The sequence below is a fragment of the Aquicoccus porphyridii genome, from assembly GCF_008369105.1.
Lineage (GTDB): Bacteria > Pseudomonadota > Alphaproteobacteria > Rhodobacterales > Rhodobacteraceae > Aquicoccus > Aquicoccus porphyridii.
The window spans coordinates 1-57,671 of record NZ_VINQ01000021.1 but is presented as its reverse complement, the minus strand read 5'-3'; the positions used below and the strand labels follow the sequence as shown (position 1 = coordinate 57,671).

General features: G+C 59.5%; 55 protein-coding genes and 4 pseudogenes (1 of these 59 running past the window's edge). 40 read left to right on the top strand and 19 right to left on the bottom strand.

The window, feature by feature from the left end; all coding sequences use genetic code 11:
* A protein-coding gene (galE, locus tag FLO80_RS19230) for a UDP-glucose 4-epimerase GalE (protein WP_111369039.1) crosses the window boundary here: on the bottom strand, positions 1 to 682 show its 5' portion. The gene continues 302 nt to the left of window position 1, outside the view; only the first 682 of its 984 coding nucleotides appear in the window; the start codon lies at positions 680 to 682; its stop codon lies beyond the left edge, outside the window.
* A 40-nt stretch (positions 683 to 722) separates the two neighbouring features.
* Positions 723 to 1,328: a transcription termination/antitermination protein NusG gene (nusG, locus tag FLO80_RS19225; RefSeq protein WP_246156743.1), complete on the bottom strand. Its 606-nt coding sequence runs from the start codon at positions 1,326 to 1,328 to the stop codon at positions 723 to 725.
* 118 nt (positions 1,329 to 1,446) lie between these two features.
* Here nusG and FLO80_RS23425 point away from each other — a divergent pair, with 118 nt between their 5' ends.
* The 24 genes and pseudogenes from FLO80_RS23425 (at position 1,447) to FLO80_RS19120 (ending at position 24,692) form a co-directional block, all read left to right on the top strand.
* Positions 1,447 to 1,653 (top strand): recombinase family protein, encoded by a 207-nt coding sequence (locus FLO80_RS23425; RefSeq protein ID WP_281287045.1) that lies wholly within the window; start codon positions 1,447 to 1,449, stop codon positions 1,651 to 1,653.
* A 206-nt stretch (positions 1,654 to 1,859) separates the two neighbouring features.
* Entirely contained in the window at positions 1,860 to 2,708 is an 849-nt protein-coding gene (locus FLO80_RS23420) for a recombinase family protein (RefSeq protein WP_281287044.1), read from the top strand.
* Between the two features lie 8 nt (positions 2,709 to 2,716).
* Entirely contained in the window at positions 2,717 to 2,989 is a 273-nt protein-coding gene (locus FLO80_RS23415) for a hypothetical protein (RefSeq protein WP_281287043.1), read from the top strand.
* A gap of 73 nt (positions 2,990 to 3,062) precedes the next feature.
* Entirely contained in the window at positions 3,063 to 3,953 is an 891-nt protein-coding gene (locus tag FLO80_RS19215) for a ParB N-terminal domain-containing protein (RefSeq protein ID WP_111369034.1), read from the top strand.
* A gap of 1 nt (position 3,954) precedes the next feature.
* Positions 3,955 to 4,788 (top strand): ParB/RepB/Spo0J family partition protein, encoded by an 834-nt coding sequence (locus tag FLO80_RS23410; protein ID WP_223145513.1) that lies wholly within the window; start codon positions 3,955 to 3,957, stop codon positions 4,786 to 4,788.
* Positions 4,700 to 4,975 carry a plasmid partitioning protein RepB C-terminal domain-containing protein gene (locus tag FLO80_RS23405; protein WP_281287041.1) on the top strand — a complete coding sequence of 92 codons (276 nt, stop codon included), beginning with the start codon at positions 4,700 to 4,702 and terminating at the stop codon, positions 4,973 to 4,975. The genes FLO80_RS23410 and FLO80_RS23405 overlap by 89 nt, the downstream gene beginning before the upstream one ends.
* A 248-nt stretch (positions 4,976 to 5,223) precedes the next feature.
* A complete protein-coding gene (locus FLO80_RS19205) occupies positions 5,224 to 5,718 on the top strand; it encodes a MarR family EPS-associated transcriptional regulator (RefSeq protein ID WP_246156742.1) in 495 nt (164 codons plus the stop codon).
* A 57-nt stretch (positions 5,719 to 5,775) separates the two neighbouring features.
* On the top strand, positions 5,776 to 7,122 hold the full coding sequence (locus tag FLO80_RS19200; protein WP_111369029.1) for a UDP-glucose dehydrogenase family protein: 1,347 nt from the start codon (positions 5,776 to 5,778) through the stop codon (positions 7,120 to 7,122).
* Positions 7,119 to 8,129, top strand: a complete 1,011-nt coding sequence (locus tag FLO80_RS19195) for an NAD-dependent epimerase/dehydratase family protein (RefSeq protein ID WP_111369026.1) — start codon at positions 7,119 to 7,121, stop codon at positions 8,127 to 8,129. The genes FLO80_RS19200 and FLO80_RS19195 overlap by 4 nt, the downstream gene beginning before the upstream one ends.
* A gap of 21 nt (positions 8,130 to 8,150) precedes the next feature.
* Entirely contained in the window at positions 8,151 to 9,428 is a 1,278-nt protein-coding gene (gene tviB, locus FLO80_RS19190; RefSeq protein ID WP_111369069.1) for a Vi polysaccharide biosynthesis UDP-N-acetylglucosamine C-6 dehydrogenase TviB, read from the top strand.
* Between the two features lie 106 nt (positions 9,429 to 9,534).
* The gene (locus FLO80_RS19185; protein WP_188078353.1) at positions 9,535 to 10,989 is read left to right on the top strand and encodes a lipopolysaccharide biosynthesis protein; all 1,455 of its coding nucleotides are present in this window, start codon (positions 9,535 to 9,537) and stop codon (positions 10,987 to 10,989) included.
* Complete coding sequence (locus FLO80_RS19180; protein ID WP_223145511.1) at positions 10,986 to 11,546, top strand: acyltransferase; 561 nt, start codon at positions 10,986 to 10,988, stop codon at positions 11,544 to 11,546. The genes FLO80_RS19185 and FLO80_RS19180 overlap by 4 nt, the downstream gene beginning before the upstream one ends.
* A 44-nt stretch (positions 11,547 to 11,590) precedes the next feature.
* Positions 11,591 to 12,232 (top strand): hypothetical protein, encoded by a 642-nt coding sequence (locus FLO80_RS19175; protein ID WP_146611078.1) that lies wholly within the window; start codon positions 11,591 to 11,593, stop codon positions 12,230 to 12,232.
* Between the two features lie 17 nt (positions 12,233 to 12,249).
* Positions 12,250 to 13,137 (top strand): sulfotransferase, encoded by an 888-nt coding sequence (locus FLO80_RS19170; RefSeq protein ID WP_111369018.1) that lies wholly within the window; start codon positions 12,250 to 12,252, stop codon positions 13,135 to 13,137.
* On the top strand, positions 13,134 to 14,090 hold the full coding sequence (locus FLO80_RS19165) for a UDP-glucuronic acid decarboxylase family protein (RefSeq protein ID WP_111369016.1): 957 nt from the start codon (positions 13,134 to 13,136) through the stop codon (positions 14,088 to 14,090). The genes FLO80_RS19170 and FLO80_RS19165 overlap by 4 nt, the downstream gene beginning before the upstream one ends.
* A 4-nt stretch (positions 14,091 to 14,094) precedes the next feature.
* Positions 14,095 to 14,910 (top strand): class I SAM-dependent methyltransferase, encoded by an 816-nt coding sequence (locus FLO80_RS19160; RefSeq protein WP_111369013.1) that lies wholly within the window; start codon positions 14,095 to 14,097, stop codon positions 14,908 to 14,910.
* Between the two features lie 4 nt (positions 14,911 to 14,914).
* The gene (locus FLO80_RS19155) at positions 14,915 to 16,012 is read left to right on the top strand and encodes a glycosyltransferase family 4 protein (protein ID WP_188078352.1); all 1,098 of its coding nucleotides are present in this window, start codon (positions 14,915 to 14,917) and stop codon (positions 16,010 to 16,012) included.
* Positions 16,013 to 16,026: 14 nt separating this feature from the next.
* On the top strand, positions 16,027 to 17,154 hold the full coding sequence (locus tag FLO80_RS19150) for a glycosyltransferase family 4 protein (RefSeq protein ID WP_246156741.1): 1,128 nt from the start codon (positions 16,027 to 16,029) through the stop codon (positions 17,152 to 17,154).
* 26 nt (positions 17,155 to 17,180) lie between these two features.
* On the top strand, positions 17,181 to 18,323 hold the full coding sequence (locus FLO80_RS19145) for a glycosyltransferase (protein ID WP_111369009.1): 1,143 nt from the start codon (positions 17,181 to 17,183) through the stop codon (positions 18,321 to 18,323).
* Positions 18,320 to 19,234: a sulfotransferase domain-containing protein gene (locus FLO80_RS19140; protein WP_111369006.1), complete on the top strand. Its 915-nt coding sequence runs from the start codon at positions 18,320 to 18,322 to the stop codon at positions 19,232 to 19,234. The genes FLO80_RS19145 and FLO80_RS19140 overlap by 4 nt, the downstream gene beginning before the upstream one ends.
* A 15-nt stretch (positions 19,235 to 19,249) precedes the next feature.
* A complete protein-coding gene (locus tag FLO80_RS19135; protein WP_246156740.1) occupies positions 19,250 to 20,746 on the top strand; it encodes an O-antigen polymerase in 1,497 nt (498 codons plus the stop codon).
* Positions 20,743 to 21,945 carry a glycosyltransferase family 4 protein gene (locus FLO80_RS19130; protein WP_111369004.1) on the top strand — a complete coding sequence of 401 codons (1,203 nt, stop codon included), beginning with the start codon at positions 20,743 to 20,745 and terminating at the stop codon, positions 21,943 to 21,945. The genes FLO80_RS19135 and FLO80_RS19130 overlap by 4 nt, the downstream gene beginning before the upstream one ends.
* Positions 21,946 to 22,183: 238 nt before the next feature.
* Positions 22,184 to 22,836: pseudogene (locus FLO80_RS19125) on the top strand (IS1634 family transposase); the annotation flags it as partial.
* A 299-nt stretch (positions 22,837 to 23,135) separates the two neighbouring features.
* Positions 23,136 to 24,692 (top strand): annotated as a pseudogene (locus tag FLO80_RS19120) (ISL3 family transposase).
* Between the two features lie 121 nt (positions 24,693 to 24,813).
* Here the strand turns inward: FLO80_RS19120 and FLO80_RS19115 are convergent.
* Positions 24,814 to 25,848 (bottom strand): IS256 family transposase, encoded by a 1,035-nt coding sequence (locus FLO80_RS19115; RefSeq protein ID WP_246156745.1) that lies wholly within the window; start codon positions 25,846 to 25,848, stop codon positions 24,814 to 24,816.
* A gap of 46 nt (positions 25,849 to 25,894) precedes the next feature.
* On the opposite strand from FLO80_RS19115, the gene FLO80_RS19110 reads away from it, so the two are divergent.
* The 4 genes from FLO80_RS19110 to FLO80_RS19095 all read left to right on the top strand — a co-directional run bounded on the left by FLO80_RS19110 (position 25,895) and on the right by FLO80_RS19095 (position 28,912).
* Positions 25,895 to 26,218 (top strand): hypothetical protein, encoded by a 324-nt coding sequence (locus FLO80_RS19110; RefSeq protein ID WP_246156739.1) that lies wholly within the window; start codon positions 25,895 to 25,897, stop codon positions 26,216 to 26,218.
* Between the two features lie 349 nt (positions 26,219 to 26,567).
* Complete coding sequence (locus tag FLO80_RS19105; RefSeq protein ID WP_111369000.1) at positions 26,568 to 26,993, top strand: hypothetical protein; 426 nt, start codon at positions 26,568 to 26,570, stop codon at positions 26,991 to 26,993.
* Positions 26,994 to 27,446: 453 nt separating this feature from the next.
* Positions 27,447 to 28,550 (top strand): glycosyltransferase family 4 protein, encoded by a 1,104-nt coding sequence (locus FLO80_RS19100; protein ID WP_223145510.1) that lies wholly within the window; start codon positions 27,447 to 27,449, stop codon positions 28,548 to 28,550.
* A gap of 5 nt (positions 28,551 to 28,555) precedes the next feature.
* Positions 28,556 to 28,912: a YdcF family protein gene (locus FLO80_RS19095; protein ID WP_111368996.1), complete on the top strand. Its 357-nt coding sequence runs from the start codon at positions 28,556 to 28,558 to the stop codon at positions 28,910 to 28,912.
* Positions 28,913 to 29,116: 204 nt separating this feature from the next.
* Here the strand turns inward: FLO80_RS19095 and FLO80_RS19090 are convergent.
* The 12 genes and pseudogenes from FLO80_RS19090 to FLO80_RS19030 all read right to left on the bottom strand — a co-directional run.
* A pseudogene (locus FLO80_RS19090) lies at positions 29,117 to 29,230 on the bottom strand (IS110 family transposase); the annotation flags it as partial.
* Between the two features lie 70 nt (positions 29,231 to 29,300).
* A complete protein-coding gene (locus FLO80_RS23540; protein ID WP_111368995.1) occupies positions 29,301 to 30,260 on the bottom strand; it encodes a TniQ family protein in 960 nt (319 codons plus the stop codon).
* Entirely contained in the window at positions 30,257 to 31,123 is an 867-nt protein-coding gene (locus FLO80_RS19080) for a TniB family NTP-binding protein (RefSeq protein WP_064224071.1), read from the bottom strand. Before FLO80_RS19080 ends, FLO80_RS23540 begins: the two co-directional genes overlap by 4 nt.
* Positions 31,092 to 32,720, bottom strand: coding sequence for a TnsB C-terminal domain-containing protein (locus FLO80_RS19075; RefSeq protein ID WP_082894773.1), 1,629 nt, complete (start codon positions 32,718 to 32,720; stop codon positions 31,092 to 31,094). The genes FLO80_RS19080 and FLO80_RS19075 overlap by 32 nt, the downstream gene beginning before the upstream one ends.
* Before the next feature lie 134 nt (positions 32,721 to 32,854).
* Positions 32,855 to 33,430 (bottom strand): TniQ family protein, encoded by a 576-nt coding sequence (locus FLO80_RS23535; protein ID WP_111368993.1) that lies wholly within the window; start codon positions 33,428 to 33,430, stop codon positions 32,855 to 32,857.
* Entirely contained in the window at positions 33,376 to 33,717 is a 342-nt protein-coding gene (locus tag FLO80_RS19065) for a hypothetical protein (protein WP_111368992.1), read from the bottom strand. The genes FLO80_RS23535 and FLO80_RS19065 overlap by 55 nt, the downstream gene beginning before the upstream one ends.
* Positions 33,718 to 34,184: 467 nt before the next feature.
* Positions 34,185 to 34,376, bottom strand: coding sequence for a DUF1403 family protein (locus FLO80_RS23400; protein WP_188078356.1), 192 nt, complete (start codon positions 34,374 to 34,376; stop codon positions 34,185 to 34,187).
* Positions 34,377 to 34,580: 204 nt separating this feature from the next.
* Positions 34,581 to 35,600: a TniQ family protein gene (locus tag FLO80_RS19050; protein ID WP_111368990.1), complete on the bottom strand. Its 1,020-nt coding sequence runs from the start codon at positions 35,598 to 35,600 to the stop codon at positions 34,581 to 34,583.
* Positions 35,597 to 36,475, bottom strand: coding sequence for a TniB family NTP-binding protein (locus tag FLO80_RS19045; protein WP_111368988.1), 879 nt, complete (start codon positions 36,473 to 36,475; stop codon positions 35,597 to 35,599). The genes FLO80_RS19050 and FLO80_RS19045 overlap by 4 nt, the downstream gene beginning before the upstream one ends.
* The gene (locus FLO80_RS19040) at positions 36,468 to 38,114 is read right to left on the bottom strand and encodes a TnsB C-terminal domain-containing protein (protein ID WP_111368986.1); all 1,647 of its coding nucleotides are present in this window, start codon (positions 38,112 to 38,114) and stop codon (positions 36,468 to 36,470) included. Before FLO80_RS19040 ends, FLO80_RS19045 begins: the two co-directional genes overlap by 8 nt.
* Before the next feature lie 159 nt (positions 38,115 to 38,273).
* Positions 38,274 to 39,287: a TniQ family protein gene (locus tag FLO80_RS19035; protein ID WP_246156738.1), complete on the bottom strand. Its 1,014-nt coding sequence runs from the start codon at positions 39,285 to 39,287 to the stop codon at positions 38,274 to 38,276.
* Between the two features lie 38 nt (positions 39,288 to 39,325).
* The gene (locus tag FLO80_RS19030; RefSeq protein WP_246156737.1) at positions 39,326 to 40,306 is read right to left on the bottom strand and encodes a TniB family NTP-binding protein; all 981 of its coding nucleotides are present in this window, start codon (positions 40,304 to 40,306) and stop codon (positions 39,326 to 39,328) included.
* Positions 40,307 to 40,467: 161 nt separating this feature from the next.
* On the opposite strand from FLO80_RS19030, the gene FLO80_RS19025 reads away from it, so the two are divergent.
* Complete coding sequence (locus FLO80_RS19025; protein WP_043939875.1) at positions 40,468 to 41,607, top strand: tyrosine-type recombinase/integrase; 1,140 nt, start codon at positions 40,468 to 40,470, stop codon at positions 41,605 to 41,607.
* 71 nt (positions 41,608 to 41,678) lie between these two features.
* Here FLO80_RS19025 and FLO80_RS23395 read toward each other — a convergent pair whose 3' ends face one another.
* Positions 41,679 to 41,801 (bottom strand): hypothetical protein, encoded by a 123-nt coding sequence (locus FLO80_RS23395; RefSeq protein WP_281287038.1) that lies wholly within the window; start codon positions 41,799 to 41,801, stop codon positions 41,679 to 41,681.
* 325 nt (positions 41,802 to 42,126) lie between these two features.
* On the opposite strand from FLO80_RS23395, the gene tnpA reads away from it, so the two are divergent.
* Together tnpA and FLO80_RS19015 are read left to right on the top strand one after the other, a co-directional pair.
* Positions 42,127 to 42,543 (top strand): IS200/IS605 family transposase, encoded by a 417-nt coding sequence (tnpA, locus tag FLO80_RS19020; protein WP_085825361.1) that lies wholly within the window; start codon positions 42,127 to 42,129, stop codon positions 42,541 to 42,543.
* A gap of 42 nt (positions 42,544 to 42,585) precedes the next feature.
* Positions 42,586 to 43,470 carry a recombinase family protein gene (locus tag FLO80_RS19015; protein WP_111368984.1) on the top strand — a complete coding sequence of 295 codons (885 nt, stop codon included), beginning with the start codon at positions 42,586 to 42,588 and terminating at the stop codon, positions 43,468 to 43,470.
* 78 nt (positions 43,471 to 43,548) lie between these two features.
* Here FLO80_RS19015 and FLO80_RS19010 read toward each other — a convergent pair whose 3' ends face one another.
* Positions 43,549 to 43,944: a PIN domain-containing protein gene (locus tag FLO80_RS19010; protein WP_047998273.1), complete on the bottom strand. Its 396-nt coding sequence runs from the start codon at positions 43,942 to 43,944 to the stop codon at positions 43,549 to 43,551.
* Complete coding sequence (locus tag FLO80_RS19005; RefSeq protein WP_009503866.1) at positions 43,934 to 44,161, bottom strand: AbrB/MazE/SpoVT family DNA-binding domain-containing protein; 228 nt, start codon at positions 44,159 to 44,161, stop codon at positions 43,934 to 43,936. Before FLO80_RS19005 ends, FLO80_RS19010 begins: the two co-directional genes overlap by 11 nt.
* Before the next feature lie 228 nt (positions 44,162 to 44,389).
* On the opposite strand from FLO80_RS19005, the gene repA reads away from it, so the two are divergent.
* From repA to FLO80_RS18965, 8 genes and pseudogenes are all read left to right on the top strand, one after another.
* Complete coding sequence (gene repA, locus FLO80_RS19000) at positions 44,390 to 45,574, top strand: plasmid partitioning protein RepA (RefSeq protein WP_047998272.1); 1,185 nt, start codon at positions 44,390 to 44,392, stop codon at positions 45,572 to 45,574.
* On the top strand, positions 45,574 to 46,566 hold the full coding sequence (gene repB / locus FLO80_RS18995; protein ID WP_047998271.1) for a plasmid partitioning protein RepB: 993 nt from the start codon (positions 45,574 to 45,576) through the stop codon (positions 46,564 to 46,566). The genes repA and repB overlap by 1 nt, the downstream gene beginning before the upstream one ends.
* Positions 46,567 to 46,748: 182 nt before the next feature.
* Entirely contained in the window at positions 46,749 to 47,960 is a 1,212-nt protein-coding gene (gene repC, locus FLO80_RS18990) for a plasmid replication protein RepC (RefSeq protein ID WP_111368982.1), read from the top strand.
* A gap of 178 nt (positions 47,961 to 48,138) precedes the next feature.
* A pseudogene (locus FLO80_RS18985) lies at positions 48,139 to 50,321 on the top strand (ParB/RepB/Spo0J family partition protein).
* Positions 50,322 to 50,420: 99 nt separating this feature from the next.
* The gene (locus FLO80_RS18980; protein WP_111368981.1) at positions 50,421 to 50,894 is read left to right on the top strand and encodes a UCP036055 family protein; all 474 of its coding nucleotides are present in this window, start codon (positions 50,421 to 50,423) and stop codon (positions 50,892 to 50,894) included.
* Between the two features lie 387 nt (positions 50,895 to 51,281).
* Positions 51,282 to 51,446: a hypothetical protein gene (locus tag FLO80_RS22935; protein ID WP_188078347.1), complete on the top strand. Its 165-nt coding sequence runs from the start codon at positions 51,282 to 51,284 to the stop codon at positions 51,444 to 51,446.
* Positions 51,447 to 51,851: 405 nt separating this feature from the next.
* Entirely contained in the window at positions 51,852 to 53,879 is a 2,028-nt protein-coding gene (locus FLO80_RS18970) for an ATP-dependent nuclease (protein ID WP_111368977.1), read from the top strand.
* Complete coding sequence (locus FLO80_RS18965) at positions 53,876 to 56,194, top strand: nSTAND3 domain-containing NTPase (RefSeq protein WP_223145509.1); 2,319 nt, start codon at positions 53,876 to 53,878, stop codon at positions 56,192 to 56,194. The genes FLO80_RS18970 and FLO80_RS18965 overlap by 4 nt, the downstream gene beginning before the upstream one ends.
* A 390-nt stretch (positions 56,195 to 56,584) precedes the next feature.
* Here the strand turns inward: FLO80_RS18965 and FLO80_RS18960 are convergent, their stop codons facing one another.
* A complete protein-coding gene (locus FLO80_RS18960; protein ID WP_111369050.1) occupies positions 56,585 to 56,857 on the bottom strand; it encodes an H-NS histone family protein in 273 nt (90 codons plus the stop codon).
* 473 nt (positions 56,858 to 57,330) lie between these two features.
* Between FLO80_RS18960 and FLO80_RS18955 the strand changes: the two genes are divergently transcribed.
* On the top strand, positions 57,331 to 57,671 hold a 341-nt coding region (locus tag FLO80_RS18955; protein ID WP_149187086.1), incomplete at its 3' end, for a single-stranded DNA-binding protein.

Here is a 57,671-nt window from a genome sequence, read left to right as displayed (position 1 = left end):
CCATCGCATGGACATAGTCGCGCACACAGGTGCCATCGGGCGTGGGAGAATCCGTGCTGTGCATCGTCAGGGCAACGCGCGCGCCGGCGGCGGCTTCGATCATGACGGGTATCAAGTGGGTTTCGGGCTGGTGCCATTCACCGATCTCGGCTTCAACGTCCGCGCCCGCAACGTTGAAATATCGAAACACCACCGCTTCGAGACCATGGCTGGCAATAAAGTTGCGCAGGATGTCTTCGACGGCCCGCTTGGAGCCGCCATATGCATTCAGCGGCAGCTGCTGGCTCTGCTCGTCGAGGACAACGCCATCCTGATCCCCGTAGGTCGCGCAGGTCGAGGAGAACACCATGTGCCTGCAGCCCGCCTCCACCATGGCCTCAACCAGGTTGAGCGAGCCCTGCACGTTGTTGCGCCAGTAGCGCCCGGGCTCTCGCGTCGCCTCGCCCACCTGCCTCAGGGCCGCGAAATGCATCACGGCGACAGGTTCGTATTCTGCGAAGGCGGCATCCAGCGCATCACGGTCCAGCAGATCGCCCTCCACGAAGGGGCCGAACTTCACGGCACGCACCCAGCCGGTCACGAGGCTGTCGAAGGTCACCGGCACATACCCTTGGTGCGCCAGGAGCTTGCAGGCGTGCGAGCAGATATACCCCGCGCCGCCTGTCACCAAAACATGCGTCATGACTTCGGCCCTTCCAATACCCGCGCCATCGCTGCCCGCATTAAATCGTCCGCAACTGGTCGGCCCCTAGGGCCACCCGTTTCTGCCCGCCCATGATCTCCATCAACACCCAGACGCGGCGGTCCGGCGCGATCTTTTCGACCTCGGCCACGAAGTTGGCGAAGGGGCCCTTGGTCAGCGCAACCTGATCGCCGGGCTTGAGCACCTTCGGGGGCAGCAGCTTTCCGTCGGCGTCGCAGCGCAGCATGATTTGTGAGACCAGATCAAGCGGGACCGCCGTCGGTTCCCTGCCGAAGCTGACCAGCCGCGTGATGCCGTAGGTCGAGTTGACCTGCCGCCAGAGGCCGCGAGCCGCATCGAAGGCGACGAATATGTAGCCCGGAAACAGCGGCCGATCGGCGGTGACGAACTTGCCATTGCGCTGCCGCGTTTCCTCTTCGAGCGGCAGTAAGGTCCGGAAGCCCTGCCGTGTGAGGTGCTTGTCCGCAATTCTGGCGCAGTTCGGTTTCAACTGCGCCAGAAACCAGCTTGTACCGCGCTCGTGTCCCGTCATTGCTCCCCCTTCTGTCGTTGCCCCCATGTATCGCTCAAATTCGAGCACTTGCAAGCCGGGTTTGCCGAACTGATGTGACGCTTTGATGAACACGGCGCGGCGATCTCCCCTTAGCGCATTGATATCCTGCAGGAATTCCCACTCTCGACTTGATAAACCCTGCCACCCACGCAAACGTCCCCTGACGCAATTTCGGGCATCAGAGACCGAGTTGGACGGCAGCGGGGCGCAACAGGCAGAGTTTCGGGCGGCGCAATATGTGCGCTTGTCGACCGAGCACCAGCAGTATTCCACCCGGAACCAGGCCAAGATCATCGAGGATTATGCCGAACAGCGCGGCATCGAGATCATCAAGACCTACGCCGACGACGGCAAGAGCGGGCTTTCGATCGGGGCCGCGCCTCTCTCAAGCAGCTGATCGCCGACGACGAATCCGGGACCGCCGAGTTCAACACTATCCTGTTCTATGACGTCAGCCGTTGGGGGCGGTTTTAGGATGCCGATGAGTCCGCCTATTACGGATACATCTGCAAGCGCGCCGGGATTCAGGTCGCCTATTGCGCCGAGGAGTTCGAGAATGACGGCTCGCCCGTCTCCACCATCGTCAAGGGCGTCAAGCGCGCCATGGCCGGCGAATACAGCCGCGAGCTGTCGGTCAAGGTCATTGCCGGCCAGTGCCGTCTGATCGAGATGGGCTACCGCCAAGGCGGCACCGCCGGCTTCGGGTTGCGCCGCGTGCTGGTAGACGAGCGCGGCGAGATCAAGGGCGAGCTGAAGCGCGGCGACCACAAGTCGCTGCAGACCGACCGCGTCATCCTGATGCCCGGGCCCGACGAAGAGGTGGCCTGGGTGAACAAGATGTACCGCTGGCTGATCGAAGAGGACCTGTCCTTCCGCGAGATCGCCGACCGGCTGAACGAGAGCGGCGTGGCGACAGATCTCGACCGGTCCTGGACACCCAGCACGGTGCGCACCGTCCTGACCAATGAGAAATACATCGGCAACAACGTTTACAACCGCAGCTCCTTCAAGCTGAAAAAGCTGCATGTCGACAACCCGCCGGACATGTGGGTGCGTAAGGAAGGCGCTTTCGACGGGATCGTGCCGCTCGAGTTTTTCATGACCGCGCAGGAGATCATCACCGCGCGCTCGGCCCGTCTTTCGGACGAGGAGCTGCTGGACCACCTCAAGCGTCTCTACGCGGACGCGGGCCAGCTCTCCGAGGTTCTGATTGATCAGGCCGATGACATGCCGTCTGCCGCAACTTACCGATCCCGCTTCGGCTCACTGTCGCGGGCCTACGAGATGATCGGCTATCGCACGGACCACGATCATGAGCGCATCGCGCTCAACAAACGTCTGCGCGCCCTGCACCCGGAAATCATTGAACGCACCGCGGCGGCGATTGCCGATGTGGGTGGCCATGTGCAGCGCGACCCGAAGACGGATCTGCTCACATCAATGACGAGCTAATCGTCAGCTTGGTTCTGGCGCGCTGTCAGCCCATGGGCGACGGGCGGCTGCGCTGGCGCATCCGGTTCGACCCGATGCGCTATCACGAGGATGTCACACTGGCGGTGCGGCTCGATCCGATGAACGCGGGCGAGCTCGACTATTACCTGCTGCCCTGGGTCGATCTGCCCCGGCAGGAAATCCGCCTATGCAACCGCACCTCCATCGCCTTCGAGGCCTTCCGCTTCGAGGATCTCGGCTTTTTCTACAGCATGGCCGAGCGCGTGGGGATCCTTCTGTGATGGGGGGCGCGAAATCAACGCAACCAGCGAGGTGAACGAACCATGAATACCATCAAGACAAGGAGGCCGGCCGATGAGTCCTGACACACCCGACAGCGTGGTGATGGTGCCAATCGAGAGGATCGAGGTGCTCAACTCGAGCGACCGCAACGTGAAGGTCTTCGAGGAGATCGTTGAAAACATCCGCAGCATCGGCCTGAAAAAACCGATCACCGTGAGCGAGCGCGAAGGCGCCGACAGCGCGTCCGCCTATCTGCTGGTCTTTGGCCAGGGGCGGCTCAATGCCTTCCGCCTGCTGGGCGAGACCTATATCCCGGCGCTGGTGGTCTCTGTGAGCGATGAGGACGCCTTCATCATGTCGCTGGCCGACAACATCGCCCGGCGCGGCCATCGCCCGCTGGAGACCCTGGCCGACATCGCACTTCTGCTGGCGCGCGATTACACCATCGAGGACATCGTTCAGCGCACCGGGCTGTCGCAGAAATACGTGCGCGACATCGTCTTCCTGCTGGAGAAGGGCGAGGAACGGCTGATCGAGGCGGTCCAGAACAACACTATCCCGCTCACGGCCGCGCTGGAGATCGCGCGCGCCAAGAACGATGACGACGATCTCGGCGAGATGTTGGAGGAAGCCTACAAGACCGGCCACCTCAAGGGCCACGAGCTGACCGACGCCAAGCGCCTCGTGGAAAAGCGCCGCGAAAAGGGCCCGAAAGCCACCTCGCGGCCCAAGCTGTCGAACTCGGCGCATTCGCTGGTCAAGACCTACCAGAAGGAGGTCGCCCGACAGCACAAGATGGTGCTGAAGGCCGAGCACGCGCATCAGCTGCTTCTGCTGGTGGTCGAGGGCCTGAAATCGCACTACGCCGATGAGAACTTCGTCACGCTCCTGCGCGCCGAAGGGCTCGACACGCTGCCCAAATACCTCGCCGACTGCATTGAAACCGCTGACCAAGGAGCCTGACATGACTGACACGAACGCCATTGCACCGATCTACCCTGGCGCCTTCCCGCCGCCCGACGTCGAGGCGGACGGAGCACCCGACTACCCCACGGCGCCGCTGAACCTGACGCTGGGCTTTGATCTGGAGACCTACCAGATTCCGATCGACGAGCTGATGCCCTCGAAAAAGGCCGCCGATGGGGTGATGACCACGCGCATGTTCAAGCAGATCGTCTCCTTGATCCGCGAGATCGGGCTGATCGAGCCGTTCTCCGTGATCAAGCCCGATCCGGACGCCGTAGGCTTCCTGCTGCTTGAAGGCAATCTACGCGTGCTGGCGCTCAAGGAACTGGGCCATGATGTGGCGCCCTGCCTCATCGCCCGGGACTTCGAGACCTACACCTACAACCAGCGGATCAATCGGCTCTCGATCATGCAGGAGCATTACATGCTGCGCCGTGCCATCGACAAGGGCGTCAGCAAGGACCGGCTGGCACGCGCCTTCAGTGTGAGCCTCTCGACCATCAATAGCCGGATCAACCTGCTGCATGGCATCTGCCCGCGCGCCAGGGAGTTGCTGAACGGCCATCAGTTCACGCCGGATGTGACTCGGCACCTGCGCAAGATGAAGGCCACCCGGCAGGTCGAGGCGGTGGAGTTGATGATTACCGCGAACAGCATTACCGCCGCCCAAGCCGGAAGAGTCCAAGGGCGATCCACTGGAACAGATCGTCAAGCTCGAACGCGAAATGACCCAGGTCCAGGAAATGTACAAGGATGCCGAGAAGAGTTATGGCTCGGAACTGCTCAACCTGGTCGTCGCGAAGGGCTATCTGACCAAGCTTGTGGCCAATGAGGCAGTCAGGTCGTGGCTTGATCGCAATACGCCGGAATTCCTCGAGCAGTTCGAGCTGGTCATCAACACCGCCAGAATGGAAGAGGCGATGGAGCAGCAGGCGCGCCATGGGACCGATGAGCCGGATGCGGCCGCGGAGCCGACGGCACCGCAGGACGAGGCATCGGGCGGGCTGGCGGCGGAGTAGACGGGCCTGCTGCAGCGGGCCCGCCGGGGCGTCTGGATCGGCCTCCTAATGGGCTCTGCGGTGCCGCCGCCTGGCGGGTTTTGCAGGCGCAGCATTTTACGGTTGTCTTGGCGTGATTTGTGCAGTAGCTATTCACCTACGATGCGTAGCTGCATCGTGCAGGCATGACCCGTCGTCCGAGCGGACGAAGATCGCGCCACCAACCTCCCCCACCGCTGACATTTCCTGTTGCTTGATGGCCCGGGCACGTGTATCGCTCAACACTGAGCAATCATGTCGATTATGCTTCACATTGCGAAACAATTCACCCCGAGGAGGCCCGCGGGCAGTCCTTGTGCGGTAGCCTGCGCGAAAGCCCCGAAACCATGACCACCCAGCGTGACAAGCTGCGCGAAGACGTGCAGTTCCGAATCCTGCGCCTGTTGAAAGACAATCCCGATTTGACCCAACGTCAATTGGCCAAGGCCGTCGGGGTCAGCAATGGTGGCATTCACTATGTCCTCAATGCGCTCCTGGAAAAGGGCATGGTCAAACTGGGCAATTTCACGGCCGCCGAAGACAAGCGGCGCTATGCTTATGTGTTGACGCAAAGAGGGATCTCCGCGAAGGCCGATCTGACCAAGCGGTTCCTCGTGCGCAAGATGGCCGAATATGAGGTGATCAAGGCTGAGATCGAAGAGGTAGGGTCTGATCTGTCCGAGGCCGAGCTCGCCGAGCTGAAGGCAAAAGGTGTTGAGCAATAAAATGCTTCTCCGCGTCGATCAGATGTCGCTCACAATTACCGAACCGAGGTATTTATTTTGAAAATAGCAATGATTGGCACCGGCTATGTCGGTCTTGTCTCCGGGGTCTGCTTTTCCGATTTCGGACATGACGTGATCTGCGTCGACAAAGCGTCTGACAAGGTCGCGCGTCTGACCCAAGGCGAAGTGCCGATCTACGAGCCGGGTCTCGAGGCCGTTCTGGCGCGCAACGTGGCGGCCGGGCGGCTGTATTTTACCACCGATCTGGCCCGCGCCGTCGACGGGGCCGATGCGGTGTTTATCGCCGTGGGCACGCCGACGCGGCGGGGCGACGGCCATGCCGACCTGACGCATGTGATGGCGGCGGCCTCAGAGGTCGCGCAGGCGCTCACAGGTTATGCGGTCGTTGTGACTAAATCCACAGTGCCGGTGGGCACCAACCGCAAGGTGGCCCAAGTAGTCCGGGAGGCAAACCCCGAGGCCGACTTTGACGTGGCCTCCAACCCCGAGTTCTTGCGCGAGGGGGCCGCGATCGACGATTTCATGAAGCCCGACCGGGTGATCGTTGGCGTCGAGAGCGACCGCGCCCGCAATGTGATGAGCGACATCTACCGCCCGCTCTACTTGCGTGATTTTCCCGTCGTCTACACGGACCTTGAGACGGCCGAGATGGTCAAATACGCGGCCAATGCCTTTCTGGCCACGAAGATCAGCTTCATCAATGAGGTCGCGGCGCTGTGCGAGCGCGTGGGCGCCGACGTCAAGGAGGTCGCGCGCGGCATGGGGCTCGATGGCCGCATCGGCAACAAGTTCCTGCATGCCGGGCCGGGCTATGGCGGGTCGTGTTTTCCCAAGGACACCTCGGCGCTTGCCAGGACCGGTCAGGAATACGGTGTGCCGCAGCGCATCACGGAAACCGTGATTGCGGTCAACGACATGACCAAGCGCCGCATGATCGACAAGGTCATGAACCTTTGCGGCGGATCGGTGAATGGTTGCAAGATCGCGGTCTTGGGCGTGACCTTCAAACCCGAGACCGACGACATGCGCGAGGCGCCCTCCCTGACGATCGTGCCCGCGCTGGTGGGCGGCGGCGCGCAGGTTTGCGTCGTCGATCCGCATGGGCAGCGCGAGGGCGAAGCCCTGCTTCCCGGCGTGACCTGGATGGACGATCCCTACGCCGCGGTTGAAGGCGCCGACTGTCTGGTCATCCTGACCGAATGGAACGCGTTTCGCGCGCTCGATCTCAAGCGACTTGCCACGTCCATGGCGACACCCAGCATGGCCGATCTGCGCAACATCTATGACCCCGCCGATGCGCTGGCAGCGGGTTTCACAGCCGTGGAAACTGTGGGGCGCGCCGGGACGGCAAGGCCCGCCGAAAGCGCGGAGGCCGCACAATGAGGCGCGCCTTCGTCACCGGCACGGCCGGTTTCATCGGGTTTCATCTGGCCGAGCACCTGCTCCTGAACGGCTGGGAGGTCGCTGGTTTCGATGGCATGACCGACTATTACGACGTGACGCTCAAACGCCAGCGCCACACGATGCTGCAACAGCACGGTGGATTTTCCGCCGTCGAGGCAATGCTCGAGGATCAGACGGCGCTCGACAGCGCCGTTGATGCCTTTCTGCCGGATATCATCATCCATCTCGCCGCCCAGGCGGGCGTGCGCTACAGCTTGGAAAACCCGCGCGCCTATCTCGACGCCAATGTCATCGGGACCTTCAACGTGATGGAGGCCGCACGGCGGCTTGAGGTGAAGCACCTGCTGATGGCCTCGACCAGCTCGGTCTACGGCGCCAATACCGAGATGCCCTTTGTCGAGACCGAGAAGGCCGACATGCAGCTGACGATCTATGCCGCGACGAAGAAGGTCAATGAGAGCATGGCGCATTCCTACGCGCATCTTTACGACCTTCCTACCACGATGTTCCGGTTTTTCACCGTCTATGGTCCTTGGGGTCGCCCGGATCTGGCGCTCTACAAGTTCGTCGATGCGATCCTCGATGACCGTCCGATCGACATCTACAACCACGGCGACATGTACCGCGACTTCACCTATGTCGATGATCTGGTCCGGGCGATCCGGCTGCTGATCGACGCCGTGCCCGAACGCCCCAAAGACGGCATGGTGCCGGAGGGCGACAGCCTGTCGCCCGTGGCGCCTTACCGCGTGGTGAACATCGGCAATTCCGACAAGGTGCGCCTGCTGGATTTCGTGGACGCGATCGAGGATTGTCTCGGCCAGAAAGCCCAGCGGAACTACATGGGCATGCAGACCGGCGATGTGCCCGCGACCTGGGCGAATGCAGAGCTGTTGAATACACTGACAGGCTATCGCCCACAGACGGATTTCCGCGACGGTATTGCGCGCTTTGTCGCGTGGTACCGTGATTATTACCAGAAGTAGGCAGGTTCCAGGCGTTTCATGATGAACGATTTTGAAAACAAGACCATCGCCGTTATCGGCCTGGGCTATGTCGGGCTCCCGCTCGCCGTCGAGTTTGGCAAACGCCGCCCTGTCATTGGCTTCGACATCAAACCCGCGCGCATCGCTGAGCTGCGCAAAGGCCACGACGGCACGCGCGAGGTTACGCCCGAGGAGCTGGCAGCGGCTGAGCACCTGACATTCACCGATGACCCGGCCGCGCTGCGTGCCGCCAGCATCTACATCGTGACCGTGCCCACGCCCATTGATGCGCACAAGCGCCCCGATCTCACGCCGCTTCTCAAGGCGTCCGAAACCGCGGGCGCGGTGCTAAAGGCAGGTGATGTCGTAATCTATGAAAGCACGGTATATCCTGGTGCCACCGAGGAAGACTGCGTGCCGGTGCTCGAGCGCGTCTCGGGTCTGCGCTTCAACGAGGACTTCTTCTGCGGCTACTCGCCCGAGCGGATCAACCCCGGTGACAAGGCGCACCGCCTGCCCGATATCTGCAAGGTGACGTCCGGCTCGACCCCGGAGATCGCCGACGCCGTCGATGCGCTCTACGGCGCGATCATCACCGCCGGCACCCACAAGGCGCCCTCGATCCGTGTGGCCGAAGCCGCAAAAGTGATCGAGAACACGCAGCGCGACCTCAACATCGCGCTCGTCAACGAACTGGCGATGATCTTCAACCGCATGGATATTGATACCGAGGCGGTCTTGAAGGCCGCTGGCACCAAGTGGAATTTCCTGCCGTTCCGCCCCGGGCTTGTCGGCGGGCACTGCATCGGCGTCGACCCCTACTACCTGACCCACAAAGCCGAGGCGACGGGATACCACCCGCAGGTCATCCTGTCGGGGCGGCGCATCAATGACGGCATGGGCGCCTACGTGGCCGGGCAGTTGGTCAAGGCGATGCTCAAACGCGGCATTGCCGTCAGCGGTGGGCGCATTCTGGTCCTTGGTCTCGCGTTCAAGGAAAACTGCCCGGATCTGCGCAATACCCGCGTGGTCGATGTTGTCGCAGAACTGAGCGATTACGGTGTACTTGTCGATGTGCACGACCCTTGGGTCGATGCGGAGGAGGCGCGGGCGGAATACGGGCTGGAGCTCGTCGAGACCCCGGAAACGGGGGCATACGACGGTGTTCTTCTCGCGGTCGCGCATGACAGCTATCGGGAGGTTGGCTATGCCGGCTTGCGGCACCACGGATGCCCCGACCATGTCTTCTGCGATCTCAAAAGCGTGTTTGCGCGCGATGAAAGCGATTTGAGGCTGTGACTAATCTTTATACTCGTGGGAATGCTTGCGAGCAGTTGCCGGAGGTAAACGGAACCGGTTCATTTGATGTTTGCAACCAACCCCGAGTATCCCCAACCTCATGATGATGCGTGCCGCACTTTGGGTGTTTGCCGGAAAACTGGGCAACCAGGTGATAACGCTAGGGATCGTCATGATCCTCGCTCGCCTCCTGACACCACAGGATTTTGGGGTCGTCGCAGCTTCACAAGTGATCCTGACCTTGTCTCAGGTCGTGGTTCGTTTTGGCATCGGCGCTTATCTCATTCAGGCAGAAGCGCTCACGCCGCGGATCGTCGGGACGGCCCAGACGCTGATGCTTACGGTAGCTCTGTTGATCAGCGTCATCCTATTTTCATTTGCAGGTCCGATCGGCGATGCTATCAACGTTCCTGAGCTAGTTCAGATCATGCCAATCCTGCTGGCCAGTTTTATGCTATCCGCAGCGATCAACCCATCGGCGAGCCTCTTGTCACGGGACATGGACTTCAAGTTTCTCGCCCAGACAGAGATCTCCAGTCAGGCAATCGGTTATGGCGGAGTGGCTGTTGCCTTGGCTGCGCTCGGCTTCGGGTTTTGGGCCCTTATTCTTGGGACTTTAGCACAAACATTGATGCGCGCCGTGCTGGTATTTTGGCGGATGCCTGTATGGCCAAACCACTCGATGACCATGTCTGAAATCAAGCCAATGCTTCGCTTTGGTGGTGGGGTTTTCCTGGCCCAGCTCATGTCGAACACGGCACAACGCGTGGACAACCTCGTCATAACGTCCGTGATGGGGCCAGCTGCGCTCGGCTTCTATGGTCGGGCCTACAGCCTCATGGAGATCTCGAACAAGCTGATCGGATCGGTTTTTCGGGAGACCTTGTTCAGCGGCTTCTCGAAGAAGCGTCGAGAAGGCCAAGGCCATGGGCGGGATAGCATGTTCCTGATGGCGCATGCCTTCGCCGCGTTCCTGATCCTGCCAATCATGGCCTTGATGTGGCTGCTGGCGGAAGAAATCGTCTGGGTCATTTTGGGCCCGAAATGGGATGCCGCCGTGCCCGTTCTGGAAATCCTCGCCTTGGGCATGTACTTCCGACTGGGTTACAAAGTGTCAGGCACGTTCATTCTGTCGGAGGGAGCCGTTTACAGCCTAGCGTTGCGCAACTTGGCTTACGCAGTTCTTGTCGCGGCAGGGGCTTTGATCGGGTCACGGTGGGGACTCCCCGGCGTTGCATGGGGGGTATTTGGCGCGTTGGTCATCCACTTTGTGTCGATGACGACGACAGCCCTTAATTTTTCCGGATCGCAATGGCGTGCCTATGGCAAGACCGCGTCGCCCTTCCTGATTGCGGGTAACTTGGCGTGGGCGTTAGCCTATGGCGTCCAAAAAGGACTTGACGAAATGCCAACGCTGTCCGCATTGGCAGCGGCGGCAACATTTGCGGCGGTTTATAGTGCTGGGTTGTTCATTACACGTCGACACCACGCAGTTCAAGTTGTGGCGATACGAATTGCCAAATCACAATGGCCTAACCGTACTATAAGGCAAGTTGAATGAAAAGCTATTTTGGAAGTCTCAGAATATATCTGGGAGACATGACAAAGCTACCCGGAAACATAAAAGCACGGTTAAGAGGAGTTCAGCTGGGATCTGGCTCTAAATTTTCGTGGGGAGCGAAAGTTTTTAAGTCAAAGAACTCGAAAATTGTTTTTGGTAAAAACTGCAAGATTCTGAATGGCGCAATTATTGCGCCCCATCCTCACGGATCGGTTGTTTTTGGTGACAATTGTTCCATTAATCCTTATTGTATGATCTATGGTCATGGTGGGCTAGAGGTTGGGAGTAATGTGCGCATTGCAGCACACACTACAATAATTCCCGCCAACCATCGTTATATCTATCAAGAAGGCCAGATGAGCCATACTGACTTGGCTAGATCTGGTATTGTGATCGGCGATAACGTTTGGATAGGTTCCGGCGTTAGGATTCTGGACGGTGTAGTGATTGCCGCCAACACAATAATTGGAGCAGGATCTGTTGTAACGCGATCAATTGAAGTTCCGGGGGTTTATGGTGGTGTACCCGCCAAGTTCATCAGGCCACATGGGCCGTAAATTACTCTTTTCATCATTTGCGGATAATAGTGGAGAACAAAATCATGGTACTTGGAAAACGGATGGTGCGATATGTACGCGGGACATCAAGCTTACCACCTGCCCGCGCTGCTCGGGTTTGGTCGAATAGCGAGATTGCCTTTATAGCGCCATACGTCACCGGCGATGTAGTCAACGTCAGTGCATGGGAAGATCAAGACAAGGAGGGACGACACTATCGGGATTACTTCTCTTCTGCGGACTCCTATGAAACCACGAATTTCGAGGGCTGGCGCGGTGCAGGCGTGCGCGCAGACCACGTAGTGGACCTCCAGAGTGCAGCACCGGATGATCTGCTTGATCGTTATGATCTGGTATTCAATCATACTACGCTTGAACATATCTTCGATATTCATCAGGCGTTTCGTACGATGGGGTCGATGTCCCGCGACGCGATGCTGGTCATTGTGCCGTTTATGCAGCATCTACATGGGCCAGAGGATGGTGATTTTTGGCGCCCATCGCCATATGCTATGCGTCGACTGCACAAGGAGTCTGGTTTGACTGTGCTTCGCGAGGCAGCTGGGCCGAAGGGAGGTAAAGTTCGTTATCTTTCCTATTTTTCAAGCAAGAAACCAGATCGATGGAAGGACTCGGGCATTGAGTCCAAAGGCGATTGTGAAGCGATACTGCGCGATCCACTTTGAAAGCCAAGTCTATACCCATGGAACGAATCACGAAACCAAGAGCGGGAAGCGGCAAAGAGGCCATAGGTCCTAAGATCGTGTATCTGATCGGTGCCGGACATTGTGGGTCAACGCTGCTCAGCCTTGCGTTAGATCAGCATTCGGATGTGGTATCGGTTAGCGAAATCGTTGGGCTAAACGCTCGTACAAACGGATACGCTGGCGAACAAGATCTCAGAGAGAATGAGTTTTGGTCTCGTGTCGCTGAGAGGTATCAGAGAGATCACGGTGAGAGCTTCTGGTCGGTTCCCTTCGCATCTCCGAGAAAAACCTCAAGCTTCTCGGAAGATGAATGGGCAAGGCAAAATTATAATGCTTATTTCAGCATCGCAAAGACAGCAGGTGTTTCGGTTATTGTTGATGCTTCGAAGCAACCGCGACGATTGGAGGTTCTTCTAAAAGAAAAAAAAATAAACATTCGGGTAATTTATCTTGTTCGTGACGCCAGGGCCATTGTTCATTCATATGAAAGGAAATATAAATCGTTATGGCGTGGATTTCGTCAAATCGAGCGGCTTGATCGGCGTGCCAGATCAGTCAAGCGGCGCTTTTCAGATGTTCCCTGGATGACTTTGCGTTACGAAGATATGACTGGCGATCTTGATGGAACGGTCAGAAAAATTTCCGACTTTTGCGAAACTACATTCCAAGATGGCATGTTGCGCCCAAATACAGACGGCTTCAATGGAGTAGGCGGCAACAGGATGCGCGACAAGCCTGTAAAAAAGATAGAGACAGACATGACATGGAAGCGCGAGATGGCTACGTGGAAGAAGCTCCTTGTTGGTCTTCTCATGCAGGGGTATCAGGTTCGCTTGGGGTATTCGGTATTGACGCGAACTTTTTGGAAAGGCCGATTTGAATGAAACGCCTCTACAACACCCGTAAGAGAGTTCTCGTGACTGGAGGCGCGGGGTTTCTGGGCTCGCACCTGATCGATCGGCTGCTGGAGCGCGGAGATGAGGTTCTGTGCTTGGACAATCTCTTCACCGGCACCAAGGAGAACCTCTATCACCTGCACAACCATCCTCAGTTCGAGTTCATGCGTCATGATGTGACCTTTCCGCTTTACGTCGAGGTAGATGAGATCTTTAACCTCGCTTGTCCCGCGGCGCCTGTGCACTACCAGCATGACCCGATCCAGACGACCAAGACTTCGGTCCACGGTGCAATAAACATGCTCGGGCTGGCCAAGCGGCTTGGCTGTCGGATATTTCAGGCGTCGACTTCCGAGGTTTATGGCGATCCATCGGTGCACCCACAGCGCGAGGATTACTGGGGCAACGTCAACCCGATCGGCCCACGATCATGCTATGACGAGGGTAAGCGCTGCGCCGAGACGTTGTTTTTTGACTACCACAATCAACTGGGCCTCGACATCAAGGTTGCGCGGATTTTCAACACCTACGGGCCGCGCATGCATGCCAATGACGGACGCGTGGTGTCGAATTTCATCGTTCAGGCGCTCCGTGGCGAAGACATCACGATATATGGCGATGGCAGTCAGACGCGGTCATTTTGCTATGTCGACGACCTGATCGACGGGTTCCTGGCGTTGATGGACAGCGCGGAGGGTTTCACCGGGCCGGTGAACCTTGGCAACCCAAGGGAGTTCACGATCCGGGATCTGGCCGAGAAGGTGATCGCTTTGACCGGGTCGCGGTCGACGCTAGCCTTCAAGCCGCTGCCTCAAGACGATCCCATGCAACGCTGCCCAGACATCGGGCTAGCGCGTCTCGAGCTAGGCTGGGATCCTACCGTGGCTCTCGAAGAGGGGCTGGAGCGGACCGTGGCGTATTTTTCTGGATCACTGGAGTAGACCAATGCCGCAAAAGCCGGCCCTTTTAAAACCGTCCAAAGCGCAGGTCGCGCTCTGGCTTGCGGCAAGGCCACGCTTCTGGCCTGATTTTTGGCGCCGGACCAAGCAGAACATAGCAGGAAGGATGCTTCCCGCGCCCATGGGGCAAGGGCGCGAGGCCGCAACGGCATGGGCGCAAGACATCGCGATCAGTGAAGCTGATGCGCTTTCAAGGCTCGGTCTTCCGATAGCGGCCGACATGGCTACAGCCCATCAAAATCTTGTGGCGCGCGCCATGGAAATCGAGCGCACCAGTGCGGAAACTCTCGGTGGTGGCGGGGGCATAAACCTGATCTTCCGTATATGCGAAGCGTTGCGGGCAACGACCGTCGTAGAAACCGGCGTGGCCTATGGCTGGTCGTCACTTGCGATCCTAGCCTCTATTGGACCCCGATCTGGGCACCTCTACAGTGTGGACATGCCAAACCCGATGTTGCGGGACACCGGGCTGACTGGAGCCGTCGTTCCAAAGGAAATGTGGGATAGTTGGACGCTCGTGCGCGAACCGGATTACACCGGCCTGCGAAAAATATTACGTTCCCTGTCGCAGATTGATTTCATTCATTACGACAGCGACAAATCGTATCTTGGGCGGGCAGCTTCCTATCGGGCCTTGTGGCCGCGAGTCCGCTCCGGTGGAGTTCTCATGTCCGACGACATCACCGACAACACGGCCTTCCGGGATTTCGCGGTAGAGGTCGAAGTACCGCCAGTGGTGATCCATTCGGAAGGAAGTGGGTCGGCGGGTTCGCGCTATGTCGGCCTGCTCAAGAAGCCCTGACAGAATGACGCTCAGAATTGTTTTTCCGAGCCTGTGTCGACCGGCGTCGCGCGATGCGAATGCGATTCAGATCGACCGGATGTGCGAGTCCTTCGTCCAGGCGGGGCATACCGTGGTCCTAACCGCCATCGGCGCTCGTTTGCAGCGTGGACAGGGTTATAAAACGATAACCCTACCGTGGCCCTCAAGACGCCTTCGCAATCGTCTCATGCTGAGCATCACAAGGCTATTCCTTTGGCGAACGCGCCCTGACCTCCTTTTCACGCGCTCGCCGCTTCTTGCACTGTCAGGACTTCACTACAGGGCGCAGATCGTGCTTGAACTCCACAGTCTGCCTGCTCCTGGGACTAAAGCGCAGGCCGCGCTACGCCGACTGCTGCAAGAGAACCACCTGCGCCGCATTGTCACGATCTCACAGGCGCTGGCCGATGATCTATTGGCGGAATACGGTCCTCCCCACCACGGCTGTGATATCGTGGTGGCCCATGACGGGGCCGTCGCCGGGCCGCGACCGGGACCTGCGGAATCGCACGGCGGGTCACTGAAGGTGGGCTATTTTGGGCATCTCTACCCAGGGAAGGGGATGGAGACGATTGCAGCGCTTGCACCGCTTTTGCCGGAAATCTATTTTGAGGTCTATGGCGGCACCGGGGAGGACATCGCGCGCTGGCGTGGGACATGTTCAGAGCAGATTAATCTGACCTTGCACGGGCATATCCCGCATGCCGAGGTGGCGGCGAAAATGGCTGCGTGCGATGTGCTGATCGCTCCCTATGCCGCACAAGTTTCCCACGTTGGTGGTGGCGATATCGGTCGCTGGATGTCGCCGCTAAAGCTCTTCGAATATATGGCTGCCGAACGTCCTGTAGTCACTTCCGATCTTCCCGTGCTGCGCGAAGTGGTGAGCGACGGCGAGACTGCGCTGCTATGCCCTCCGGGAGATACTGCGGCCTACGCGACTGCGCTGAGGCGTTTGGCAGCCGATACAGAATTGCGCGTGCGGATCGGTTCAGCGGGCCGCGACCTTCTGGAGACGGAGTACACATGGGAAAAGCGCGCGCGGCGTGTACTCGAGGGCATAGTTGAGCTCAGCGACCAATGATACCGCCACACATCGTGTTTGCTGCCTATCAAGTCGAGCGGGGCTCGAATGGCGGGATGGAAAGTGCCACGCGGATTTTTGAGGCGCTGGCCGACGATTTCCGCTGGACCTTGCTGACCAACCGCGAGACGCCGCGTACCGAACGTTGGCGAGCGGGGGGAGCACGTGTGGTGCAGTTCGGGTTTGAAGAAGAGGCGGGGAAATTCGCCCGTGGTGTGCAGCTTAGCCTTGCGGCGGCACGGGCCTTGACGCTGCGGGCAGACATCCTGCATTCCAACGATATTCGCGGCGCGCAGGTTCTGCTGCCCGCTGCGAAGCTCAGCAATACACCTTTGGCGCTAACCTTGCGCGGAATGAAGCCAGAGCGCGAGCACTATGGTGCCAATTGGTACCGTGTCTTCCGTCGACTTGACGCGCTGATCACACTTTCAGATGACATGGCGCAGCAAGTGGATGGTCGTCTCCCTGTCCCTCTCGAGCGGATACACACGATCAGTAGCATTGTTGATCTTGATACATTCCGACCGGTCAAATCTGCTGACAGGGCAGAGGTACGAGCCAAACTGCGGCTTGAAGATCATGAGATTGCCATTGGCCTGATTGCAGGCGTGTTTGAAATAAAGCGTCAACTCGATGTGATACGCGAAGTTCTCGCCCACCTGAAAGACCTGCCCATTCGGTTGCATCTGGTGGGGGATTTCAAGCCTACTACAGACAAGTACGCGCGCGCTTGCGCCGATATGGTTGAATCACAAGGGCTGGGTGATCGTGTGGTCTTTCACGGATTTCGCAGAGACGTTGCGGACTGGCTTGTGGCGGTTGACGTCGCACTCGTAGCCTCCCGACGTGAAGGGCTGGCTCGATGCATGATCGAAGCGATGGCGTGCGGGACGCCGGTGGTATCGGTCGATGTTTGCTCGGCGCGTGAAATGCTGCAAGAGACCGGAGCAGGGATTGTCGTTGGTCTGGATGATTGGCCAGGGCTTGCCATCGCGCTTCGCGAACTGTGTAAGGACCCCGACAAGCGGGCAACCATGGGTCGGGCCGGGCGTGACGCGGCGGTTACGCGGTTTTCAACGCAAAAAGTGGCGGATGATTGGCGTGATCTTTATGCCAGCCTCGTCAAAATGAAGGTGAAATAAATTCTGTGGTTAATCGATTTGAAGTGATGTTCTTTTTGCCGCAACTTGGCGGTGGCGGGGCTGAGATGAACGCCGTACGGCTGGCGTCGGGCCTTCTGCAAGCCGGTATCACTCCAGTCTATGCCGTGGCCCGCGGCCCGGGCAGCTATGCAGAGCTCTTGCCCGCGGGAGTGGAGGTGTTTGTGCTGGACAGCGGAAACGTCAATTCTTCGACCCTGCGCCTCATTCGCGCGCGGCGTTCACTGGCCCGCCTGATTGATGCACGGCGTCCTGACGTGCTGTGCCCCGTGATGGTCACCCCGGCACTCGCCGGGCTGTCAGCATTGCGGCATGCGCGGCACAAACCTGCTGCAGTGCTGTCCATCCAGAATTCCCTCAGCGTCTCGCACGAACAGGAGCCTACGCTACTGGATCGGATCGAGATGCATCTGATCCGTCGCTGGTTTCCCTCCTTCGACGGTGCGATCGCACTATCCGGGGGCGTGGCTGATGAACTACGACGCATCGTTCCCGCGCTGAAAAATCGGGTGGAGGTGGTACCAAACATCGGTTTGCCATTGCCATCACAGATGGGCGAAGCAATGGCGCTTGAACGACCCGAAGCTGGAGCCGATTGCACAATACTTGCTTGTGGACGGCTGACTAAACAGAAAGATTATCCAACACTCTTTCGTGCCTTCGCACAACTTTCCGGCACCGGGCTGCGTCTGGACATCCTAGGCGATGGCGATCTTCGGGAGAACCTGTCGAAGATGGCGAAAGACTTGGACATCGCCGATCGTGTCACCTTCTTGGGATTTCATCGCGATCCGTTCAGCCACATGCGACGCGCCGACATTTTCGTGCTGTCGTCCCGTTGGGAGGGGTTTGGAAACGTGCTGGTCGAGGCGATGGCGATGGGCACACCAGTGGTGTCGACTAACTGCCCGCACGGCCCCGGCGAAATCATCGAGAACGGGCGTAACGGCCTGCTGGTTCCAACCGAAAACCCCGATGCGTTGGCCGCAGCGTTGCAACGCCTGATCGATACTCCTGAACTGCGGAAGCAGCTCGGGAAGGCCGGAGAGACGCGTGCTCAGGATTTTTCGGCCACGCAGATCGGGGATGCCTATGCGCACCATTTCCGCTCCATTGCGGCCCGATCCAATACGGGCAAGAGCGCTGCGTGACGCCCAACCTTTTTATAGTCGGCGCGCCGAAATGCGGTACGAGTTCGCTTTTCGACTGGCTGGAGAAGCATCCTGATATCCGGGGCAGCCGGGTGAAAGAACCATTTTTTCTCACCGATCCAGAGCATCCGCTGTCCCGCCGACCGAACCTGGCCCATGACGGGATGGTTGCCTATAATGAGTTTTTTGCGACGGAAGACACAGATGCGCCAATCCGTATGGAAGCGACCACGCATTACCTTTTCGATCCCGTTGCGCGTGAGGTCATCGCGTCCATGGCAGATGTGCGTGTCATTATCGTGCTCCGCGAGCCGGCCATGCGTGTCTACAGCTCGTTCCAATATACTGCCAACAACCTTGCCCGGCTTTCACCTGGCCTGACGTTCGCCCGCTACGTGGCGCTGATCGAGGCAGGAGCGCCGTTGATCCCCGAGTGGTGCAGCCACGAAGCCAGCGCTTATGTGCTTCAACGGGACATTGGTTACAGCCGTTATGTGCAACATGTGGCTCCGTGGATCGCCGCGTTGGGAAACGGTAGGGTAAAGATCTTGGTCATGGAAGAGATGGTCAACAATCCGGATAATACCGTGCTGGAACTACTAAAATGGTTGGAACTCGACACCGGAGATATTGTACCGGTCGACCGCGCAGGCCGAAACCGTACGGAACAGGTGCGCATGCCGAGATTGCAGGCAATCGCACGGCGTCTCAACGCTCGCATCCGTCCGCCAGAACCGGTTCGTAGTCTAGCCAAACGAACCTATGGCGCGCTGCAATTTCGAGGCTCCAGAACGATGACAACGGAAGACGCGTTGGCGCTTCGGCGTCTGCAACGGAGTTACGTTGGAGACAATGCCTCGCTCGCCAAGATATCGGGGCTCGACCTGAGCAGCTGGCAAGGAGCTGATTGAAGTGGGACGCCTATCTTGAGTGATACCGCGCTGCATCAGCGTCTGGACGCTACCCAGGCCCGTAATCCTTTTGTGCGCATTTCAAATAGCGCTAGAATTCTCATCGCGGTTTATTTTCTTTTTTGGCGCCTTCTTCCGTCCATCTCCGGTCTTGACGCTCAGACTGTCGCGCATGCAGGCTATACGATTAGAATCGCCATTTTGACTGGTGCGACTGAGCTTCTGATACTGCTTCCGTTCTTGATGAAGCGCTTTTCTGGCACGCCTATCGGTTGGTTGCATCCTCTGATCATGCCAACAATGTTCGGCGTGGCGTTCGGCCTGCTACGCAATCCCGCAAGTCTACTTACTCCGATCTCTATCTGGTTTCAAACAGAATCAGTGCCAGATCATATTCTGCTTAACCACTGGCCCGACTCACAAGTTTTGGCGGCCCAGTTGCAACTTAACTTCATAAATCTTCTGGCTCTTGTCTGCACGTATGCCGGGTTTGCGATGGTCCGAACCCGCCGCCGTCCAAAATCAGGTCGCCCGATACGTGTCGACGGGTTCAAACTTTCGATCTTTTTCCTGCTTTGCCTACTGGTAGTTATGTATTTCTTGCAATCTCAGGGAGGTATTCTCAATCATATAGCCACACTGGCATATGGTCGATTCCGTATGCGGGAGCTGAGTGGACATTTCCTCGTGATCAACGGGTTCCTGCCGTATGTAATGTTACTGTGGTATGCTTACCAGCCAAAAGCGCTGCGCAGCCCATTGTTCCTATTGGGCTTTGTGATCGCGTTGTTACTTCAATTCGTTGTCACCGGGAGCCGGTCAGGATTGTTTTCACCGATTGCTTTGTTGCTTGCGGTCTGGATGTTTCACAACCATCGGCTGCCTGCGCTTCGCGGTATGCTCTCGGGCCTCGTTGCAATCCTTATGTTGGGCGCGTTAGGTGATATTCGGCGAAGCGGATTTAGCGGTTCGGTTGACTTCAGTGCACTTTTTGAATTCCGGGTCACCTCTGCATGGGAGGATACGCAGGAGGAACTGGAGGCGCGAAGCACCGACACTGGGCTCGCCGTAGCTGCGCTCGTACCGGATCAGCGCAGCTTTCTCTATGGCAACACCTACGTCGCTGCTCTGGCCTTCTGGGTGCCGCGTTCCCTATGGCAAGGCAAGCCACGCGGCGCCGGCGCGCATGCGGCTGCACTTTTGTTTGGTGGGCGTGATACAATGGACGGCTATCAGGGCGGCGGGTATCCCGTGAGCGGCGGACCCGAGGCCTATTGGAATTTCGGATATCTGGGCGTCATCGGGATATTTGGGCTCTTTGGTATGGTATTGAGTGCCGCGTCCCGATGGGTCTGCCGGGATCCGGAAAACCCCTATGCACTTATTGCACTCTTAATCGTGAACTTTGGCCTGACAACGCCAAGTACCACAGCAATCGTGCCGGTCTTGCAGACTATGGTTTTGCTTTACCTTCTTTACTTGTTTGCTTCCCGCCTGCGTGTGACAAGGTGAAAGCAATTTTTGCACATGATCACCGCTTCATCCCAATCGATGGCGCGGTTTGGTCAGAAAGTCAGTTTGAGGCTGCACTTTGGTCTCGTTATCTCAGTCACTTCGATTCCCTCACGGTGATCGGACGGCGTGGTGAATTGCCGCCTGGTAAGACCGTCGGACAGCTCGAGAAGTCATCAGCACCCGGTGTTGAGTTCAACCTATTCCCCAACCTCTCCAGCCTTCAGGGTTTGACACTGGCCCGGCCAGCAGCGATGCGCCAAATGCAGGAACTAGTCGCCGCCCATGATGCGGTTATTGCTCGACTACCTAGCGAAGTTGGCTTTTTAGCCATCGCCGCGGCCCGCGCCACCGGCAAGCCATGGGCTGTGGAAGCCGTCGGTTGTCCTTGGGATGGTATGTGGCACTATGGAAGCCTAACGGGGCGGGCCTATGCCCCGCTTGCTTGGCTGAGAATGCGAAGAGCCCTGCGTCTTACTGATCACGCAATTTACGTAACCCGAGATTTTCTGCAGCGCCGGTATCCAACGCAGGCACAAAATACTGGCGCGGCATCAAATGTGGTTCTGCATACAGTATCTAACACCACGCTAGTAGCCCGGACGGCTAAGATCACCGCGATGCCTATGAGACCCCAAACTCAGCCATTGCGGCTTGGCCTAATTGGGACATTGCACAACCGGTACAAAGGCATCCAAACGCTGATGGCCGCTATCGGAAAGTCACGGAATCATCTTCCGCCGCTGTCCTTACATATTCTGGGTGGAGGCGATCCGGTACCGTGGCAGGCTGAGGCAGAGAGACTAGGTGTTGGTGACTTGGTTCATTTCGAAGGCACGCTTCCCGCGGGCGCCCCAGTCTTGGAATGGCTGGACGAGATCGATGTGTATTTGCAGCCGTCATTTCAGGAGGGTCTTCCTCGGGCTCTGATCGAGGCTATGAGCCGTGGTTGCCCAGCACTGGCATCGACAGCTGCAGGCATCCCGGAACTTCTGCCTGCCGAGGACCTGATCAAACCGGGCGACACCGCCGCGCTGGCCGCGCTGCTGCGTCGGTGCGTCACGGATCGCGATTGGATGGCGGACCGGGCGCGCCGGAACTGGGCCGAGGCACATGAGTATCAAGCCGAGGTGCTGGATGCACGGCGCGTGCGGTTCTGGCAGACCTTCCGGCAATCCATCGAGCCACCTGCGATATAGATAAGGATAACCCAGTATTGACCTCCATCCTTCGCCTTTTCGTCAAGGCCAAGGTCTGGCTGTCCCAAAGTTTCGACCGGCTTGTACGGTTCCCCCAAGTTCGACAAAATCTTCCAGAAAAGGCGTCATCTCCGGGGTCCAACTGCGTGATTTCAGTGATTTGACGACCCGTTCGGCGTGAGACCTGTAGTTACACGTCCATGCATTTTGAATGTTGCAGTGCAGGGTTTCTGTTCGTATTCTTCATTCCATGTTTACGCGCATCACCGAGAGTGACGGCCGACGCTATCTGCAGATCGTTGAGTCCTATCGCAACGACGCTGGCAAACCCCGGTTGCGCGTCATTGCCAAACTCGATGCCCAGGACGAAGGCCGGACCGCGCGCCTCCGACAGAGGCGCCTACAGCCGCTTTGTTCGCGCCGTGGCCGAGGCAGAACTGACCCGCTTCATCAAGGCTGACCTCCAGGCCGACCGCTTCGCTGGAGCATAGATGAGCAGGCGATAGCAGACGCGGAACTCTTCGACGGCAAGCTCGCGCTGATCACCAACGCCCCCGATCTGACGCCCGCTACAAAAGCCTGGCCGACATCGAGCGCGGCTTTCGCGTCCTAAAGTCCGACATCGAGATCGCACCGGTTTATCATCGCCTTCCCGATGGCATACGGGCCCACGCGCTCGTCTGCTTTCTCGCCCTCGTGCTCTACCGCGTTATGCGCATGCGCCTGAAAGCCAAGGGGCACAGCGTCAGCCCGCGCACGGCGCTCGATCTGCTCGCGCGCATTCACCGCCATCAGGCCCGGATTGCCGATCGGAACCTTGAAGGCATCACAACCTCAAGTCCCGAACAACTGGAGCTCTTCGATACCTTGAACCTGCCAAAACCCGCCTGAGCACACTCGGGTAGTTACATTTTGGCCTATCCGGCCATAACAATATCAATCACTTAGCGGTTTTTCTGTCGAAGTTCGGGGCTCCCGCCGCGAAACAAGGGCGTATTGGACGCTCATGAGCCGCGCGCCCTATTCGTGACCGCCAAGAGTATCGGAAATATCGGCGGCGGGAAGAAGCCTTACGCGCATGCCGCCAATCTCGATGTGAACAGGCGTGCAAAAATGGGTCTGACGCAGATTTGGTGCAGTTCCTGCATGCCTAACGTTATATTTCGGCCATCTTTGGAGGATGGTTGCCGATGGCGTCATGGTTTTCTCGACGGGATTTTCTGCCCGCAGGTCTCAAGGCCGAACAGGTCGAATTGGTTGGGAACACGATCCGGGTCCACTCCCGTTCCGTCAAAACGGCGGCGGCCTGTCCACGCTGTGGCATGATTTCGCGTCGTGTGCACAGCAGGTATCGGCGCCGCCCGGCCGATCTTCCCGCGCATGGTCGGGCGGTGGAACTGGTCTTGTTGGTCCGACGATTTCGGTGCCGTGCTGTGCATTGCCCTGCCAGGATATTTGCAGAACGGTTTCCGCCTGCCGTGACCCGGCCATATGCGCGGCGCACGTCACGCCTGCAAGGGTTGGTCCGTCATTTGGGTCTAGCTGTCGGCGGACGTCCAGCACAAGCGCTTGCCGGACGGCTCCTGCTGCCGGTCAGCAAAGATACCTTCCTGCGCAGCATTCGAAACACGACGGAGGCAGCGACCAACGAACTCCGCGTCATCGGCATCGACGAATGGGCATGGCGTAAGGGGCAGCGATACGGCACCTTGATCTGCGATATGGAGCGGCGCCGGGTTATCGAGCTGCTGCCGGACCGAGAACCTGCCACAGTCGAGGCTTGGCTGCGTGCTCGCCCCGGGATCAAGGTCGTCGCACGCGACCGCAACGGAGGCTATAGCGGTGCGGTATCCCGCGCCTTGCCGAAGGCGGTTCAGGTTGCCGACCGCTGGCACCTGTTGGAGAACGCGAGTACAGCCTTTCTGGCCGCCGTGCAGGGGAACATGCCTGCCATCCGCAAGGCGATCGGAGCGAAATCGCTCGATCCGAAGCTGCTGACGGCGGTGGAAAGGCTGCAATACGAGGGCATTCAGCGCCGCCAGCAGACCAACCGGATGGTTCGCCAAATGGCCGATGACGGTGTGCCGACCCGGCGGATCGTCCGCCAGACGGATCTCAGCCGAAAACTCGTCCGGCAGATTTTGCGCGGGGAGCGCGAGGACGTATTCCGCATCCGTGAGAGCAGTCTGACTCCCTGGCTTCCACAGTTGGAACGGGAATGGGCGGGCGGCTCCCGGAATGGCGCCGAACTCTGGCGCCGGCTGCGGGCCGGTGGGTTCCAGGGCAGCCTTCGTGTCGTCGGAGAATGGGCCACACGCCAGCGCCGTGCCGAGTAGGCCGTGCCGTCGGGAACAGAAAAGTCGCCGCCCGCGCGCAAGATTGCCCGCCTCCTGACCATAGGAAGGGATCATCTGTGCAAGGCGGATGCTATCCAGGTCGCAAGGATCGAGGCCGCGGTGCCAGCCCTCGCCACCGCCCGAAGGTTGACAGACCGGTTCACAGATATGGTGCGCAATGCTCGCGAAGACGCGTTAGACGCATGGCTGGATAAAGCGGAAGAGAGCCTGCTCGGTGCCTTCGCCCGCGGGCTCCGGCGGGATCGAGCTGCGGTCGCCGCAGCTCTGCGGGAACCATGGTCGAACGGGCAGACCGAAGGGCAGATCAACCGTCTCAAGACCCTCAAACGCCAGATGTATGGCCGGGCAAACATCGATCTGCTCAGAGCCCCGCTCGTTGAAGCGTCCTGACAGGCAAGGATCCGAAGCTGCACCAAAATTGAGTCAGACCCAAGATTGCGTGCCGATTGACAGCCTAGACATCGCCCGACCGGGACGGGAGCTATGTTGGAAACTGGGTGACGCGGCTTGATTAAGCGGCGCGATTTTCGGTGTCGTTCTCGGCGACACCGTCGGTGAATGTGACGCCTTTGATGACCAAAGGCAACTGGTTCGCCCCCTTCAGGCGGCGCCAGGTCTTCGCGGCGGCCTGAACGAGCTTGAAGACCATGAGCTTTGCCGTCTTCTGTGACAGCGCCCCCTTGGTTCGCACGGTCCGGTGCCGAACCGCGGCAAACACGCTCTCGATCGGATTGCCCGTGCGCAGGTGATCCCAGTGATCGGCCGGGAAGTCGTAGAAGGCGAGCAGCGCCTTGCGGTCCTTGGTGAGGCAAGTCACTGCCTTTTCGTACTTGGCGCCGTATTTCTCGGAGAAGGTTTCCATGGCGGTTTCCGCCGTGGCGCGGGTGTCGGCCTGCCAGATCTCGCGCAGGTCGGCCTTCACCGTCGGCTGCATGGACTTCGGGAACTTGTTCAGGACATTGGCGATCTTGTGGACCCAACACCGTTGATGGCGCGTGCTGGGGAAGACTTCGTCGAGCGCCCTCCAGAACCCCATCGCCCCATCCCCGACGGCGATCTCCGGCGGAACCGCAAGGCCGCGAACCTTGATGTCGACCAGCAGCTCGCGCCAGCTCTGCGCGCTCTCGCGAACGCCGACCTGGAAGCCGACGAGTTCCTTCTTTCCTTCGGGCGTGGCCCCAAGAATGACCAGCATGCATTCGGCCTGCGGCTCCATCCGGGCCTGCAGGTAGACGCCATCCGCCCAGATGTAGACATACCGCCGGGCCGAGAGGTCTCGGCGCTGCCAGCGATCATATTCCTGCTGCCATTCTCCGGTAAGGCGCGAGACCACACCGGGCGACAGGTTCGGCGCATCTTTCCCCAGGATCGCGGCCAGTGCATCCTGGAAGTCCCCCGTGGAGATGCCGCGCAAATAGCACGGGCAGCAGAGCATCGAGGCTGCGCGAGCGCCGCGCCCATTTCGGCAGAATGCCAGAGGTGAAACGGATCTTCTCTTCGGCCGGCACATCGGTGGCGCGGTCGCGCACCTTCGGGCGTTGCACATCGAGCGCGCCGATCCCGGTCTGGATGCTGCGCTCCGGCCCGAAACCGTGTCGGACAACACGCTGGCGGCCGTCCGGCAGGGTCTCTTCGGCATGCTGCGCGACGAAGGCGTCAGCCTCGGCCCTCAGCGCGGCCGCCAGCATCCGCCGTGCCCCGTCGCGGGCGATCTCGGTCAACGGATCATCCACAGTTTCCGGCTGACGAAGGGCGATGATGTCTGTACTCTTCTCCATGGCGTATCGTTCCTCTTGGAAGTTCTGGCAGGCTTGGACACCCGCCACGATACGCCGCCTTCTCAAACCCCGTCACCCATTTCCCGGCATAGCTCCCGGGACGGCAATCGCGACCGCTCTCAAAAAAAGCTCAGTTGAAACGCAAACCAGACCCGGCCTGAACGATTGACCGCCTCGATCAATCCGATGTCATCAAAGGACAGGCTCCAAACCTCGACAAAAGACCGTTCCAACTCGTCATCCCCCCAACAACGCCAGAAACAGGCTCCCGCCTTCAAGCTGCCCGGTCAACAGGCGGCTCGTTCATGGTATGTTCTATCAAATGTCCAAATATGCACGCCCGGGCCTGTTGGGCCTAGTGTAGCCGGTTGCGGCAGGGAAATACCCAATGCACCGGTGACATTTGAAACCCGCCATCGGAGTGCCGAATATGACGAGACGCCTACCCGGAAATACCGCCCGTAAGACTCAGATGCCCCAGTTTGTTATGACCGATGCCATGCAGCGCCGGATGGAGGCTGCGTTCGCAACCGTCGGCCGCACTGCCGACAAAGTGGCCCGCAAAGATGACAAGATCCAACGCGAGGCGCGAGAGGCCTTCGCCAACACCTTGGACATCTGGTTGGACTGGTTGTCCGAAGAGAACCCCGAGCAGATTGAAGAGATTTTCTTTGAGTTCGGCTGCTTTGGCAATGCAACCAGCCGCCGTCGGCTGCTCAAACACGCCTTGGCGCCCGAAGGCGTTGGCGAGCGCATCGACGCTCAGCTGGAAGAGTGGAAGGCCGAGGAAGAGGCCGCGAAGGCCGCCGCCCAATCTGAAGCTGCGGCGAAAGAGGGCGAAAAGGCTGGAAAAGAGGTTACCGCAGAAGATGACACTGCATCGAAAGTGGTGCCTGACGCTCCGGCGACCTGATCAGGCCGCAACCCTGAAATTAGTTCGGCAAAGTCTATACCTCCCTCTCGCAACCAATTTGCGAAAATAAAGCAAACGCTTGGCGGCGGGCAAAATAATACCACAGCTATTTTGCGCGTTTGCGTCAACACTACGTCAATACCGGACCAGAAAAACTGAATAGGCAGGTGATCGCGCGCGCAAGCGTGCATTCGACAGCATTCGAGGGGTCCTTGAACCGGCGTTGACCAAGGGCGTGCCCGTCAGGAGACACACCCCAACCTGTCCCGTGCGAATGGAGCCGCCAAGCGTCGGCCCCTCCCAGACGTTGTGAAGTTCGGTGTCACTATGCCGCTCGCCTGTGGTCCGCGGCGTGCTGGGCGCCTGCAATTTCCTTTCTGGCAACGTTGCAGTATCAGATGCCAAAAAGCGATTCCGGTAGCAAAAGGCGGCCACATGCACATTATGATGACAGTGAACGCCGCCTGGAACATCTGGAATTTCCGGCGACCCGTCGTCGAGGCGCTCTTGGCTGACGGGCATCGTGTAACGGTGCTGGCGCCGCCTGACGACTCGGTGCCCGGCCTCGAGCGGATTGGCTGCCGATTTCGCTCGCTCGAGATGAGCGTGAAGGGTCTGAACCCTATCGAGGACCTGAAGCTCCAGCGCAGGCTGACCCGGATTTTCCGGCAAGAAGCCCCGGATGCTGTCTTGAGCTACACGATCAAGAACAACATCTTCGGGGCCCAGGCCGCGCGAGCGGCCGGTGTGCCGTTCATTCCAAACGTCACGGGGCTGGGAACGGCCTTTTTGTCTGGCGGGCTGTTGCAGACCATTGCCGAGCAGCTCTACCGGCGCGCCTTTGGCAAACTGCCGGTCGTGTTCTTCCAGAACGAAGATGACCGCGATATGTTCCTTGACCGCAAGCTCCTGCGTTCGGGTCAGGCACGCCTGTTGCCCGGCTCTGGGATTGATCTCTCGCGCTTTGCTGCGGCCGACATGCCTGAAGTTGACACGCCGCCGGTATTCCTGATGGTCGCGCGGCTTCTGCGCGACAAGGGCGTGATCGAATTTGTTGAGGCGGCCCGTCAGGTCAAGGCGCGTCATCCCGAGGCACGCTTCCAGCTGCTGGGGGCGACCGGTTCGGAAAACCGCACCGCCATCGACAGCGCGACCGTCGAGGCGTGGGTGACCGAAGGCGTGGTCGCTTATCTCGGAACCACCAATGACGTGCGTCCGGCGATCGCCGGCGCCGCCTGCGTGGTCTTGCCATCCTACCGCGAGGGGGCGCCGCGCACGCTGATCGAGGCGGCGGCCATGGCGCGGCCGCTCATTGCCACCGACGTGCCCGGCTGCCGCGCAGTGGTCGATCGCGAGGTCTCCGGCTTTCTCTGCGAGGTGCGGAGTGCGGACAGCCTGGCGCGGGTTATGGAGCGCTTTCTCGCCCTCACGCCGAAAGAGCGTGAGGGCATGGGCCGGGCCGCCCGGGCGAAGATGGAGCGTGAGTATGATCAGGCCTTCATCGTTGAGGCGTATCGTGCGGCGCTCGCCTCCGTCATGGGCGAAGGGCAGAGGTAGTCTCAGTGGACACGGTATTCTTCATCGCGTCCAAGCTCATCGGAGCACTGCTGCGCCCGGATACGTGGATCATCATTGCGCTGGCTGGCATCGTGCTGGCGCTTGTCGCGGGACGCAGGCGGGCCGCGTTGGGGATCAGCAGCCTCACACTGGCCCTGCTTGTCACGCTGAGCGCCCTGCCCGTCGGTGATATGCTCCTGCAGCCCATTGAGCGACGCTACCCGGCCAACCCGAGGCTTGAGGCCGCCGATGGCATCATCGTGCTCGGCGGTGGCGAGGACGCGCGCGCCAGCGTGTCAATCGGCACGCATGTTTGGATGCCCCCTTCGATGCAAGGATTCGTTGATCTTCTGAGCATGTGATCGGGTGCGGTCATGTTTCAGGCCTCTCAGGTGCGGCCTTGACGTGCCGCGGGCCGGTATGGTGATGCGCGGGCCGGGGTCCAGATCAAAATTGCGAGCTCGCGGCTCGTTGCATGCCACTGGTTTGCCCAACCCGGATCTTGTCGATCATTTGCCCATGCTGTCGTCTTCCTCCTCACATCGCCGACGCTCCGGCGGCCGCGGTCAGCAGACCGCGCCGGTCGGATCTCGGTAGTCCTCATTGCGCGAGAGCATGGCCCAGACCATCCGGGCCATCTTGTTGGCCAAGGCAATGGCGACCAGCATGCGCGGTTTGCGGGTGTCGTAGTACCCTAATAAAAGAGAAATTACCGCTTCTGGCCTATTTTGGCGATTTCTGTGCCTCTATTTAGGATATGTCCACAGGTTTCGGCGACCTTCGGATGAGTGGTTCCGTCTGCCAAATCTCTTGCGCGCGGAGCAGAAGTGCATGTCGATCAGTGTTGGAGCCGAGTTCTTCAATTGCGCGTCGTGCCGCATGAAGCGCTCTCTCGGATGGCACAAGTCCAGTTGTTCCGAGCCCTCGTGTTCTAGCTCGGCGGCCTATGGCTCCCTGGTCTGCATATCGATATTCATGAAGTCGGGCCCAGCTCTGGAGATTCTCCAAAGCCTCACTCTGTCGCGGAAACGTACGCAACAGACTCCGCGCTGCCCGGTTGTTTCGCGCCACCCGATAGGCAGTGCGAAGCAACGGGTGCTTTGATCCGAGTTCAATCGCAGCGAGAACAATTGTTCTTTGGGCTTGGTTCTCAGAGATCAGCGCATCTGCATCCGCCAATTTCCACAATCGCAGAAGGTCTGACGTTTGTCTGAACTGATGCAGGCTTTGTTGGTCGCCAGAGACTACAGCTGACGCCAATCTTTTAGCCCCCTGAACCGCACGCGCTTTCATACGCTTTGAGATACCAGCATGCGGACATGTCGATACCAGAGACCGACCGCAACTTTCACAGTTTGTCGACCAAGCAAACCGCCAGTGGCGCAATACCAGATCCGGCGTTTGCTCTTGGCAATATGTGCAGGTCTGAAAGTCATGTGTTGCCAGATAGTTCAATGAGCGGGCGCTCAAATTTGGCAATGTCATCGCCGCAATCTCGGTACGTTTTCTTCCAACAGCCGCGCACAATCGGTCTACACAAACTTGCTCAAGGTCGCTCGAGCGGTCGGGCACCCTGCCCCTTTGCAAGCCAAGATAGCCGCACAGTTCTTCGGTTGAACAGTGATTGGCTTGTGCCAGCCGGGTAAGCCAGCTCGAAAGCAGTTCATCGCATAGGGGTGGTGGTCGGCGGGGCAGAAGCTTGATGGTCACTCGGCCTCAACGGCCGTCTCAAGCGGAACCGTCCACGCATGTTTGTTCCAGGTCGGCCGCCATGTCGCGACAGCCTCATCCGTAATCCTCTCTTCCCCAGAATGAATCGCATCGATGGCCAGAGACTTAATCATGATAAAGACGCGGGACGTGACCCCGCCGGTCACCTTCAGGATGGTTCGGAGCGAAGCAACGGTCAGGCCCGAAGGTTTTTCCAGCGCCATGGCCGCGATCAGTGTTTGGATCAGACGTGAGAACTCTACATCGTCTTCCCAAAGCGGCAAAAAATGTTCATCCAACCGGCGCGCAAGCTGGTCATCGCCACGGACGGCATCAAGCGCTTCGTTAACGCCAAAGACCACGAGCGATACGCTAAGCTCATTTGCGAGGAACCGTAGCATGTTGAGGAACCGACGTTGCTCCCTGTAACTGCCGGCAAGCAGATTGTGCACCTCGTCAATCATGAGCATTTTCAGGTCCATGTCTCTGAGATGGTTCAGCGCCCGAACCTCCAGTTCCGAGACTGTGCGACGCCCCCACATGGGCGCGCCAATCGTAGATAGTAAGTGTTGGTAGAACCTTCTCTCATCCGGCGCGGGTGGTGCCTGAAGCAGCAATACAGGTGTCTTGGTGATCCCGAGATCACTCTTGTATTGAGTGGGATACTTGCTCGCCATACGTTTGGCGATCATCGTCTTCCCGATGCCAGAGCTCCCATAGACCATCAAACCTGGCATGCGACTTTGTCGCGGTGTTTCCATCAATGATGTCAATCGATTGAGGACAATCGTTGCACGATCAAAAGCGATCCAATGGTCGCTGCGAATGCGGTCAATTCTTTCGTTTTGGGTCATGAAATTCATCTATGGGATAGGTTGGAAGATCAGGGTTGCCGGTATCAATCGCGAACATTTCACGAGAAGGGTCGCGCTGCTTTGGGGCCTTTGACAGGCGCGCATCCCGCTCTTTACCCAGCCTGGCTGCCTTGGTTTTCTGGCGCGCTGCCTCGGCCAGACGCCTTTGCGCGTCTACCATATCAAACAGCGCCTTTTCGTGGATCCGCCCACCGTGCTTTTCTTTCCATTCTTTGCGGGCGCGGCGACTTTCCCAAAGAGAGATTTCGGGATGACTGAGATTTCGGTAGCGCGCTTCGATCATGCGACCATCGTCTACCTGCACCCAAATCTTCGATAGGTTCCGCGGATCAAATCTGACTTGCGCCTTCTCTTTGCCCCGCCCGATCAAGGACGCAAACGCATCATTCCAGTAGCGCACTTCAAAAAGCGTGATCCCTGTGCGGCCAAGCTTGCGCCATTCAAAAGGCATGAAGCTCGATCGAAACGCGTCCACATCGACAACTTGCCGCCCTGCTGTATCGCCACCCAAATCGCTCCAGGCAGCAAGAGGTGTCCGGCCAAGAGCCCGATGCGGGGTGTTGTGATACCGACAGATTTCAAGATGAAGCCAGTCTTCAAACTCAGCAAGCGTCAAAGTCGCGTTTTGTTCGCTGTTATAGTCACCCTTGTCTTTGGGTGACGAGTGCGTGGTTCCAGGCAATACGTGAACCGAACCCATAGTTGTACCGATCAAGCGCTCAATGTGACCTCCGTAATGCTTGCCGCCCTTGGGACGATAGGAAACATCAATGCCCCAATCCTCGCACGCGGACTTGAACGCTCTGCTGCGGAACTCCTGGGCATTGTCCACATGAACAGCCTTCGGAATACCAGCCGTAGGCCAGGTAAGCTCTTCAAGGGTGCCGGGCACATGCACTGTCTTTCGGCGCACGCAATGGTCGAGACAAAGCGCAACCGACAGAACGGACGGTGCATCGAAACTCACGTATACGCCCAACACCACACGCGTGGTGACATCGATCGCCATCGTCAGGTTCGGCCGCGCAAGAGGCTGTCGATCGATGTGATCGACCAAAAATACATCGGCCTTGGTATGATCGATTTGCACGACGTCGAGTGGGTCGGGAACGTCGAGTTTGCCAGGACGCGCTGCGAACAATTGTCCAGCTACGTCCGCGCCATGTCGCTTTGAGATGACCTTACGCTGGTCCATCGCATCTAGCCGCCGCTTAACTGTTCGACGGGTCGGAGGCTGGAAGCCCTTTGCATCACACTCTGAGCGTATCTCACGCCAAATGCGCAAAAAACTTGAACGTTCTCGAACCAGATAGTAGCGGCTAAGGGTGGTGCTGATGATGCGCTCCACATCCGGAGCAAGACGCCCTTTTCCAGGTTTAGGCCCGCGCCGACCCGGTTGCAGCGCAACGGATCGAGCATCGTTCTCTTTGAGACGACGGTAAAGCTTCCAAGTATAGCTTTTGGAAAGACCCAACTCCCATGCCGCGTCGCCAATGGCACGACCAATTGGGTCGCCCTTTTTTTCAAGCTCAAGAAGCGGCCGCAGAATAGCAGCACGATGTTTCGCAACGGCTTCAGATTTCACAGCGCGTCTTCATCACAAATCGCCGAAAGTTATCCACAGATAATCTTGTATCCTAAATTAGGGTACAGTATCCTAATTAAAGGTACAATGCCACAAATAGAGGTACAAGCAGCCATTGAAAAGTCAGGGAAAAATTAGCCTCTATTCTCTTTAATTAGGGCACAACGACAGCTGCGCCCAAGATCGTTGGCTTGAATTGCGATCTTCAGCACTGTTGCGCCACGAGCGGCGCGGACATGTAGCCTGTCTGATAGACCATCTGACGGATGCCTCGCCAAAAGGGGTCGATCACAGTTTCCGCAAGTCAGCGACCAACCGTAGCGCCAGTGGCGCAGGATCAGTCCGGGCGTCTGATCCTTACAGCTTTCGCAAACCTGGAAGTCGTCACGCGATACGCATTGAACGGGGAGAGGGGTCGTGTCCGGAAGAGCCATGGCCTCGATCTCATTCCGGGTCCGTTGAACCGCCGAGCAAAAGCGAACCCAGTTCACCTGTCCGAGATCGTTCATAAGCTCCGGCACCCTGCCCTGCCCCAATCCGAGATACCCGCAGAGGTTTTCGACGGAACAATGATTGGCCCGGGCCCGCCGCCTGATCCAGCTCGAGAGCAGCTCGTCGCGTACCGGCGGCGGACGGCGTGGCAATGGTTTGATTGTCACCCAAACTCTGCCATTGGCCGATGTGGAGTACGCCACGCGTGCTTTGCCCATATCGGCTGCCAGAACTGAACGGCATCATCGGTGATCCGCTCCTCACCCGTCTCGATCGCCTCAACAGCCAAAGACTTGATCATGATGAACACGCGCGACGTCACACCACCCGTCACCTTCAGGATCGTCCGAAGCGACGCGACTGTCAGGCCTGACCGTTGCTTGAGTGCCATCGCGGCAATCAATGTCTGAATGAGCCGAGAGACCTCAACCTCCTCCTCCCAGAACGGCAGGTAGGGTTCGGCCAGCCGTCGGGTGCCGGCGGCGCCTGAACCAGCAGGATGCAAGCCGAGCCTTTACCGTTTTTCGCGGCGGGGGCTGAAAACCCCTTGCGTCGCATTCCGAACGGATCTCTCGCCAACTGCGCAGGAAACCGGCTCGCTCGCGGACCAGATAATAGCGTCGCAGGCGCGCAACGATCAGGTTTTCAACTTCTCGTGCGATCCGTTTCGACCCTGGCTGCGGCCCGCCCATCATTCTCGCGCAAACGGCAATAAAGGGACTAAGTATGGCCTTTCGCCAGACCCAGTTCCCAAGCAGCACCTCCGATCGCGGCACTGATCGGCTCACCCTTCTTCTCAAGCTCTAGGATCGGACGCAGAACCGAAGCGCGATGTTGTGCAAGACGCTCACTGACCACACCAATCCCTTGCCCCAAGTGGTCGGTACTTATCCACAAAACCGACCGTGTGCTCATAAAGGGTACAATATGAAAATTAACGGTGCAGCCCGCTGCGGAAAACAAACGAAAACTTCAGCCGAAATTCTGATTAATTACGGTACAGCGACAGCTAGGATCGGAAACCATTGCATCCAGCACCGTCAGCGCCGCCCCGGACCGAAAAGCCACAGTTTCAAGGGTTTCGGCACGCCCGGAGATGACCCATGTCGGCAGTTTGGGTAGGATATTCAAGTCGTCAGAGATCGCGGCAGGCTGATAGGTCATGCCACAAAACTAGTCTCTCACGGCGCTTTAGTTATTATATGATGCCCAAACCGCCTCACCCTGCGGTTCATTTATACGCCCAATAAGTTTGCCTTATTGGACATAGGGGAATATGCTGCAGCACAGTCTTAAAATTAACGGGTTTTTTGTCGGATGACCGGAATTCATGAGATTCAAGCACTTCCATGAGAAACGAGCTGGGGTTCATGAGATTCTGTACCGGTATTTATGAGACTGGATGAGTCGGTATTTGTGAGACTGGCGTTGTCTTGCGGCTTTTTCGGCAGACTGGCGTGCTCTCTCGTCGCGCTCAGCGCGCCAGAACCGGGCCGAGATGCGTCGCTTCAACGAGAGAGGCCATGGGCTAATCGCCTGCCGGACCCTTCCCTGCCCCTCCGCATCGCTCACGAGCATGACTGAGATCGCCCATTTGACCGGATCCTCAATGATCCGCCCGATGCCGACCGTCAGCGCGAAACACTGCAAGAGCGAGCCCTGTGCCAGGGCGTGGAGACCCGGTCGCACCGGCTTGGCAAGCACTGGCGCCGCCTGATCGTATTCGGGAACTACGACTGTCAGCGCCTGTCGGAGGATCGGCGTGGTCAGAAAATCTTGATAGTCCCGCCGGTCTTTCAGAGACATTCGAGGCTGCTCGTCGACGTTCGGCGGCGAGGCGCGGCGATGCCGCGCCGTCAGAACTTGAAGCACTTCGGGCGCTTTCAGGTCGCCCTGCCCCGCGCCGCACGCCCAGGCATCGAGATGGGCGGCACCGGCCTCGGCATGCCCTTCAAGTTTCTTGAAGCAATCCGCTCCGAACCGGTCGGATAGAGTCTCGCCGGTGGCGTCCCGAAACTCCACACCATGCACCTTGCAGCGAAATCGCCACGGCTGCGCGGCGGCTTTGCGATGCAAGTCTTCGGGACAGTGCGGGCACGCAGACCGGCTCTTCCGCGCGATCATCATGCGCGCCGCAGCCCCCAACTCCCGGAAAGTCATGGCCTGCACCGCTTCGGGCGAAAGGCCGGTCCGAGCCGCGATCAGAGCCCCCTGCCCTTCCGAAAGACGCCATTCCAGGTCGAACACGTCGTGCCCCTTCAGGCCAAGCGCGGCGACGAATTCCGAAACCGTCATGGCGTAAAACGGAGCCATGCGCGCGGCCCAGGAAGACAGACGTTCGTCGGCCTCGGGGAAGTAGACAACCGGCAGGCGCCCGTGCGCCGTCACACCGGCTCTCCCAGGACCGCCTGCAACCGGTCGCCGCCCAGAATATCGCGCGAGAGGATGCGTTCCTCGCCGCTTTCGATGGCGGCGATCGCCAACTGCGACAAGATCGAAAAGATGGCCGAGGTGATGCCGCCCGTCACCTTGATCATCCGCGTGAGTGCCTTCTCGTCGATCTGGCTTTGGCGCCGAAGCGGCAGCGTGCGCGTGAGCGTGCTCATCAGCCCGTTCAGATCCTCGCCCTCGCGCCAAGGCGGCAACGCGAAGGCCTCGAAACGGCGCACCAGTTGATCATCGGTGCGCAGCGCGTTGCGAGCCTGCGCCGTACCGACACAGACCAGCGGGATGCGCAGCTCGTTGCCCAGGAAGCGCAGCATGTTCAGGAATCGCGCCTGTTCGCGGATCGTCCCCGCCTGCAGGCTGTGGATCTCGTCGATGACCAGCATCCCCGGACGCAATTCGGCGAGCAGACGCAAGGCCAGGCTTTCCAGCACAGACAGTGTCGCCTGCGGCGGCTCCGGGGCGCCAATCGCCGCCAGGATTCGGCGGTAGAAGCGTGATTCATCAGGCCCAGACACCATCTGCACGGCGACGACCGGCATATGCAGCCGTCCGCTGGTCTCGTCGAAGCTCGATGCGTGATCGCGGGTGAACTTCTCGATGATCATCGTCTTGCCCATGCCGCTGTCACCGACAATGAGCAGGTTGGGCATGCGGGCGCGCTCGGGAAACGACATCAGCGTTTCCAGCTTCTCCAAGGCGGCCTCGGCCCTGGGATAGGAGATCCAGCGGTCGGCGCGAATCCGGTGAATGCGCTCCTCGGTGCCGAGCGCGGCGATCTTGCCGGCCCCCGGATAGAGATGCAGGAACTCAGTCATCCTCGTACCACTCCTCGACCTTGAAGCCGGGATGGCTGAGGAACGGGCTCCCCTCCCCTTCCGGCGCAGGCAGGGCTTCTCGCACGGCGATATCCGGTGTCACATCGATCATCGGCAGAGGTGCGAGATGCGCCCGCCGCGCCTGATGGCGCCGTATCGCCTTGGTCTGTCGCTCGGCGCTGTCGACGAGGTCGCGCTGCGCTTCGATCGTCCTGAAAATCAGGTCCTCATCTACCGACCGGCGCCCGGCCTCACGCAAAGCCCGTCGCGCCGCGCGGTGCTCCCAGAGCGTGATCGCAGGCCGTGTCAGATCCGCCGGTCGGGCTTCAATGATTCCGTTCTCTGTCAGCACGAAGAGGCGCGAAAGATCGCGCGGGTCGTATTTGAGCGTGAACTTGCGGCTTTCCCGGCCCATCAGCCAGCGCAGCTCGTCCGACCAGTAGCGGATGTGGAAGAGATGAAAGCCATCGCGCTGCAAAACGCGCTGCTCTGAGGGCAGGAAATCGACCAAGAACTGCCTGAGATTGGCCGGCATGCGCAACCGCGCCCCATCTACCTTGGCCGCCCAGGCTGCAGAAGGTGTGGTTTCCAGCGCGCTGTGGACCCGCGCATGGTAGGAGCCGGTGATCTCGAGAGCGAGCCAGGTTTCCAGCTCATCGAGCGTCATCACCGCCTCGGCTTCGGCGTCGAGGTCGCCGCGCTCGAAAATGTTCGAGAAATGCGACCCCGGCAACAGGTGCACCGCCCCCATCATCGTGCCGATCAGCCGCTCGATATGCCCGCCATAGCGCGGCGTGCCGGGCGGGCGGTACTGCAGGTCGATCTGGTATTCGGAACAGGCAAGCTGAAAAGCCCGGGCATGGAACTCCGCGCCATTGTCCACGTAAATCGCGTTCGGGATGCCCCGCGTTGGCCAATCCGTGCTGATTCCACGCGCTGTGAGCCAATGCGACTTGTCCATAACCGCATGGGTCAGACACAGTGCGACGGCCAGTAGCGATGGGGGCTCCAGCGACAGGTAAAACCCCAGAACCATGCGGGTATTCACGTCGATCGCGACCGTCAGCGTCGGCCGGCCGAGTGGGCGTCGCGTCACCGGGTCGACCACTGTCACATCGGCCTTGGTGTGGTCGATCTGGACGATATCCAGCGGATCGTTGGCCGCCAGTACCCCAGGCGTGGCCAGATAGCGCCGCTCGGCCTTATCCTTGCCCTCTCGCCGGGCCATCAGTTTAGCTTGGTCATGTTGCTCAAGCCAGCGGCCCAAACGCCGGATCGAGGGCGGTGCCAGCCCTTGAGCCCGACAATCGGCGGCGACCTCCCGCCAGAACCGCGTCCTGGTCGGTTTGCGGCGGGTGGCATAAAGCCCCTTGAAATGGCGGGACACGATCGCTTCCACCGCCGGGTCCAGGGGCTGCATGCCCGGTTTGGGCCCCCGGGTATCCCGTAGCAGTGCACTGGTCCGCCAGTCTTCGCGGAACTGCTTCACCAGACGAAAGAGCGTGGATCGGCTGACATTCAACTGGCGCATGGCCCAGTCGACATTGCCCTGAGTGAGCTGGACCGGCAGCTCCGCGAGCACCCGGGCGCGGTACTCGGCCTCTTCCCAATCCTTGTCAGCCGGAAAATTATCGGACATAACTTACTCAGTGTACGGATACCGGATGGTCTCACCAATGGTGACTCAATTTGGCGTCCAGTCTCACATACCCTGAATCGGTTTCAGAAATGCGACACAGGCAAGCTATTGAAAACAAATGAAACGTAGTCTCAGAAATTCCGGCAGACCGACATAGTTTCATGGGTGGATTCGGCCGAAATCGCCTCTCTCGTCGAGGAAATTTCCATTTAATCGGTGGACCGGCCTCTTGCTCAATCTGTGGACTCGTTCTGCGCTGGCTTCAATCGTGCGCTTTCCTTTGCGGTTCCGCGCATCTCGACTTTGCGCCAGCCACGGCATAGGGGCCGCACGCCGAAACAGGACGAGGGCAGCCTCCGGCAGGACCGCGCCAGGCACGAGTTCTGCCCCGAAAAGATAATGCAAGATCACCAGCGTCAGAGCCCGCCAGCGCACCGAGAGATGCTGGAGTGGCGCAGAGCTACCCACGGCAGCGCGAGCCTCATAAGGGCAATTCCATCCCGATTGCTCGAACCAGAGTGCAAGGACCGGTCTAGTCGCGCCGTCGCGATCGAGCGGTGCCCACAGAGTACGAATTGCTTGCTCGAGGCGAACAAGGCGGCTTGGGTCACGTCTGATGATCCTACTGATCTGACGTTGGAACTCGAGGACACCAATGGCGAAATCCCTCTTCGATGAACCCTCCTCCCCTCCCCTGCTGGTCAGAACGGCGTCGCACTTGCGACAGAAGGGGCGCAGCATGCCGTTCAGCAAGCGAAAGGAAGGCCGCAGCCGGCCGCGACAAGTGGGACAGAGGTCCAGGAACATTGTCCGGTGCGCCGGGCAACCCACCTGTTCCGCCAAACGCCAATGCCCCCGCAGATAGGCATCGCGACAGGCAGCAACATCAGCATCGAAACAGGCAAGACAAACCGGCACAATCTCGGTCAGCAACCAGCCCTCCGGCCGATCAGGATATCGGGAAGCCAGTGACCTGCGCCGAAGCCGTTCCGGATCGATCCTGCAAGCCTGAGCCCAAAGCCTGAGCAACTCCATATCCGGCGCCACATCGTCAACCTGCCGCGCGCCTGCGTCTCTACCCCCCTGCCCCGCCAGGTACACCATCAGCTCTCGCGGCTCCGACCCGTAGCGCGCGGCGACCCGCGCCATCCAGGACGAGAGCAGTTCGTCCATGAACGGACGCGGCGCGACGGGCAGTCGGGCCGACACCATCATGCCCCGACCCGTTGTTGCACGGGCTTGCCCCGCCGCCGAGAGGTCTGGGTCATCGAGACCAGCGGCAGCACCAAATTGTCGCCAAAACTATCCGCGTCGAGGCGCTCCTTCCCCGACCGGACCGCATCTTCCGCCGCCGTTTCGATCAGGCGGAAGATACGCGCCGTCACGCCCGAGGTCAGCTTGTGAATCCGCTCTCTGGCCTCCCCGCTGTTCAGATCGGAGGCCTCGCGCAAGGGCAGGATGCGTTCGAAGCTTTTCAGGAGCCCGGCGAAGGCGGCATCGTTCTGCCAGGGCTTGAGATGGAACGCCTCGAAGCGCTCGGCCAGTTGTGCATCGGTCAGCAGGGCCTGCCGTGCCAGATCCGTGCCGGCACAAACCAGTGGAATCCGCAGGTCATTGGCCAGAAACCGGATCGCATTGAGAAAGATGCGCTGTTGCCGGAAGGTGCCGGCCAGCATGCCGTTCACCTCGTCGAGAATGATCATCTTAGCCCCTACGGTCCGCAGCAACGACCGGCAGATATCCTTCTCGCGGGCGAGCGTGCCGCCCACCATTGCCGGCGCACCCATGCTGGCCATGAGTTCGCGGTAGAGATCGCGCTCGATGGGCTCAGAAGGCACCTGCGCGACAACCACCGGGCGGTGGTCAACGCCGGTCACCTGGCTGAACTTCGGCGGGTGATCACGTTCGAACTTGCGCACGATCTTGGTCTTTCCCATGCCAGTTTCGCCATAGATCAACAAGCACGGCATCCGGTCACGCGGCGGATAGGTCAGCAGATTCTCCAGACGTGCCAGGGCTGCCCCGGACTGCTCGAATCCAATCCAGCGGTCGGCCCGGATCCAGGCGATGCGCTCAAGCGGGAGCGCTTGAGACCAAGATCGCGGCAGGCCTTGAGAAATTCGGCGCGGTCCGGTGAAGCCTTGCTTGCAAGGCGGCGGATCACAGCTTCTCGCGCGACCGCCTGTTCCCATGCTGCATCGTCGACGGCGTTGATGTCTGATCGATCGACCATGGCCAAACCCGGAAAATAAGTGTCTTATGTCCGATAATGAAACTATAATCCGGGAATGAAACAAGAACATGAACATAATGATATCAATACGTTAGTGTCCACCAATGGAACAAGAACGACATGAGCAGTCTCACGAATAACGGCACCAGAATCGAGGATTCCGACGCGTCTGACGCAGAGATTTCGAGCTCAGCGTCCTATGACTCGCTGAACAGTGACGAACACGACGAGAGAACCTCTCGGGACCGAGCCTCAATCGCTCTGCCCGCTCATGTGGCCGGCTCCGGCGCGCTCGACCGGCTGATCGACACCGCGCGCGACTACGCCGAGGCCTCAACAGCTGAGAACACCAATAAGGCCTACTCGGCCGACTGGAAACACTTCACCCGTTGGTGCCGGTTGAAAGGGACGGATCCCCTGCCCCCCTCGCCCGAGATGGTCGGGCTCTATGTGGCGGACCTGGCCGCCGCGACTGGTAAGGCCCCTGCTCTCTCGGTCTCCACCATTGAGCGGCGCCTCTCCGGCCTCGCTTGGAACTACAGGCAGCGCGGGTTCACTCTTGATCGCAAGGACCGCCATGTCGCCACCGTTCTGGCCGGGATTAGGCGCAGACACGCGCGTCCGCCGGTTCAGAAGGAAGCGATCCTGCCCGATGACATCCAGGCCATGGTGGGCACCCTTCCCTATGATCTCCGCGGGCTTCGAGACCGGGCGACCTTACTTCTGGGCTATGCTGGAGGTCTCCGTCGCTCCGAGATCGTGAGCCTTGACGTGCACAAGGATGATACACCGGACTCCGGCGGTTGGATCGAGATTTTCGAAGATGGCGCTCTGCTGACGCTGAACGCCAAGACCGGGTGGCGCGAGGTCGAGGTCGGGCGCGGCTCAAGCGACCAGACCTGTCCTGTCCACGCACTTGAGCAATGGCTGTATTTTGCAAAGATCGACTTCGGGCCGGTCTTCGTGCGAACATCGCGGGATGGCAAACGTGCGCTCGAGGCCCGCCTTTCCGACAAGCACGTCGCACGGCTGATCAAAGCAACCGTTCTGAAGAGCGGCGTCAGATCCGATTTGCCGGAAGCCAAACGGCTGGCAATGTTCTCTGGCCATTCCTTGCGCGCCGGGCTCGCCTCGTCGGCAGAGGTTGATGAGCGTTATGTTCAAAAGCAACTCGGACATGCGTCGGCCGAGATGACCCGGCGCTACCAGCGCAGGCGCGACAGGTTCAGGGTGAACCTGACCAAAGCCGCAGGGCTGTGAAGCTCAGGAATCTTGACGCGTTGGTGAAGCGCTAAGATGAAATTCCAGCGCTTCAGTTTCAGCTTACTGCTTCAATTGAAATCAGGAACTAAACGCGACAACCAGAGATCCTCTTCGTGAGTCTCTTCATCCTCCTCGATGGTGATGAGGGGGTCATCGAAATCATCAGTCAAAGCGGATGCTTGAGGTTTCATATGTGCAAAATACTGTGCTTTTGCACATTACCCAAGTGATTTTGTGGCGGTTGCTTTTGCTCTTTATATAGTATGCGCGCGCGATTGCCGGTGAAACCTCTCAGATCGCCCTCAGCACAAGGAAACCGAGGGTTTTTGGACGAGCACGACGAGCGAGCACCTACTTGCACTCGTTTACAATCGGTCGTTTAGTATCCACGCCGTGGAGCAAACCCTCCGACTTCCAGTCGGACCCGCTTCAGCGTGAAAGAATCGCGTTATGATCGTACCCTCAGAAAAATGAGCCGCAGCCGGGTCGAAGGCTCATTTTTCTGAGGGTACGATCATGCAATATGACACCGGCAAACACTGCGTTTTCTATCACCGCTACCACATCGTCTGGTCGACCAAATACCGTTACAAGGTGCTGACCGGGGCATTACGACTGCGAGTGCGCGACATCTGCCGGCAGGTGTGCCGCGAGAACGAAGTCGACATCTTGCGCGGGGTGCTGTCGAGCGATCACGTCCACATGTTCGTCTCGGTGCCGCCGAAGCTCGCCATCTCGGATCTGGTGCGCAAGATGAAGGGCCGTTCGTCCCACAAGGTGCAACGGGAGTTTCCAGCCATCCGAAAGCGCTACTGGGGTTGCCGGTTTTGGGGCCGAGGGTACTTTTCAACCACCAACGGTGCCATCACGGAAGACATCGTACTTCAGTACCTGGAACAGCACATCGCTGATCCTACCGGCGCCAGCCGGTAGTCGTTCAGTAACGGTATATGAAATTGCAAACGGCCCGTTTTCATGCCCCTGATTGGCTATGCGCGCGTCTCTACAGACGATCAGACCCCCCTGCCCCAGTCAGAGTCCCTGCAATCTGCGGGATGCGTCGAAATCCATGAAGAGCACGCTTCAGGCGGCAATCGCGCGCGTCCGGTGCTTGCTCGTGTACTTGAGCGGGTCAAGAGCGGCGATACGCTGGTCGTTGTGCGGATCGACCGGCTTGCGCGGTCTCTGTCGCATTTGCTGGAGGTGATCGAGCATCTGGAGGCAAAGGGAGCCTTCTTTCGGTCCCTGCAGGACCCGATCGATACTACCTCGCCTCAGGGCAAGTTCACCTTGCAGGTCCTCGGTGCCGCGGCGGAGTTTGAACGCGCTCTGATCCGCGAGCGTACCAAGGCGGGTCTTGCCTCTGCGCGCGCCAAAGGTCGCGTTGGTGGCAATCCTGGGCTAAGCGCCAAGGATCCCGCCGCGCTGCGTAAGGTGCGGCTGGCAAGACAGGACGGCTACATGGAGCGCCTGAACGAGACGGCACAAGACTGGGTGCCCCATGTCCGTCGGTTGCGCCCCGACTTGGCTTGGGAAGACGTGGTGCGCATCATCAACGGCCCCTTGCCCGAGGCGCGTTGCTGGACCCAAAGCCGCCTGCTACGCGCTGTGAAGGCCTACGTTCGCGACGGCTTCCTGCCTACCGAGGTGCTGGCCCGCGCCGGGCGCCGCGAAACGGACGATCGCCTGCCCGCCATTATTGCTGGCATCAAGGGCGCGGATCCCGACATCACGCTTCAAGCGATCTGTGAACGGCTGGAATCTATGCGCGAACGCACACCACGTGGCCGAACGAGATGGCAGCCTTCTTCGGTTAAGATGCTACTGGAGCGGGCTGAGAGGTTGGGGCTGCTTGAGTAGCACAGAAACCCCGCAAATCATGCACGACGTGGAAGGATTACAAGGCTAAGGCCAGCACCAGACTCAGAAGCCGTCCGCTCATGCAAAGGGGTTGACGATGCGAAGCTGGCCTTCCACCAGCAGGCCATCTTGCATGTCCTCGCTCCACAGCGTGGTACACCCCGCAACCAAAGCGCTGGCCACGATCATCGCGTCGTAGATCGAGAAGCCGTAGCGTTCCGCCAAAGCGCGGCCGACATCATGGGTCTGCACGGTGAGATCCTCGACGGGACACAAGGCGCGCACGCCTTCGAGAAAGGCCGCTGCTTCCTCCCAACTGAGGCCAGCTTTGCGGCGGCAGTTCACCAGTGACTCGTTTAGAACCTGAACGCTGATCCGGGGCCCCTGCCCCAGGATGACCTCGGCGCGATCGGCCTTCGGACCGTCGTCGAGCAGGTAAAGAACGACATTCGTGTCCGCAAACTCAGCGCTCATGCGCGTCGTCGCGGCTCAGACGTTCTGCTGCGGACAACTTGCCCCGGAAGCGGCGCAGGCCGGTCAGCACCTCATCTGCACGAGCAAGGCGACGGACTCTGACCCGTCCGTCGTCCTTGACCAGGTCGATCTGATCACCCTCCTTGAGACCAAGCTCTCGGACGAGCTCTGCGGGCAAACGGACGGCCAGCGAGTTACCCCATTTTGCGACCTGCATCTTGACCTCCCATGCGGATATACGTCTTGTAATGTATATCCAAAAGGTTCCTAAGACAAGCCTGCCCACGAACCCGAGCCACTCTTGTGCATCACGCAGCGGCTGACACCACATTTAGAAAGAGCTTGCACGAATCTGACTCCTCCGGCAATAGTCACGGAAAAGGGCGACTAAACGCCATAATCCGTGAACACGCCCCAGTAAGAAAAAGGGGTCGCGCGAGGGCAGATGAGCAGAGCCGATACACAGGAAGACCTGAACGCCGTGATCCGTCAGCACTCCGAGTTGCTGGCGGCGCAGCTGCATTCGCAGCGTGAGAGCCTGTTCCCGCCCGACGCATCCAAGTCTATGCGCAAATTCACCTCTGGGGAAGCTGCTGCTCTGCTGGGCGTCAACGACTCATACCTCAGAAAGCTCCACCTTGATGGCAAGGGCCCGTCGCCAGAAGTTTCATCGGGGAACCGGCGGCATTATTCGGCTGAAGATATCCATAAATTGCGGGTTTTGTTGGAGAAAACGGCTCGAAAGCCAGGAGACTACCTGCCCGGTCGTCGCGCCGGTGACCATCTGCAGATCATCGGCGTGATGAACTTCAAGGGTGGGTCCGGAAAGACGACCTCCTCGGCGCATCTTGCTCAACGGTTGGCCCTCAAGGGTTACCGTGTCCTGGCGATCGACCTTGATCCGCAGGCTTCACTTACGGCCTTGCATGGGGTTCAGCCGGAATTCGACCTTCTGGACGGCGGTACGCTCTACGATGCGATTCGTTATGAAGACCCGGTTCCGATCGCCGAGGTGATCCGCAAGACATACATCCCGAACCTCGACCTGATTCCTGGGAATCTCGAACTGATGGAGTTCGAGCACGAGACGCCACGGGCACTTTCTCGCGGCAACGCGGGTTTGTTCTTCTTCCGTGTGAAGGAGGCGCTGGCGCAGGTCGATGAGCAATATGACGTCGTCGTCATCGACTGTCCTCCGCAGCTCGGATTTTTGACCATGTCCGCGCTGTCGGCCGCGACAGGCGTTCTCGTGACGATCCATCCCGAGATGCTCGACGTGATGTCGATGAGCCAGTTTCTCAGAATGACGGCCGACCTGATGGACGTCATTGCCGACAGTGGGGCAGACATGTCGCATGACTGGATGCGGTATCTCTTGACCCGGTATGAGCCGACAGACGCACCGCAGAACCGTATCGTTGCCTTCCTGCGGACGATGTATGGCGACAAGGTCTTGAACGCGCCGATGCTCAAGTCGACGGCCATCTCGGATGCCGGTTTGACCAAGCAGACCCTTTACGAGGTCGAACGCAGCGCCTTCACTCGGACGACCTATGACCGAGCCATTGAAAGCCTGAATGCGGTCAACGACGAGATTACACAGCTCATTCAGAAGACTTGGGGGCGCTGATGACCGACAGCAAGAAAAAGCGCATGTCCATGCTCGATAGTCTGGCTGCGGCGGGGACGTCCCCTGCCCCCGGTAGCATGATGTCAAGCAATCGGGCCCTGCGGTCGGCGCGTGATGCTGTCGATGCTCACCATGTCTGGGAGCTCGATCCGGTCGAGATCCAAGACGAGCGATACTCGGACCGCCTCGATCCAAAGGATGTGCACGATCTTCGCGCGTCGATTGAACAAAACGGGCAAACTGTGCCCATCCTTGTTCGGCGCCATCCGACCGACCCCAATCGGTATCTCCTCGTCTATGGACGCCGCCGTCTTGAGGCCATTCGTGCCTCCGACAAAGTGAGCAAGGTTCGCGCCCTCATAGCTAACCTGGACGATACCGCCGCACTGCGCGCTCAAGTCTCAGAAAACACTGGTAGACGTGACCTGAGCTACATCGAGCGTGCCCTCTTCGCTCAAGAACTGCTCGATAGTGGCTTTGGCTCTCAGGCACAGATTGCCGAGGTGCTGAACGTGACCCGCTCGGCGGTATCGATGTCGGTCTCTGTTGCCAAGGCGATCGGAACTGCCTTGGCCCACGCAATCGGACCGGCTCACGGCGTCGGCCGTCCCAGATGGGAAGCACTAGCGAAAGAGCTTTCCGACAGCCGGATCGATATCGACGAACTTTCCCGGGTTGCTCTTGATGTTCGTGCCAAGACCGCCGTGAGCGAACAGGCCGACGAGGATCCTAAGGTTGATCCTTCGGTGGCGGCTTTTGAAGCCGTTGCACGGCACATAAAAAAGAGTGTGAGTCCGACGCTCGGCAAGAAGCCGAGATCGAAGACCACTGCCCTTGTCATTGATGGCACGCCAGTGGGCGCGATCAAGAGATCTGGCCGGGCGCTTCGCCTGGACCTGACGGATGTGGATGATGCCTTTGCGGAGTGGCTTGATGCCCGCGCGCAGGACGTCCTCGAAGAGCTTCACGATCGCTGGAAACGCGAGACATGAAGAGAGGCAGAGCAGCAACAAAAAGGAGGCACGGTACAGGCTAAAGAAAAGGTCCCGCAAAGCTTGCGCTCCACGAGACCCCAACTTTGATCTTAGCACTTTCAAGGTAGTGGGCCAGCGCGCAAACCGCAAGTCATATGTGATTCGCGGAACAGCTTTTCTATGCCTTCGTGAATGACATCATGGATTACACACCGATTTCGCCGTTTATGCGGCCGATCTCGTACGCCCATCTGCGCGTGGTCGAGCGTCCTGAGGCGTCTGTTCCAGGCAAGCCCGTCAACAAGTGGGAACTCCTCCGCGAGCTGTCCAAGGCGCAGGCAGCCTTTGGGGTTTCCGAGCGCGATCTGACCGTTCTTCAGGGACTTCTCAGCTTCTTTCCGGACGATGCGCTTGGCGGGAACACCGAAATGGTCGTCTTCCCATCCAACAAGGCGATCTGCGAGCGGCTGAACGGCATGCCTTGCTCGACGATGCGCCGTCACCTCGCCCGGTTGGTAGAGGCAGGCTTGCTAAAGCGGCGCGACAGCCCCAATGGGAAGCGGTATGTGCGCAAGCGTGGCGAAGATCGCGTGGCCTTCGGCTTTGACCTCTCACCGCTGCATTGCCGGGCAGAGGAGATTGCACGGGCCGCAGAGGCTGTGCGTGAGGCCGAGGACCGCGTGCGGCGACTGAGGGAGGTGGTGAGCCTCATGCGCCGCGACCTGGCCGCTCTGGCGGAATTCGGCGAGGAGATCCAGCCCGGGCTTGGCCTATGGGACCAGCTCCGCGACACGGCCGCCCTCACAGCCCGCGCTCTTCGCCGCAAGCTTTCGCTTGAGGATCTGTCGGCATTTCGGACTGAACTGAAGACCCTTCTTGACCAGGCGCGCAATGTCATTGATGGCCCTGAAACAGAAAAAATGAACACCAATGATGCCCATTTTGAGCGTCACCATCATAATTCAAACAAAGAATCTATAGATCTTGAACCTGCCTTAGAAGAAGGCGGGGCGGCGGGCGGCGCGCCTGATGATGATAGGGGTGAGCCCGTGGCTGACCTTGAAGAGCCTGACACGAGGCGGGTGCCGAAAATCCCACTCCACCTGGTAATCGCCGGCTGTCCCTCGCTCAAGACTTTCTATCAGGGCGACATTCGACACTGGCACCAACTTTTCGACGCGGCTTGTCATGTAAGGCCGGCTATGGGGATCAGTGCTTCCGCTTGGGAAGAAGCGCAACGCTGCATGGGACCAGAGCAAGCCTCGATCGTCGTCGTGGCCATGTTGGAACGTTTCTCTGACATCAGATCACCGGGTGGATACTTGCGGGCGCTGACGTCCAAGGCCGCGGCGGGCGAGTTTTCCTGCGGGCCGATGGTCATGGCGCTAATCGGACGACGGAGCGCGGCGTGATGTTCACAGCTGTGAACTCCTATCGCCTCGACCGTTCATTTGCCAAAGTTCACAGCTGTGAACTATCTCCACCGGCGCGGGAACAAAGGGTAGCGAGAGGGAAAGGAGTGTTGGTTTGAGGGTGACGGGAAGTGAGATCGGGAGAGTGGCTTCCGGCGCCCGTCGTGGAGAAGATCTGATGACCAAAGCTGTCCAGAAAATCACCATGTCCCCTTCACGGGATATCCCTTTCGACAAGCTGGTGCTGAGCCAGTCCAATGTGCGGCGCATCAAGGCTGGCGTGTCCGTCGAGGAACTGGCCGAAGACAGCGCCCGCCGCGGCCTCTTGCAGAGCCTGAGCGTGCGGCCCGTGTTGGCTGACGATGGCACCGAGACCGGCAAGTCGAGATCCCGGCCGGTGGCCGTCGGTTCCAAGCATTGTCCCTGCTGGTGAAGCATAAGTGTTTGGCAAAGACCACGCCCATTCCCTGCATCGTGCGCGATGCTGCGTCCGACATCCTGGCCGAGGATGATTCCCTTGCAGAAAACATGCATCGCGTCGCCCTGCACCCGCTCGACCAGTTCCGCGCGTTTGTGGCGCTGCGGGATAAGGGCCAGAGCGATGCAGAGATTGCTGCCGCCTTCTTCGTGACGCCACAGATCGTGAAGTAGCGCCTGAAACTCGCTTCCGTCGCCCCTGCCCTGCTTGAGGTCTATGCCGAGGATGGCATGACGCTGGAGCAGCTCATGGCCTTCACCGTGAACCCCGATCACGCGCGTCAGGTTCAGGTCTGGGATGTGATCCATTCATCCTGGAACAAGGAGCCATTCCAGATCCGGCGCATGCTGACCGAGACCTCGGTCCGAGCGTCCGACCGGCGCGCGGTCTTTGTGGGTGTTGAGGCCTACGAAGAGGCGGGCGGCACGATGCTGCATGACCTCTTTCAGGGCGATGACGATGGCTGGCTCGAGGACCCTGCCCTGCTCGATCGGCTGGTGACGGAAAAACTCCAGGCCGAGGCTGAGACGGTTGCGGTTGAGGGCTGGAAGTGGATCGAAGTCGCGCTTGACCTGCCCTACGGCTACAGCTACAGGCTGCGGTCCCTATCCGGCGATCCGGCACCGATGACGGATGAGGAAGGTGCGGCCCATGCCAAGCTGCTCGCCGAGTATCGGGCGCTGGAAGAGGAATACGCGGGTCAGGATGAGATCCCCGACAAGGTCGACACGCGGCTTGGCGTATTGGAAGCGGAGATGGAAAGGATCGAGACCCGGCCGTTGATCTTCGACGCGGAGGAGATCGGGCGGGCAGGGGCGTTCGTCACGCTCGACCGCTACGGCGCGCTGGCCGTCTATCGCGGCTATGTGCGGTCAGAGGATGAGCCTGTTGAGGAGGCAGCGGTCCAGGATGGTGCTGATCCTGCGGTGGCGGGGCAGGGGGCTGATCGTGATCTCACCGATGGCCATGGCAGTGCCGCTCATGGCGGAACCGTCATTATGTCGGGTGGCCAGCCGATCGGAGCTGACCTGCCGGAGGATGAGGATGACGGGGCGCTGAAGCCCCTGCCCGAGCGGTTGGTGATGGAGTTGACGGCCCACCGGACGCTGGCGCTGCGTGAAGCGATCGGGCGCTCGCCGGATGTCGCGCTGACGTTGCTGTTGCTGAAGCTTGTGACGGACACCTTCCGCACCTCCTCTGCTTCGGGCAGCTGCCTCGAGGCTTCGGTGCGTCAGGTCTACATGTCGGCGCAGGCGCCCGATCTCAAGGACAGCGTGGTGGCCAAGCGGGTCGACGAGCGTCACGCCGAATGGGAAGCCGATCTGCCGCTTGGCGATGATGCAGCACTCTGGGACTATCTGACGGTCCTCGACCAGGGCAGCCGTCTGGCTCTGCTGGCGCATTGCCTCAGCTTCGGCGTCAACGCGCTGCATGAGAAGGTGAACCCTTACGGGGCAGGCATCTCTGCAGGCGGTCTGACCCGGCGGATGGCGCATTCCGATCTCGTGGCGCGCGCCACAGGTCTCGATATGGTCGAGGCTGGATGGGAGCCGACGGTCGACACCTATCTCAACCGCGTGCCCAAGGCCCGCATCCTCGAGGCCGTGCGGGAGGCGAAAGGGGAGGGGACTGCCCAGCTTCTCGATCACCTGAAAAAGGGCGAGATGGCCAGTGAGGCCGAGCGCTTGCTGAAGGGCAGCGGCTGGTTGCCCGAGGTCCTGCGCCGGAACGATCTTATGGCACTGGACGGTGAGGGCCATGCCGAAGGGCAGCGGGCGGATGTCGATGCCGAAGTGGCCGACAGCGTCAGTGAGGCTGACCTTCCTGCATTCCTGACGGATGACCTGCCTGCTGAAGGCGCGTCGATGCTGGCCGCGGAATAACGTGATCCAGCGGGGGGCGGAGATTCCGCCCCCAATCACCCTATAACGTAACAATATCAATAAGATGAGTGCGATTACTCGCATTCGGAATGAGGAATCATGTCTGCAACAATCATCATCGACACTGCCCCCCTCGGGGCGCTCATTCGCTACACCGACGGCAGTCCCAAGCCACCGGCACGCTTCACCAAGAAGCTGGCGGCCTGGGAGCGTTCGAACGGTGTCGGCCGCCTTGTGAAAAAGGAACCACCCCGGCCTTACCCGACCTGGACAGCTCCCGCGTCGTTCACGCTGCATGAGGGCAACTTCTCCTCGGACGGGGTGATCCTCGTCACCATCATGCGTAGCCATTCTGCTGACAGCGCCCTCGTCTTCGAGGTGGCCGAAGAACCGAAGCCCGGGCAGGTGCGCGTGCTTCTCGACTTCGGCGGCAACACGGAGCTGCTGCATCTGGCGGAGTCCGTCACTGCGGCCGAGCTTTGGATCGCCAAGGAAGGATACCGCAACGCGCGGCTTGAAATCGTCGGCGATGAACAGGGCGAAAGGGCAGGGGGCGCGGACCTGGCCGCCTGAGCCCAACTGAAACCGAGGAGCCCGCCCAAGCGCGGGCCTCTCATCCATCACAACCCCGTCCCGCGAAGTCGCGGGGCGCCAAAGGAACCATCCCCAACGAAGGACGTCTTCAACCAAGAGCCTGCCCGGGAGGCTGGCGGTGTTAGAAGCATCAGCGGGACAACCGGCTCCAGTCGTCAGGGCACTATCCCTCGCTCGCCATTCCCTTCCTTGCCCCGAATCCTGTCTTCGAGATCAACCCGCGAGGGGTCGGACTACGGGCAGGCCCGTGCCGCCGGGCGGATTCGGACGAGCCGAACGCACCCGGTGATGTCAGCCAGTATTCGGGCCTTCGAGGTCGTGTCGCGCGGGGGATGGTCCCCCGCCTCCAAGACAGGAGCCAAACAGATGTCCCGCAAAGATGCACAAGCCTTCGCCGCCTCCCTCGCCGCCACGCTCATGGTCTCGATCGTCGTCTTCCAGGCAGGGGATGGAACCTTCGGCGCCGTCCCCGCCGATGAAATCGACGGCGACGAGGTTCAGGTGCTGGTTGAGATTGACCCGTGGGCTTAGGCCCACAGTTACCTCAGCAGGCTCACGCGGAGGCGCAGACGCGCCTCCTGCTGCGTCGTCGCGCCGGTGAGGAACTGCGGACGATCGATGGTACAGCGCCAAACGACCTGAAGCCGCAGAGGCGCCAGTCACAGCGCGACCGCCACAACGTCAGGATGATCGACGTGTTCGGCCCATAGCTGCCGATCGGCAATATCGCAGGCAGCGTCCGCTTCGCGCCGCCCCTGTCGTCGCTGCGGTGATTCTGTACCAAACTCCAATGCTGATGCTCTATCAGGTCCGAGTGAGCAGCGGCGAATGCGCCTGCATCGGTCATGCCAGCTTGCGAACTGCCGGGCCGGAAGGTTGTAAATGCTATTGCATTTGAACGGATTGAAACCGAAAGTGAGGGCACTCGGAGGAGCAATGCAGCTTGAGCGCGCGCGCATCAAAAACTTTAGATCGCTTCGAGATGTAGAAGTCGACTTCGGTGAGCATACGGCGTTCATCGGCGGCAATGGCGCTGGCAAGTCTTCGATACTAAAAGCGATCGAAAAATTTTACTCGACGTCGAAGGATTGCGACGCTGACGATTTCTTCGGGCGCGATCAGGGTCAGCCGATCGAGATTGAACTTACCTTTCATCAACTGAGCGATCGAGAGGCGGCATCATTCGAGGACCGGGTTCGCGACGGCAAGCTGGTCGTCACCCGAATCTTCGATGGTGGCGCCACAAGCGGGCGCTATCACGGTGTCGTTCCTCAAATCTCCGACTTCGTCGCGATCCGATCGCAATCTACCGCGACGCAGAAACGCGCGGCCTACAAGGCCCTGCGCGAAAACAATCCGCCCTTCGCGGATCTACCCAACGCCGGCAGCGCCGCCGCGGTTGACCAGGCGCTGCTGGATTGGGAGGCGGACCATCCCGAGCAACTGGTCCTATTGCCCGATGACGGACAGTTCTTTGGATTTCAGAATAACAGCCGCGGCAAGCTCCAGAGGCATACGAGCTTCGTGTTTGTCCCGGCTGTGCGCGAGGCATCGGCCGATGCGGCCGATGGTAAGACGAGCGTTATCGGCAAGCTGCTCGAGTTGCTGGTTCGTAGCCAAATCTTGCAGCGACCCGACGTCCAAGCCTTCAAAGCGAAGATGACGGAGGCCTATCAGGCATTGGTATCGGCGGAAAACATGCCCGAGCTTGGCACCTTGGCGGGGGCGCTCACCGCGGACCTGCGAGGCCTGTACCAAGATGCGGAGGTCGACCTCAACTGGCGGGAGATCGGAGAGATGCCGGTCCCGTTGCCGATGGCGGACGTGTTTCTCAAGGACGACGGTTTCGGTGGCCCGGTCGATAGGCAGGGGCACGGCCTACAACGCGCATTCATATTCACCCTTCTCCAACATCTGGCGCGCACGGCGGTCCCGGGAGCTGAAGATGCGGGTACCGAGGATGCCGGTGGCAGCGCTCCAGACGATCCTTCGGGGGCCGACCAGGCGCCGACATTGATCCTCGCGATTGAGGAGCCAGAGCTCTACCAGCATCCGACTAAGCAGCGGCATTTTGCCGAAGTGCTGCGCGGGCTGAGCAGCGGCACGCTTCCGGGCGCCCAAGGGCATACCCAGATCATCTTCGGCTCGCACTCGCCGATGTTCATTTCGATGGGCAAAGCCCACGAGATCCGCCTCACCCGCCGCTCAGCCTGCACTGACAGCGCGTTCAAGCAGTGCAGTTTGCAGGCCCTTGATCTCGGTATCGTGGCGCAGAAGCTCGAACGCGGCTGGGATAAACCCGCCGGCTCGTACAGCGCACAAACCTTGATGCCGCGGCTCCATATCCTTGGCGCCGAATTGGCCGAGGGATTCTTTGCGAATGGCGTCATCTTGGTCGAGGGCCGCAGCGACAAAGCGGCGCTCATGGCGACTGCACGGATGCTCGGCGTCAACTTTGAGGCGGCCGGGATCGCCATCCTTTCAGCCGAGGGTAAGTCGAACCTCGATCGTCCTTACGTCATTTTCCGGGAGTTGGGCATTCCGACCTTCCTGCTCTGGGATTGCGATCAACATCTGCCCGAATCCAAGCGCAAGCCCGCAACCGACCTTGCCTTGAGCAAGCTCGCAAGACCAGACAAAGAGTTCAATGCCGCCCCGACCGACGACCTTGTCAGCGATTGCTATGCGCATTTCGGTAAGGCGCTGGAACACCGTCTCAAGGAGGATATCAGCCCGGACATTCACGCCGCGTGCCTTGCTGCTGCCTGCGAACCCTTTGGCGTGGACCCGAACAATGACACCCAGAAAATCCCTGAAGTCGTTTATGAGACATTGCGGCGCGCCAAGGAGCAGGGTCGAGAAAGCGACATGTTAAAGAATGTTATTCGCGCAATGTGGCGCTTTTTCCACGATGAGGACCTGCCTGACCCACCGCAGGCGCAAGCGACGGTCGGCGTCGCGTGAACGTAGACAACGGCATAAGCGAGGTGTTGTCGGCCCGAGAGCGCCTCGCGCACGGCCCTTGGAGCGACCTCGCTCTACATACGATCGGTTGGCGTGCATTCCAGGATCTCTGCTCGCAGGTCTGCGAAGTGGTTCTCGGCCGTCCAGTCGAGATTTTCCGGGAAGCGCAGGATGGCGGCCAAGACGCGGTATTTCTGATACCGTCGGGACCGGATGCGCCGTCCATTGGCACTATTCAATGCAAGCACACCTCAGAAGCGGGCAAGGCACTGAGGGCGGGCGACCTATCGGTCGAGATTAAGAACGTCGAGGAGCTGGTAAAGGCCGGTCTGGCCGACACTTACGTCTTCATGACAAACATGAGCATCGACGCGCCTGTCGCCGCCGCGATGCGCGCGCGACTACGTGCGCTCGGCGTGCGCAAACCACATATCCTTGGCCGCCAGTATATCGTCCGGGTCATCAGGAGCAGTGCTCGCCTGCGCGCCCTCGTGCCACAGGTCTATGGTCTTGGCGATTTGACTTCGATCGTCGATGAGCGGATCAGCGAACAGAGCCGGGCGCTTCTCGACAGTTGGATTCCAAAGCTGCGAACTTATGTTCCGACCAAGGCCCATCGCGACGCCGTTAACGCAATCTCGGATCATGGCATTGTGCTCTTGCTCGGCAATCCGTCGAGCGGCAAATCGGCGATCGGCGCCATCGTTTCCACTATCGCATCTGAAAACTCGGATAACACAGTCCTTGCTCTCACGAGCCCGCGCGATTTCGAGGCGGGCTGGAATCCGAACGACCCGGGGCGGTTTTTCTGGATCGACGATGCGTTCGGTTCGAATGTGCTACGCGACGACTATGTCCATGACTGGGCCTCTGCGTTTTCGAAATTGCGTGCGGCAATCAAGCACGGCAATCGCTTCCTGCTGACGTCGCGCAAGCACATCTATGAGGGGGCGCGGCGGCGGCTCGGCCAGCGCAATCTCGCGCAGTTCATAGACGGAAGCGCCGTCGTCGACGTGGGCGATCTGACGTTCGACGAAAAGGCCCAGATCCTCTACAACCACATCAATTTCGGCGAACAGAGTCAGAGCTGGCGGTCGAGCGTGAAGCCACACCTGTCGGCTGTTGCCGCCGTTGACGATTTTCTTCCAGGTATTGCCGAACGACTTGGAGATCCGAACTTCACTAAGGGTCTGGCGCCACGCGAGTCCTCGCTGGTCCGCTTCATGGAAGAGCCGACCGAGCACCTTGTCGATACCGTCAACGCCTTGGACTATCAGCTACAGGCTGCCCTCATTCTGGTATACGTCCATCAGGCCGGTTTCGATCCGAGCGACCACGATGCGTTGGCTGCGCATGCGGTGGCAGAACTGACTGGCTACTCAATCACCAAGATTCAAGATAGCTTTGCAGAGTTGCAGGGGTCGTTTCTCAAGCGCTCCGGACCAAGATGGACCTTCGCACATCCGACGATCTCGGATGCCCTGACAGAGGTCATGCGGCAGAAGCCACATATGATGGCGGCGTTGATCCGAGGCGCACCGATCGACACCATTCTCGGAAGCTTCACGTGCGAGGGATCGCCGCTCATCCGGGACACGCTGGTTATCCCAACCGCACTGGATGACGCCTTGGTCGCCCGCCTCGGCGGTACGCCCGACGAGATCCAGCGGAATCGGATGCTGTTCCACTTTCTGTCCTATCGGGCCAGCGATGTGGTCTTCTCCAAGGTGGTTGAGCTGTATCCTGATTTGTTGAAGCGATCCTCCTGGCAGACCTATCCAGTCGCTAACGACCCGGAGCTTGCCACCTACGGTCGGGCAAATCGCCTGGGACTCTTGCCCGATGATTTGCGCCTAAGAGCAGCAGACAGGCTTGAATCGGCGCTGCAAAATGAGCTCGACGCCTCCTTCTTAGACGAAGAAGATATGCTCGGGCTTTTGTCTCCGTTACGTTTGGTCAGCATGGGTATGGGATTGCGGACCACGGTCTTGCCAACCCTTGAAGATCGGATCGACGAGATTACGGTGGATGCTGATCTCGATGACGAACCTGATAGCCATTTCGAAAGAATGCTCGACCTTCTGGATCGCGTGGAGGCTATTGGGGTCGACGCCGACGCCGCCGACTTAATCGACGAAACTCGCGACTTGGTCAGACACTCGGTTGAGGCGATCGAAGAGCGCAAGCGCGAGCGGGATGAAGAGGACGAAAATAATACGGACTGGACTCACATCGTAACCCAAGAGAAGGAAAAAGCGCGCGTAATGCCCGTGCCCGCGGCGACGCGATCGAGGTTCGACGACATTGATAAATAGGGCCGATCAGTCCTGAGCGTTGATTGACGCACTGCCAACTGCGTGACTTTATTCAAGCTATCTCCGGCCGTCAGAGCACGCCACAGCACAATCGGCCAGGCCACCTATGCGATTTAGCGGCTTAGTTGCACTGAGCGGTTCATCGTTGAAAATCCGCTTGTCTGGGTATCTTCTCGGCATCTGCCAACGCACAATCGGCACTGAAGCTGCCATCCGTCTATGATGCAGCGAAGGACCGCTCTCCGCCCGCTCTCTCACGGTCGCTCGAAGGTGCTAGCTACACTGAGCGCCCAGATTGGGCCGCTCCTGTCCTGCGCTGGCGCCAGGCCCGAATGAATGGGTCGGGCAACGATCCGCCTCGGACTCTTTAGCCACAGGGTTGGTGATCCTTCAGCGAATTTCCAGATCACCAGCAGTTGTGCCAGCAGCCAGCGCGTCTACGAACCACTGCGGTTTACGCCCGCGACCAGACCAGGTGACGGCCGGGTTCTCAGGGTGCTGGTATTTTGGTGCGACTGGAGCGCGCTTGGCCTTGCTATCTGTCCCGACCAGTTCCGTCAGGGAGTAGCCCATTTCTCTGGCCACAGCTTCTACCTTGGTGCGGGCTTCCGCCTTCTGTCGATCCTCAAAGGTGGAGATCGCCTTGGCGATGTCCTTCTGCATTTTCTTCAGCTCGGGAAGCAACAACGCCTCGAGATCGTAATCAGCCGTGCTATGCCTCGTGTCCTTAATGTTCCGGTATCGATAGCCCGTCGCAGCATGGCCCTGCAACTCCTGCCAGGCAAGGCGAGGGGTGGCGGGAGCCGGTGATCGTCATTTTTGCCGCCAGTGGGGTGCTTGGCTTGAGTTCAGGCAGTCCCGAATGGCAAGATGACAGGGTCTGGCATGGGCTCCCCGCGCCTCTCTGGCTTCTGGTCCATCCCTTCGACTGACAATCCCCTAATCCCGTTCGGGCTCTCGCGCGCAACCCCGCGTCAGCCCGGGCCGTGTTGCCCCTTTGGGGCTGCCCGCTCCACCCCCGGTCCTTTGGGGGTTTCCGGTGTCCATGCTGTCCACCGTGCACGCATCACCCGGCGGGCTTTTTCAGGGTCTTGTCGAAGGGACGGTCCCGAAGACAGGAAACACAGGAGCTAATCATGCAAAACATCGTCATCCTCGCCGGCAACATCGGTCAAAAACCCGAAACCCGCACCACCCAAGGCGGCACCAACATCACCAACTTCAGCCTCGCCACCTCACGCCCCCGCCTCTCGGAAGGTCGCGTCCTGCGCGACGAGAACGGCTACCGGATCATGGACACCGAATGGCACCGCATCACCTGCTTCAACGGTCTTGGCAAGACGGTCGCCGAGCATTGCGAAAAGGGCATGAAGGTCCTCGTCCACGGCCGCATCCACTACAGCAAGTGGATCGACAGCATGGGCAACGACCGCTACGGCTGCGAGATCATCGCCGAGAAGGTCGACTTCCTGAGCCG

Coding starts and splice junctions, on each gene's coding strand:
- FLO80_RS23420 (WP_281287044.1), top strand. CDS start 1,860: ATGGCCGGCGAATACAGCCGCGAGCTGTCGGTCAAGGTCATTGCCGGC.
- FLO80_RS19215 (WP_111369034.1), top strand. CDS start 3,063: ATGAGTCCTGACACACCCGACAGCGTGGTGATGGTGCCAATCGAGAGG.
- FLO80_RS23410 (WP_223145513.1), top strand. CDS start 3,955: ATGACTGACACGAACGCCATTGCACCGATCTACCCTGGCGCCTTCCCG.
- FLO80_RS23405 (WP_281287041.1), top strand. CDS start 4,700: ATGTACAAGGATGCCGAGAAGAGTTATGGCTCGGAACTGCTCAACCTG.
- FLO80_RS19195 (WP_111369026.1), top strand. CDS start 7,119: ATGAGGCGCGCCTTCGTCACCGGCACGGCCGGTTTCATCGGGTTTCAT.
- tviB (WP_111369069.1), top strand. CDS start 8,151: ATGAACGATTTTGAAAACAAGACCATCGCCGTTATCGGCCTGGGCTAT.
- FLO80_RS19185 (WP_188078353.1), top strand. CDS start 9,535: ATGCGTGCCGCACTTTGGGTGTTTGCCGGAAAACTGGGCAACCAGGTG.
- FLO80_RS19180 (WP_223145511.1), top strand. CDS start 10,986: ATGAAAAGCTATTTTGGAAGTCTCAGAATATATCTGGGAGACATGACA.
- FLO80_RS19175 (WP_146611078.1), top strand. CDS start 11,591: ATGGTACTTGGAAAACGGATGGTGCGATATGTACGCGGGACATCAAGC.
- FLO80_RS19170 (WP_111369018.1), top strand. CDS start 12,250: ATGGAACGAATCACGAAACCAAGAGCGGGAAGCGGCAAAGAGGCCATA.
- FLO80_RS19165 (WP_111369016.1), top strand. CDS start 13,134: ATGAAACGCCTCTACAACACCCGTAAGAGAGTTCTCGTGACTGGAGGC.
- FLO80_RS19160 (WP_111369013.1), top strand. CDS start 14,095: ATGCCGCAAAAGCCGGCCCTTTTAAAACCGTCCAAAGCGCAGGTCGCG.
- FLO80_RS19155 (WP_188078352.1), top strand. CDS start 14,915: ATGACGCTCAGAATTGTTTTTCCGAGCCTGTGTCGACCGGCGTCGCGC.
- FLO80_RS19145 (WP_111369009.1), top strand. CDS start 17,181: ATGTTCTTTTTGCCGCAACTTGGCGGTGGCGGGGCTGAGATGAACGCC.
- FLO80_RS19115 (WP_246156745.1), bottom strand. CDS start 25,848: ATGTGCAACGCCCGAAGGTGCGCGACCGCGCCACCGATGTGCCGGCCG.
- FLO80_RS19105 (WP_111369000.1), top strand. CDS start 26,568: ATGACCGATGCCATGCAGCGCCGGATGGAGGCTGCGTTCGCAACCGTC.
- FLO80_RS19080 (WP_064224071.1), bottom strand. CDS start 31,123: ATGAATTTCATGACCCAAAACGAAAGAATTGACCGCATTCGCAGCGAC.
- FLO80_RS23535 (WP_111368993.1), bottom strand. CDS start 33,430: ATGGGCAAAGCACGCGTGGCGTACTCCACATCGGCCAATGGCAGAGTT.
- FLO80_RS23400 (WP_188078356.1), bottom strand. CDS start 34,376: ATGACCTATCAGCCTGCCGCGATCTCTGACGACTTGAATATCCTACCC.
- FLO80_RS19045 (WP_111368988.1), bottom strand. CDS start 36,475: ATGACTGAGTTCCTGCATCTCTATCCGGGGGCCGGCAAGATCGCCGCG.
- FLO80_RS19040 (WP_111368986.1), bottom strand. CDS start 38,114: ATGTCCGATAATTTTCCGGCTGACAAGGATTGGGAAGAGGCCGAGTAC.
- FLO80_RS19035 (WP_246156738.1), bottom strand. CDS start 39,287: ATGGACGAACTGCTCTCGTCCTGGATGGCGCGGGTCGCCGCGCGCTAC.
- FLO80_RS19030 (WP_246156737.1), bottom strand. CDS start 40,306: ATGGGAACAGGCGGTCGCGCGAGAAGCTGTGATCCGCCGCCTTGCAAG.
- FLO80_RS19025 (WP_043939875.1), top strand. CDS start 40,468: ATGAGCAGTCTCACGAATAACGGCACCAGAATCGAGGATTCCGACGCG.
- FLO80_RS23395 (WP_281287038.1), bottom strand. CDS start 41,801: ATGAAACCTCAAGCATCCGCTTTGACTGATGATTTCGATGACCCCCTC.
- tnpA (WP_085825361.1), top strand. CDS start 42,127: ATGCAATATGACACCGGCAAACACTGCGTTTTCTATCACCGCTACCAC.
- FLO80_RS19015 (WP_111368984.1), top strand. CDS start 42,586: ATGCCCCTGATTGGCTATGCGCGCGTCTCTACAGACGATCAGACCCCC.
- FLO80_RS19010 (WP_047998273.1), bottom strand. CDS start 43,944: ATGAGCGCTGAGTTTGCGGACACGAATGTCGTTCTTTACCTGCTCGAC.
- FLO80_RS19005 (WP_009503866.1), bottom strand. CDS start 44,161: ATGCAGGTCGCAAAATGGGGTAACTCGCTGGCCGTCCGTTTGCCCGCA.
- repA (WP_047998272.1), top strand. CDS start 44,390: ATGAGCAGAGCCGATACACAGGAAGACCTGAACGCCGTGATCCGTCAG.
- repB (WP_047998271.1), top strand. CDS start 45,574: ATGACCGACAGCAAGAAAAAGCGCATGTCCATGCTCGATAGTCTGGCT.
- repC (WP_111368982.1), top strand. CDS start 46,749: ATGGATTACACACCGATTTCGCCGTTTATGCGGCCGATCTCGTACGCC.
- FLO80_RS18980 (WP_111368981.1), top strand. CDS start 50,421: ATGTCTGCAACAATCATCATCGACACTGCCCCCCTCGGGGCGCTCATT.
- FLO80_RS22935 (WP_188078347.1), top strand. CDS start 51,282: ATGTCCCGCAAAGATGCACAAGCCTTCGCCGCCTCCCTCGCCGCCACG.
- FLO80_RS18970 (WP_111368977.1), top strand. CDS start 51,852: ATGCAGCTTGAGCGCGCGCGCATCAAAAACTTTAGATCGCTTCGAGAT.
- FLO80_RS18960 (WP_111369050.1), bottom strand. CDS start 56,857: ATGCAGAAGGACATCGCCAAGGCGATCTCCACCTTTGAGGATCGACAG.